Below are 57671 nucleotides of genomic sequence, written 5' to 3' on the forward strand. Positions count from 1 at the left end.
CGGCACAGGTGTTTCTGGGGGAATACTCCGGCGCCCTGGATACCGCAGGTGCTGCGCTTATTGGTTGAATTCAGGGTCTTACAGTGACCGAGCCGGCAAAGGCAGCAGGCACGCGAATGCTGCATAACGCGCCGAACTCTTCTTAGGGCCTTTTAAAATCAAAAGCTTAAGAGTGAAAGGGCGGGCTAGATAAGATTGTTAAACACGCCTGCTCGCTCAAGTGGGAAAACGAGCGCGCTGTCTAATACCTGTTAGCCATTTCATCTGGACATGGAACTCATGCTCGAAATTATCAAGTTACTTGGCGGTGCCACGGTACTAATTGGCGCTGCCGGCTGGCTAGCCACCAAGTTTATTGAAAATCGCCTCAATCGTGAAATTGAGGCATATAAGGCCAGGCTAAAAGCCGAGTCTGACACTGAGATTGAGAATCTGAAGTCCCGCCTTCAGGTGGCAGCGAAGGAACGGGAAATTGCCGTCAGTTGGCTTCATCAAAAGCGCGCTACCGCAATTGAGAGTTTGTATTCATCACTCGCCGACCTACAGCATGCCGCGCGTGTCGTGCTCGATACATTGTCTCCGCGCAACCCAGCAGATATACGCAAGTTCAGTTCAGAGGCAGTGAAGAAACTTCATCAAACGTATGGGGCGTATCTCAAGGCAAAAATATTCTTGTCGCCGCTTACCTGCGAAAAGATCGAGAAGGTTCTTCGAGGAATTCAAGGTTCAGTGGTTATGTATGACCTCTACCTCGGAAACTACGACGACCATGAACTGAATACGCTAACGGACGTGAAGGACATCGCATGGAAGGATATTCAAGCGGTCGTTCCCGCAGCTCTCGAGGAACTGGAGTCCGAATTCAGGTTGGTTCTCGGGGTCGAAAATAGCTAACCACTCATTCCACCGGGCCTGCGCGAAAAGCCACGCAGGCCGGTGAATTAAAACGTTAGGAGCGATTATGGACTATCAACATGCCCGTCTCCGCTATCAATTTAATAAGCTGGAGCCGATACGGAACGGCGTGTTCCCGGAGTACGGCGGAAACGTTGAGTTTGAATTGCTTTCTTTTTTTGAGATCTGCTATCACCTAAAAGATTGGATTAAGCATAGTCCCGAGTACAAAGATTTTAGCAATGTTGAACATTTCGTCAACCAAAGCTCCGCAATGAGAATTTGTGCTGACATATGTAATCGGCTTAAGCACCGAAATCTGAAAAAGAGAAGAAGTAATTTTGAAATCGGCATCTTTCGGCTGAAATCGAGCATGACTGTAGGTCCCGAAGCGAGTATGGCGCTGGCTAGCCTCAAAGAGGCCACAATAGAAACTGAGCGTGGCCAAGAATGTTGCTATGCGTTGGCAAAGGAATGCCTTCATGAGTGGGAACGCTACTTTTCAGAGAATGTGGTTTAATCGGGGTGGCTCCAAACAATTGCAGGCACATGGACAAAATTTCCGCTGCGCTCCAATTTTGCCCGTGCTGCAGGCGTTAACCATCTAGGAGGCTTAATTGACATCTCCATTATCTGATCTTGATGAGCTTGTTTTAAAATGTCGAGATCAAAAAGCTAAAAATTATATAAGAGAAGCTGTTGCCTGTTATAAATCTGGTGCTTTCCGATCTGCAATCGTATCAACGTGGATTGCTGTGTCTTTTGACATTTTAGATAAATTAAAAGAGTTATCTCTTGCTGGAGATAAAGAAGCTGAAAAACAAGTTGAAGCCTTCGATAAAGCTCGGAGAATCGGTGATATCACAAATTCTTTAAAGTTTGAGAGAGACATATTGACAGTTTGCAGAGACAAGCTTGAGTTGATTTCTCCAGTAGAGTTTATTGATCTAGATCGACTGCAAGAGGATCGCAATAGATGTGCTCATCCGTCGATGACAGCTGATGGAGAGGTTTTTAACCCATCTGCTGAATTGGCAAGAATGCACATAAGGTCAGCTGTTGAGCATCTGCTTCAATATCCTCCTGCGCAAGGTAAATATGCTCTAGATTCATTAAGTTCAGAAGTCGAATCTGAATATTTCCCAACGGATATTAAAAAGGCTATTGTTGCATTCGAAAGCAGCCCTTTGAAGAAAGCAAGAGATAGCCTTGTGCGGAACTTCACTGTTGTGCTTCTGAAAAAGCTGATTAATGATTCCAAGGATTACAAAGAGATATACAGGTTAACAACTGCCCTTAATGCTGTAGGGGTTATTCATCGAGATACATATAGAAATACTCTATCTGAGAAGCTATCGTATATTATTCGAGCATTGGAGGCTGAGAAGCTCGATAGAATTACCCCATTAATAAGTAACGTCGAAGATAGTTGGCATCATTTGCAAGCCGATGTCAGACAAAAATTCCAGTCCTACGTTGAAAATTTACCCAAAGATAAGCTCGAAGACATAGATATATTTCTGTCAATCGCAGATCTACAAAAGTTCGCGGAGAAACGGTTGCGAAAAGCTACTAGGGCAGAGCTAGATGAACCGCTATTTTTCATAGTTCCCTCACAGGTAAGTGATCGAATTATTGAGTTGTATTCCGAGTCTCGAAGTTTTGAAAAAGCAAATGATTTTGCCTCTACTGTCATAAGGTATGCGGGTGATTACAGCAAAGAGCAGATACAGAAAATAATAATCGCATGTGGGGAAAATGATCAAATTGAGTATAGCTTCGAGATTGGATCAGTAATCAATGCACTAAGAAAAAACAAGAATGTGACTGATGAAAAGATAGATGAGTGGCTACAGGAAGCGGATTTAAACAAGTTTACCAAAGTTGAAGATGATGAAAACGATGGTTAACAAAGCGCTGCTGCCGGACAATTTTTCCGCTGAGCTCCAAAATTGCCGCAGAGCGCGGCGTTATGCATCAGGAGGTTTTGGTGCTATCTGAAATTGAAGTAAGGCGTTTATATATTGATGACGTCGAATGGGAAAGAACCAGCGACAGCTGGAAAGACCTCAAGCCATATCGTGATTTCAACAGTTTTAGTATTTCAGATGAATCAGTTGGAAATTATTATCTTAGGTTAAAAGAACGGTTTAATATACCTAAAGCTGTTTTGGAACAGTGGCTCTATGGGCTCTACTATGATCGTAATTGTGTAAATAACTATGGCTGGATTGATTTTGACAATATTGATATTGTGCTAGAGGATTTATCGTTAGAGAAGCTTCAAGAAGTAAGAGTTATAGATGATTATCGAGGTTATGTTGAAGAAGGTGCAAACTATATCGCGTATGAACAACTCCCTTGCCTCGAAAAAGACAAAGATTACTGGAAGAGTCATGGCACTTGGCGAACACCACCAGTTATTTTAGATGTAAAGAGTTTTCCTCATGACGTTATACCTGGCTACTCAGATATAGGGTCGGGAATGCAGCTAATCGAGGGACATTCAAGGCTGGGTTACCTGTACGCAATCGCTAACTGTAATTTGGGTTTAGCAGAAACCCATAAGGCTTATATTGTTAAATGTAAGAATGCACAAGGCCATTAAGGTTGTTCCGGGCCGATGGCCCTCCACCGGACGCCGCTGTCGGGGCGCCGCTTATGGCTGGCTTTATACGTAATCGCACCATGGAAGAGTTAGCCAAGATTTTAAGTAATATTGACGAACTGGAAACCTGGAAAAACCATGTTCAGGGTTATTCCAAATCCGGTGTGGCTTCCGCCTACAAAATGGCCCAACCTTTGTGGGTCCAAAGAATGGTTTCTGCACAAAAGCTATTTTTACACCCAGATATCGTTGATCAGCTAAAAGCACAAAATTGGCAGCCTAATGATGTGCAAAAGAAGATGATATGGGCAAGCATTTTAGGCTCTGATGAAAGTCCGGAAAGCAAAAAGAGAATGTATAGAGTTAAGGATAGCCTTATAAAGAAGTATGGCGAAGAATGGTGGGAAGATGTCTATGCCCGCATAAAACCTGTATATGCTGCAAAAGAGCGAGTTAAAAAGATTTATTCTGGCCCAGCTGTATCAGCATTTATAAACAATACATTCATAGGCTCAGAGGCCGCTAGCGAAGAGCGAAGCCGGGCTTTGAAAATGATCCCAAAGTCATGAAAATGTATAACAATGCGCACCAACATCGGCCACTTCGTGGTCTGGACCTCGCTTCGCTCGGTCGTTGTGCGCGGCGTTAGCAAGAAGGTAAAAGATGAATGTCTGCATCCTGGGACCAAAACAAATTCGATCGTTGGCAAGAACTTCGCAAGAGCCTGAAAGAGTACAAGCGCGTGAAGGAGTATGCTCAGGTTGTCGAGGTGGCCCGAACGATTATAGATTTAGACAAGGAGGCGCCGTTTATTCGAATAATGACGCCTCTTTTTTACAAGGAAATCGGCGCAGCCTGTGAGAAGTTGGGCAACCTAAGTGATGCTATTAGGAACTATCAAATTGCCATGGACGGATTTAAAAAATACCGGGAGCCGAACGATCTAAATAAGCCTGATGATTGGTTGAAAGATATCCAGTCGTTGAGCAAAAAGATTGAACGGTTACAGTCGAAGCTATGAGCCTCGTCATTGCTAACAAGGCCAAGCACGGCGACAGCTTTTTCGTTGCGGCTTCGCCTCCACTGCAAAGCTGCGCGTGCTGGCAGCGTTATGCAATGAAGGATGAGTGGCTAGAGTCTTGATAATCGCTGCTCCGACGGGTTGAATCCTCCACTTACGCCATCACCTTATGGGGAAGAGCCGCCGTGAGGGCGTTGCTCGGTTCATTGTTTCAATGCGTTTCATGGGAGGATCGCCATGCCTTTTGCACCGTCCAGCATGCAAGTCGAAAGCACCGCCTTCACGCCGAATGGGGCGATTCCGAAGCGCCATTCGGCGGAAGGTGACGATGTGTCCCCGGCCCTGAGCTGGAAGGAGGCGCCGGCGGGGACCAAGGGCTTCGCGGTGATCTGCCACGATCCGGATGCGCCGCTGGTGAAGGATGGCAGCTACGGTTACGTCCATTGGCTGCTCTACAACTTGCCGGCGGATGTCACCTCGCTGGAAGAGGGCACGAAGACAGGTACTGCCGGCATCAACGATGGCGGCGCCATCGGTTATGGCGGTGCCATGCCGCCGGAGGGCCACGGGCCGCACCAGTATTATTTCTGGGTGCTGGCACTGGATACCCAAACCGAACTGCCCGAGGGGCTGACGCAGCCGGAACTGCTCAACAAGCTGGAGCCGCACATTCTGGGTATGAGTCGGTTGGTGGGGACTTACCGCCGCGACTAAGCCTTGTCTGAGTGGCTATTATAAGTCGCTATTAAGCTGCTTCACACACACTCGGCGCCTTCTCTTGGGAGGCGCCGAGTGTCGTTTGGGGCCGGGTTCAGCGATAGCCTTCCATCAACTCGCGCACCAGTGGCGTGTCGGCATTGCGGTGGGTGGGGAGCTCGAAACGGGCACGGGCGATGGCGGTGCGTGAGAGAGTCGCTTCGATCAGCGTCTCGCCATCTTCGGCCACGGCCAGGGTCTCGCCTTGCGGGCCGAGGATGCATGAGCCTCCCCAGAAGTGGCTGTCGCCTTCGGGGCCGAAGCGGTTGGCCATGATCACGGGGGTGCCGTAGGTCATGGCGTAGAACTGCAGGTTGAGGGGCCAGTTCTTTTCGTTGGAGAAATCATCGCTGACGATGCCCGAGGCCGAGTTGATCGGCGCACACAGCACGGCGGGCCGGTCCAACAGAGCGGCGTGTACCAGCCCCGGATTCCACAGGTCGGCACAAATCAGCGAGGTCGCCGACCAGCCGGGGCACACCGGGAGATGCGTGAGTTTTTTGCCGTGGGTGAACAGCTTGCCTTCTTCCAGCCCGCCGTAGGTGGGCAGGTTGAGCTTGCGGTGCACGGCCTGGAGCTTGCCGTGCTGAAAGATCGCCAGGGCGTTGTAGTACTCGCCGGGGCTGGCTTCCTCGACAAACCCTAGCACCACCTGCATCTCGCCGGCTTCTTGGGCGAGTTCGGCCAGGCGCGGGTCATGGGCCGGGCAGGCCACGTCGATCACTCGGTTGCCCAAGCCGTAGCCGGTCAGCGAGAGCTCGGGAAAGACCAGCAGCTCGAGCCCTCGTTGGTGGGCTTCGGCGATCCGTGCGCGGTGGCGCTCAAGATTGGCGTCGACATCGCCAAGGGTGGCGTTGATCTGCGCGGCGCCGACGCGCAGTTGATCTTGATAGTGCATGGTGGCGTCTCGCTATTGTTTGGAAAACGTGGGTGCGCCGAGCAGCGCCAGCAGGTCGCTTGCCGGACGTGTCTCGAGGGTCATCACCACCTCAAGAAGCCGGGCTGCCCGCTCGCCCAGCACGGGTTCGGCCAGTGCCCGGTACTTGGCGACGACCTCGGCGTCCGAAAGCGGGCGATCGGGGTTGCCGCGCGCCTCGAAGTCGGCGCTTTCGATGACCTCGCCGCTGTCGAGATGCAGCCGGGCGCGCGCCCAGCGCTCGGCGGGAAAGCGCGCATTGAAGTTGTCATCCTCGTGGATTTCTACCTTGCTGGCCAGGGCCTTGAGATCCGGAGCGTCGAGTTCGTCGCTGACGCCCGCGACATCCACGGTGCCTCGGCCCAGGGCGCAGGCGACGGACCAGGGCAGGCTGTACTGAGCCTGCTCGGTGGTGGTCGGGTGCGTCACGTGCAGGCGCTTGCCCTCGTGGAAGGTGACGATCTCGATGCGCGCGATGGCGGCGGGGGCGCGTTGCTCGTCGGGCAGTGACAACACGGCTTCCACCGCGGGCTGGGCCCAGCGGCAGACCGGGTAGGCCTTGAAGTACTGCTCGTGGAGATACCAGCGCTCGCCCAGGTCCTGCCAGAGAGCGGCCACGTCTGGCGCGGTCACGGTCAGCGCCGGGGCGCCGGTAAAGCCGTCCTCGGCCAGCAGGGCGGCGGAGATGCCGGTCATCGCGCCCCAGCCGGAGCCGTCCTTGAGCATCGTGGGATGGTCGATGCAGCGCATCATTTGGCTGCGCGGGCCGTAGAACTCGGCGATGCCGAGGGCATGATGCAACGTCTCGACATCGGCCCCGCGCAGGCGCGCGGCCACGGCGGCGACGCCCAGGGCGTTCCAGGCGCCGGAGGTGTGGTAGTCCGGGCTGGTGGCGTGCAGGGCGATTCCTGCGCGAGTGGCGATCTCATAGCCATAGGCGAGCAGGGCGAGGAAGTCACGCCCGGAGAGATCGGCCACCTCGGGCAGCGCCAGCAAGCCGGGTAGCAAGGCCACGCCGGCATGGCCCTTGGTCAGCACCTGGCCGTCGTGGGCGTCGAGCGCGTCGATCAGCCAGGCCCCGTGCAGGGCGACGCCGGTGGGCGAGGCCTGGCCGGCGGTGAACAGCAGCGGGCGGTCGCCGCCATGCTGGGCGGTCACGAAGCGCGTGGCCTTGTCGGCCAGCGGTGTACGAGTGGCGCCGGCGGCCACACCCAGCAGGTCGAGCAGGCAGCGTTTGGCCTGATGCAGCGCTTCATCGTCGAGGCTCGAAAGATCGAATCGGTGCATCCAGTCGAATGGAATGTGATCGTACATGGCGAAGCCTTGGGCGCTGACGAGTGGCGAAGCTATGGATGACGACAATCAAAAACGAAGCGCGAAGGCCGCCCTGGGGCGGCCTTCGCGGTGATCGAGCGCAGGTACTTTCAAACGAGGCCTAGCAGGGCATGGCCCCATTCAGGCGTCGATCACGACAGGTCGTGCTTCTTGAGGAAATTTTCGGCGACCTGCTCGACGGGCTTCTTGTCGACGTCGACCTTGGCGTTGAGCGAGGCCATAACGTCATCGTTCAAGAGTGCCGAGAGCTTGTTCATCTGCTCATCCAGCTTCGGGTTGGCTTCCAGCGTGTCCTTGCGCACGACGGGGGTCAGCGCGTAGGCCGGGAAGAACTGCTTGTTATCTTCCAGCGTCACCAGGTCGAAGGCCGGGATGCGCCCGTCGGTGGAATAGGCGATGGAGACGTCGACTTGCTCGTCGCGCAACGAGGGCAGTGTCAGGCCGAAATCCATACGCTTGATGTTGGAACGACCGAACTGGAAACCGTAGGTCTTTTGCAATGGACGCAGGCCGTCGTCACGGGCGTAGAACTCCGCGTTGGAGGCGAAGGTTATCGTCTCCCCGTTGTTGATGGTCTCGGCCAGATCGGAAATCGTCTCGATACCCCGTTCTTCGGCATCGTCGGCACGCATGGTGAGTGCGTAGGTATTGTTGGCATCGGAGGGGTCGAGCCAGACGAGCCCCTTCTCGGCATCAAGCTTCTTGACGCGCTGATAGGTCTCTTCGGGGGAGAGTTTCTCGGTAATATTGTTATAGGTGATCAGTGAGGTTCCGGTGTACTCCCAATAGAGGTCGATCTGGCCGTTCACCTGAGCCTGGCGGAGTATGGCGGAGCCCATGCCGGCGCGCTTGTCGACGTCATAGCCGAGAGATTGCAGATACTGGTTGGTCATGCTCGATAGAATCTGCTGCTCGGTGAAGTTCTTGCCGCCGACCACGAGTTCGTCAGCTTGGGCGGTTGCCAGGGTGCTGGCCAGTGCCGCGCCGGTCAGTAGGGTCATCAAAGTTTTCATGGTGTCGCTCCTTTCGTTGATTGTTGGCTATCGTTGATTGTTCGCTATCGTTGATATTGCTGATTGGCGGATCTGAAGCGTTAGTGATGTGCCTTCCTAGGCACGACTTGGATTCACGCCTCGCGGTACCAGCAGGAAGGCGGTGATGGCGATGAGCATATCGACTGCGATCGCCAGCAGTGCCGTGGGGATGGCGCCAGCCAGCATCATGACGGTGTCGTAGAGCGCTATCCCCGTGAAGATCAGCTCGCCAAGGCCCCCGGCGCCGATCAAAAAGGCCAGCGGTACGGTGCCGATGTTGATCGCCAATGCCGTGCGGATGCCGGCGAAGATGACGTACAGGGCGTTGGGCAGCTCGACCCGCAACAGCCGCTGGGTGGGCGACATACCGATGCCCGCAGCTGCTTCCATAAGCGCTGGGTCGACGCCCTTGAGCCCGGTATAAGTATTGCGGGTGATGGGTAGCAGTGTCGCTACGAAGAGCCCGAATACTGCCGGCACGGTGCCGATGCCGAGAAAGCTCATCGACAGCGCCAGCACGGCCAGCGTGGGGATGGTGGTTCCCACGTTGAGCACTTGCATCGCGGGTTCGGCCACCCTCGCCATGCTGGGGCGTGACAATAGGATCCCCAAGGGAATGGCGACGAGGATCGCCAGGCAGCCGGACATGACGGTCAGCCACAGGTGCTGCACGACCAGATATTGGACATCGGGCAGGTAGAAGATGAACTCGTCGATCAAGCCGCTGGCCTGGCTCCAGACACCGGCTAGAAAGACCGCTAGGAGCACCAGCAGGCGTATGGCTCCGGAGAGGTTCAACGTCGGCATGGCTTACTCCTTGGTGGCCGGTGACGATGCCGCTTCGGCAGCCGAGGCATCGCCCTCGCGCTTGGAATGAGCACGATAGCGTGAGCCCAGGTGATGGGTGATCGCCCGCTGGGTGACCTGACCAACGATGCGGCCGTCGTCGTCGACGCAGGGCACCCAGGTCATGTCGTTGGCGAACATCAGCGAGGCAACCTTGCGCAGGTCGTCGTCGAGGCTGACCACCACCGGCACGCTCTGGTAGTGATCGCGACAATGCCCTTGGGTGGTGCGGGCCACGGCGGCGTTGATGATGCCCACTGGCTGACGCTTGTCGTTGACCATCACGATGCTGTTCTGATAGCCGTAGGACTCGATGCGGTCAAGCGCGTCGGCCAGGGTGTCATCCGGGCGAACGAGGCCGATTTCCTCGCTGGCCAGGTCGCGGACCTTGACCAGGTTGAGGCGTTTCAGCGCGCGGTCCTCGCCAAGGAAAGATTCGACGAAGTCGTTCTTGGGCGCGGCGAGCAGCTCGTCCGGCTCCGAGTACTGGACCAGCTTGCCGGCGCGGAAGATGGCGATGCGATCGCCCATCTTGATCGCTTCGTCGATATCGTGGCTGACGAACATGATGGTCTTGTTCAGTTCCTGCTGCATCTTCAGGAACTCGTCCTGAATCACCGCCCGGTTGATCGGGTCGATGGCGCCGAACGGTTCGTCCATCAGCATCACCGGCGGATCGGCGGCCAGCGCTCGGGCCACGCCGATGCGCTGTTGCTGCCCGCCGGAAAGCTCGCTCGGGTAGCGCTTGAGGAAGGCGTCCGGCTCCAGCGCGATCATGTGCATCATCTCGCGGGCGCGCTCCCGGTACTTGGCCTTGTCCCAGCCCAACAGCTTGGGCACCACGGTGATGTTTTCCTCGATGGTCATGTTGGGGAACAGACCGATCTGCTGGATCACGTAGCCGATGTTGCGGCGCAGGTCCTGGGTGTCGAGGCTGGTGGTGTCCTCGCCGTTGATGAATACCTTGCCCGAGGTCGGGCGGATGATGCGGTTGATCATCTTCAGGGTGGTGGTCTTGCCGCAGCCGGAAGGGCCGAGCAGGATGCAGATCTCACCGCTCGGCACCTCCATGCTGATGTGGTCGGCGGCGGTCACCGCGCCCTTGGGCGTATCGAAGACCTTGGTCAAGTTGTCGAGTCGAATCATGAAGTTGTCCTTGTCGGGTCGGCAGCCTTTACAGGTCGACAGAGAATGGCGCGGGTAACGGCTCAGGTCGCAGCGGCGGCACGCTCCATCCCTTTGGGCGTCAGGCGTTTCTGCAGTGCCAGCAGCGCATAGTCGACGATGATCGCCAGGATGCTGACGGCCACGGCGCCGAGGATCAGCTGGCGTGGGTCGGACTGGGAGATGCCGCGACTGATGAAGGTGCCGAGCCCACCGGCGCCGATATACGCAGCGATCGCCATGACGCCGATGTTGAGCACCACGGCGGTACGTACGCCGGCCATGATCACCGGCACGGCGAGTGGAATCTCGACCATGCGCAGGCGCTGGTTCTGGCTCATGCCGACGCCACGCGCGGCTTCACGCAGGGCCGGGTCGACGTTGTTGATGGCGGTGTAGGTATTGCGGATGATTGGCAGCTGCGAGTACAGCAGCACCGCGATGACCGCCGGCATGTAGCCGATGCCCTGACCGATGAGCGAGAGGATCGGAATCATGATCCCGAACAGCGCGATGGAGGGAATGGTCACGATGATCGAGGCGATGTAGAGCACGGTCTTGGCGATGCGCTCGTTTTTGGTGATGGCGATGCCAATGGGAACGCCGGTCAGCGTGGCGATCCCCACCGCGACACCCACCAGACTGATGTGCTCGATCGTCCGCGACAGCAAGAGCGCCATATTGTCCAGGGCGTATTGAAGCAGTTCCAAGCGACGTCTCCTTGATGATGGTATTTCAAGGCCGGCAGGGACTGACCGACCTGAAAGAAGGGTGCATCTCGGTAAAGCGAGCCACGAAAATCACACGACGGAGGTGTCGGTGCGGGAGTGAGCTAAGCGTACCAGAGCCAAATTTCTATTTGTTATGGTTTTGAATGACGATGCAAAATGCCAGTTATTGCCGATGCTGATGCGCTAGCACATCTCGGCTTTCGGACTGGGAAAGCGCTTTTCGTGCTAAGGAACTTCTGGGCTGCGTGAACGCTTGAAGGGCTGTGATGACCCGAGTCGCCCTCAGGCGACTCGGGTACGTTCAATGGATCGAGGCGGGGTCGTCCGTCGGGTCAGGCGACGAGGGGTTCGGTGTGACCTGATCGGCGTAGCAGGGCGATGAGGCGGGCGTGCGGTCGTCCGCTTCGCGATCTTCGGTTTCCAATGCCTTGAGCAGCATGTCGCGCAAATACGGAAGGTGCGAGCGCTGCGGTTCCCGGGAAGCGGTCAGCAAGGTGAGCGTGCCTTCGCGCGCCCAGCGCATGAGGGGCAGCAAGACGTCGGGATCATCCTCGACTTCCCAGCGGTAGCGATGGCTGAACACGGTGTCGTTGAGCTCTCCCTGGTGCCAGGCTCGGCGCAAGGCGTTGGAGGGCGAGGCGTCGCGGTACCAGTCGGTCAGTTGCAGCGACTCGCGCCGCTTGCCTCGGGGCCATAGGCGGTCGACGAGAACGCGTGCACCATCGCTTTCCTCGGCGGCCTGATAGATACGTTTGAGTGCGATCGTATACGACATTCCAGCTCTCCTTGGCCAGATACGTGCCTTTCGCCAGATGCAATCTAAGCCGATATCGATCTAGGCGATACGATAGGAATACGCCATCTCGGCCAGAGGGCCGCGCCCGCCGGCCAGGGTGAGCGACAGGTCGTGAAGCCCTTCCCAGACGGGTAACGTAGCGGCGCCCTTGATGGCCAAGTCGAGGCGTTGTGCAAACAATAATAGCTTGTGTAGTCGCTTGAGCGGCATCCGCTTCAAGGCCTGCTGGTAAAGCGGACGGCGCTTGTCGGGAATCGGCGGACGCTGTGCCTTGCAGGCGTGATCGAGGCTTTGCCCCTGATCGAGATGCTGCGCCAGCGATAAGAAGATGCGCAACTCCCGCGTCAATGCCCATAGCACCACCGGGGCCTCGATGCCTTCGCCGCGCAATCCGCTGACGATGCGCGAGACGCGCACGCGATCGCCACGCAGGCAGGCGTCGATCAGCGTGAAGACATCGTAGCGTGCGTTGTCCTCCACGCCGCCGGCAATGGCTTGGGTATCGAGCCGGGCATTGGGCGGATTGAGCAGCGCGAGCTTTTGCAGCTCCTGGTCGGCGGCCAGCAGGTTGCCTTCGGTGCGCTCGCCGAGCAGGCGCGCCGCATCCATGTCCAGGGACAGCCCATGGCGCGACGCGCGATCCCGCACCCAGAAGTGCAAGCGCTGGTGATCCACCGGCCACACCGGGACGAACACACCGATCTTATCCAGTGCCTTGAACCAGGCGCTGGACTGCGCGCGCCGGTCGAGGCGCGCGCTGCTGATCAGCAGGATGTCGTCGCTGTCCTTGGCCTGACGGGCGTAGGCATCGAGTGCCTTGGCGCCTTCTTGCCCTGGTGATTGGCCGCCCAGGCGCAGCTCGATGAGCTTGCTCGAGGCGAACAGCGACATGCTGGCGGCCGATTCGGTCAGGCGTCCCCACTGAAAGCCATTTTCCACGTGGAGCACATCGCGTTCCTCGACGCCGCGTTGGCGTGCTGCGGCACGGATGGCGTCGCAAGCCTCCATATGGATCAACGGCTCATCGCCGGCGACGATGTAGACCGGCTGGAGGCGCTTGCCGAGCGCCTCGTCGAGCTTGTCGGGAAAAACCTTCATGGCGTCTCAAGCGCGCGTAAACGGTCGACGAGTTGACGTGCCGCTTCCTGACGCAATGAGTCGAGGGCTTCATCGCGCAATTCGTCCTGCGACAGCAGGTTGTTGTCGTCGACACTCAGCGTGGTGCTGGCCTCGAGGGTCTGCTGATCGAGTAAGTAGGCGTTGTCCTCGCTGCGTTGCACCGAGAACGGCACGCTGAGGGTCAGGCGGCGTTCCTGATTTCCGCTGGCCCCTTGGGTCAGGCGTGTCTCGCGGACTTGCTCCTCGCTCAGGTTGACGCGTAGCGGGGCGTTGTCCTCGAGCGTGGTGCCGGTGCCTTGCAGCGCCTGTTCCACGGCGTCTTCGAAGCGTCCGTCGGGGGACGACAGCGTCAGCGCGGGAATGTCGAGCGCGGCAGCGTCGGTGCCACGCAATTGAAAGCCGCACCCGGCGAGCATCGTCGTCAGGGTCAGCAGGAGCAGAGATCGGATGATGAGCGAACGGCGCTTCACGCAGGCCTCCTTGCGGGCTTGGGCCCGCTCCTTGGGGAGCGGGCGTATGGGCCGAGTCAGTTGGCGACGATATTGACCAGCTTGCCGGGCACGACGATGACCTTGCGCACGGTCTTGCCCTCGGTATGGCGACGTACGTTCTCCGCCTCCAGCGCCTGGGCCTCGACAGCGGCTTTATCGGCCGCCGCCGGAACTTCGAGACGGGCCCGCAACTTGCCGTTGACCTGCACGGCGAGTTCGACGCTGTCCTTGACCATGGCCGCTTCGTCGGCGACTGGCCACTCGGCGTCGATGACCGGTGTCTCATGCCCCAGGGCTTCCCATAGCGCATGGCAGGCGTGCGGCACGATCGGCGCCAGGATCAGCACGCAGGCTTCCAGTGCCTCGCGCGTGACCGCCAGGCCTTGTGGCGAAGCATCTTCGAAGCGGCCGATGGCGTTGACCAGCTCCATGACCGCGGCGATAGCGGTGTTGAAGGTGGTCCGGCGGCCGATGTCGTCGCTGGCCTTGGCGATGGTCTCGTGGGTTTTGCGGCGCAACGTCTTCTGTTCGTCGTTGAGCGCGTCGATATCCAGCGTGACGGGCGTGCCGGCATCGAGGTGATCGGCGACGAGCTTCCAGAGCCGCTTCAAGAAGCGGTGCGCGCCCTCGACGCCGGAGTCCGACCATTCCAGCGATTGCTCCGGCGGCGCGGCGAACATCATGAATAGGCGCACGGTGTCGGCGCCGAAGCGGTCGATCATCGCCTGCGGGTCGACGCCGTTGTTCTTGGACTTGGACATCTTCTCGATGCCGCCCATTTCCACCGGTTGGCCATCCTCGCGCAGCACGGCGCTGACGGGGCGGCTCTTGTCGTCGCGCTTGACGTCGACATCGGCAGGATTGAACCAGTCCTTGCTGCCGTCGGCGTTATGGCGATAGAAGGTCTCGGCGATGACCATGCCTTGGGTGAGCAGGCGCTGGAAGGGCTCGTCGCTCTCGACCAGGCCGAAATCGCGCATCAGCTTGTGGAAGAAGCGTGCGTAGAGCAGGTGCAGAATCGCATGCTCGATCCCGCCGATGTAGAGGTCCACCGGCAGCCAGTAGTTGGCGCGCTCGTCGAGCATCGCTTCCATGTTGTCGGCACTGGCGAAACGCGCGTAGTACCAGGAGGATTCCATGAAGGTGTCGAAGGTGTCGGTCTCGCGTGTCCAGCCCTCGCCGAGGTCATAGAAGTCCGGCATCTTCTTGAGTGGCGAGCCGGAGGCGTCGACCTCGACTTCCATCGGCAAGGCGACCGGCAGTTCGTCATCGGTCAGCGGTACGGTCTGGCCTTCAGGCCCGTATTTGACCGGGATCGGTGCGCCCCAGTAACGCTGACGTGCCACGCCCCAGTCACGCAGGCGGAAGTTGGTCTTCCGTGTTCCTTGCCCGTTGGCTTCGAGCTTGGCGGCAATAGCGTCGAAGGCTGCATCGAAGTCGAGCCCGTCATACTCGCCGGAGTTGATCAGCGGGCCATGCTCGGCATGGGCGCCCCGGGACAAATCCGGCGCGTTACCCTCGGCATCGGCGATCACCGGTTCGATGGCGATGTCGTATTTGGTGGCGAATTCCCAGTCGCGCTGATCATGGGCGGGAACCGCCATGACCGCGCCGGTGCCGTATTCCATGAGTACGAAGTTGGCCACGAAGATCGGCACTTCACGGCCGGTCAGCGGATGGATCGCCTTGTAGCCGGTATCCATGCCTTTCTTTTCCATGGTCGCAAGCTCGGCTTCGGAATTGCCGCCGTGTTGGCACTCGACCAGGAAATCGGCCAGTGCCGGATTGTCGGCAGCCGCCTGCTTGGCCAGCGGATGGCCGGCGGCCAGCGCCATGTAGGTGGCGCCATAAAGCGTATCGGGACGCGTGGTGTACACCACGAGCGGGTCGGCCTGGCCGGCGACATCGAAGGTCAGCTCGACGCCGGTGGACTTGCCGATCCAGTTGCGCTGCATGGTCTTGACCTGTTCGGGCCAGTCGACCTCGTCCAGATCGGCGAGCAGTTCCTCGGCGTAGTCGGTGATCTTGAGGAACCACAGCGGGATTTCCTTGCGCTCGACCGGCGCGCCGCTGCGCCAGCCGCAGCCTTCGATGACTTGCTCGTTGGCGAGCACCGTCTGATCCACCGGATCCCAGTTGACGGTCGACATCTTCTTGTACACCAGGCCTTGTTCGACCAGCTTGGTGAAGAACCACTGTTCCCAGCGGTAGTAGTCGACATCGCAGGTGGCGAATTCACGGTTCCAGTCGTAGGCGAAGCCCAACGCCTTGAGCTGACGGCGCATGGCGTCGATGTTGTCGTAGGTCCAGGCACCGGGCGGGACCCGGTTCTTGATCGCGGCGTTTTCGGCGGGCATGCCGAAGGCATCCCAGCCCATGGGCTGAAGGACGTTCTTGCCCTGCATACGTTGAAAACGCGAGACCACATCACCGATGGTGTAGTTGCGCACGTGCCCCATGTGCAATTTGCCGCTGGGGTAGGGGAACATCGACAGGCAGTAGAATTTCTCCCGGGTCGCGTCCTCGACGGCCTTGAAGCACTGGTTGGTTTCCCAGAAGGACTGGGCGGCGGATTCGGTTGCGTGCGGCGTGTACTGTGCGTCCATCGGTTTGATCTGGCACCTTGCGTTAGGCTTGGCTTGAAGCGGATAACGCCCGGCCTCGCGATGTGGTAGAACGGAGCTGGGCGGGACGTTGTCCGTGTGTTACGACAGGCCGTCAGGATACCCCAGTCATGCGCCTACAGGTAGGGGCATGGCGACGACGACAGATCAGGAGAAGCGTTATGAGCGAACGTCACGATCAAGAGCATCGCCTGAGCCGCGCCTATGAGCGGGTTCTCGAGCGTCTCGAAAAAGGCGCCGGCGATCTGTCCTGGGAGTCGTTGCAGCGCGAAATGGACGACGCCATCGAGTTCGAGGCGGAGTTCGAGACCTACACCAAGGATGAATTAGCCTTGCTGCGAGCCTGGGTCGAGCGCGACATGCGCGACCTGCGGGGGTTCCTGGCTCGGGGTGGCGAGGGCATCGCCACTTGGCTGGGAATCGATCTGGGCACCATTTCGCGGCGAGTCACCGAGGCGCTGTTCTCCATCGCCGACCGCACCACCGTCGATCAGGCCCGCTTCGAGGACGAACTCGAAGCGGCGCGCGCTGACTATGTCGAAGGCGAGATGGCGGTGCCCGGCCGCATGCGCTGCGTGCACTGCGACACGGAAGTCGTGCTCGAGTCGATCACTCGCCTCGAACCTTGCCACCACTGCGGCCATCGTTACTTCGCGCGGATTAGTGGGTAAGGCTGAGAGAGAGCGTAAGGAGCGTGAAGATAACGTGAACCTAATTCGGCGCCCTTTCACGCTTCCTTAGGCGATTGTCACGAGGAGGGCGGCTGCCACTAGGCTTTCAGGGTCGGCCCTCTTGGAGACCCAAGTGAGTTGGGGCTAAGGGGGCAAATAAGTCTCTGGTCTGCCGGCTCTTGGCACGTCATTGTAAGGAGTTCGAAGGCGGCCTCGTACGCTGCTTTCGACGCTAACAATACTCGCCAGGGAGGTTTCCCATGACACGACCCAACGTATTGGTCCTGATGGCCGACCAACTCAACGGCACGTTGTTCGAGAACGGTCCCGCCGATTTCCTGCATGCACCTAACCTCAAGAAATTGGCCAAGCGCTCGGTCAACTTCAACAATGCTTATACGCCGAGCTATTTGTGTGCACCAGGGCGGGCCGCCTTCATGTCGAGCCAGTTACCGAGCCGCACCGGGGTTTATGACAACGCCGCAGAATTCCCCTCCAGCGTGCCGACCTGGGCGCATCATCTACGCCGTGCCGGTTACTCCACTTGCCTGTCGGGCAAGATGCACTTCGTCGGTCCCGATCAACTCCACGGTTTCGAGACGCGCTTAACCACCGACGTTTATCCGGCCGATTTCGGCTGGACGCCAAACTACGCCAAGCCGGGTGAACGTATCGACTGGTGGTACCACAACCTGGGCTCGGTGACCGGGGCCGGCGTCGCCGAGATCTCCAACCAGATGGAGTACGATGACGAGGTCGCTTTCCACGCCGAGCAGAAGCTTTACGATCTTTCGCGCGGTCACGACAAACGCCCCTGGGCGCTGTGTATCAGCTTCACCCACCCGCACGATCCTTATGTGGCACGTCGCCAGTATTGGGACCTGTATAACGACTGCGAGTATCTCGAGCCACAGCAAGGGCCCGTACCCTTCGATGCTCTGGACCCGCATTCCCAACGGATCTTCGAAGCCAATGACTACACCAAATTCGATATAAAGCCCCAGGATGTGCGCAACGCCCGTCAGGGCTATTTCGCCAATATCTCCTATGTCGACGACAAGATCGGCGGCATCCTGGATGTGCTCGAACGCACACGCATGCTCGATAACACGATTATCGTGGTTTGCGCCGACCACGGTGACATGCTTGGCGAGAAGGGTCTGTGGTTCAAGATGAGCCCCTATGAAGGCTCGTCGCGTGTGCCGCTGATGCTTTCCGCGCCGGGGATCGAGCCGCGCAATGTCGAGGACCCGGTATCGATCATTGATATCAATACCACCATCGCTGATCTCGTGGGGATCGACCTGTCCTCGATCGCACCCTATACCGATGGCCAGTCGCTGCTGCCCCTGACCCGAGGCGAGAAGCGAGATGCACCGGTGTACATGGAATACACCGCCGAGGCTAGCTATTCGCCGATCGTGACCATCCGCGAGGGCAAGTGGAAATTCAACTATTGCGAGATCGATCCGCCGCAGCTGTTCGACCTGGAAGCCGATCCGCTGGAGCAGCACAACCTGGCGGAGAATCCCGATTACGCCGATGTGCTGGCCGGATATCGAGCCAAGGTGCACGAGCGCTGGGACATGCAAGCCTTCGATGCCGATGTGCGTGCCTCCCAGGCTCAGCGCCTGATCGTCTACGAAGCGCTGCGCAATGGTCATTACTATCCGTGGGACTACCAGCCGCTGCAGGATGCTTCCGAGCGTTATATGCGTAACCACATGGACCTGAACGAGGTCGAGGAAGCCCAGCGCTTCCCCCGTGGCGAGTAAGGCGATGACGAAGTGCATCGTCTGAACCCCCGTCGGCAATCAACACGAACGCTCGTGCCAACCTGGTACGGGCGTTTTTACTTTACGCGGGATGGCATCTCCCCGTGCCGATGGGGGTCGACAATGGCACGCAAGCGCGATTGATCGTTCGGCCCCTTTGGTGCGGGAAAAAGTTTGATATCGTCTCACCTCGAAGCAGCGATCACGATGAGGAGACAGGTATGCGGAGCGAGGCGCTACCCGATGCGATGGCGGCGATGCTGCTGACCGGGCATGGGGATATCGACAAACTGGAGTATCGGCAGGACGTTGCCATCCCCCGGCCTGCCAAAGGCGAGGTGCTGGTGCAGGTGACCGCGACAGCGAAGAACAATACCGACCGCAAGGCGCGAGAGGGGCTTTATCCGACCAAGGACAAAGGGGATACGACCTCGTTCCAGATCGGTGGTTCTCCGACGCTGACCTTCCCCCGCATTCAGGGCGCCGATGTGGCCGGACATGTGGTTGCCGTCGGCGAGGACGTGAGTGAAGAACGCATCGGCCAGCGCGGGCTGCTGGACTTCAATATCTACGCCGATGCGCGTCCCGACATCAATCTGACGCCCGACTATTACGGGCACGGCGCCGATGGCGGCTATGCCGAATACATTGCCGTGCCGTCGGCGCAGTTCCACACGGTGGACAATCCGGAGCTGGCCGATGCCGAACTTGCGGCGATGGGCATGTGCTCTTATCAAACCGCGCTGCATATGTTGAATGCGGCCAGCGTCACAGCCGGGGAAAACGTCCTGGTGACAGGCGCCAGTGGCGGAGTGGGCACGGCCCTGATTCGGCTCTGTCGGATCATGGGGGCGACGCCTTACGCCCTGAGCCAACCCGATAAGGCCCAGGCGCTTCTAGACCTCGGTGCGGAAGCCGTGCTGGACCGCACGGACATGGAGGATTTCACCGAGAAGGTGAAAGCCCTGACGCAGGGCGCGCCCATCGATGCAGTCATGGATTTGGTCGGTGGCGAGATGACCGATCGTTTCGTCGACACCATGATCTTCGACATGACGCGCCGCGCCACCTATCCACGCCTGAGCATCGCCGGCGCTAGCGGCGGCAATCTCAGCGAGATCATGTGGACGCGTATCTATCTCTATCAGGTGCAGATATTCGGTGTCTCCCATGGCACGCGCGATGAGGCCGAGCAACTGGTGGCCTGGATTCGCTCGGGGCAACTGAAGCCGGTCTTGCACGCGGCGTTCAAGCTTTCCGAGCTGCATGACGCTGAACGTTATTTCGTCAATCGCAACAGCAATTACTTGGGCAAGATCGTGATCGTCCCGGACTCGCAGTGGCAAGAACATGGCGCACCCTACGCATTGAAGGAAGGCAAATGAGCGACAAGCTAACGCTGCAACTGATCGACTTGCATGCTGGCGGTGATGTCAGCCGTATCGTGACCGGTGGCATCGACCCGCTGCCGGGGGACACGGTGCGTGAGAAGATGGAATATCTACGCGAGGATGCCGATGGCCTGCGCCAGTTATTGCTCAGCGAGCCTTATGGCATTCCCGAGATGTCGGTGGACCTGCTCGTGCCCGCCAGTGATCCGGAAGCCGAGGTGGGCTACATCATCATGGAGGTGATGGGCTATCCCATCTATTCCGGGTCTAACACCATCTGCACCGCCACGGCCGTGCTGGAAAGCGGTCTTGTGCCCAAGCGCGAGGGGTACCAGCGTTTTGTTCTGGAGTCCGCGGCCGGCCTGGTGCATATCGAGGCGCGCGTGGAGAACGGTGTGGTGGAAGGCATCACCTGCGAAGGGTTGCCCAGTTACATCGACACCTACCGGGCCAGCATCCATGTGCCCTCGATCGGGAATGTGACCTACAGCGTCGCCTATAGTGGTGGTTTCTATGCCCTGGTGGAAGCCGCTGAGCTGGGCTTCTCGCTCAATAGGGATGAGGAGACACGGCTGGCGGAGTGCGCCCATGCCATCGTCGAGGCGATCCAGGCCGAGCGCGGTTTTTCCCACTACACCCTGGGCGATGTGGGGCCGTTGCCGTTCTTGCATTTCATGGGCCCGGTCGAGCATGTCGCGGATGGCTTCTTCCGCTCACGCTCGACGACCTACGTGCATCCAGGCGTGATCTGCCGCAGCACGACCGGCACGGGAACCTCGGCGCGCTTGGCCCTCATGCATCATGAAGGCATTCTCCAGCCGGGAGACAAGCTGGAGACCGTGTCACTGCGCGGCACGGGCTTCATCGGCGAGTTCACCGGCTCACGGCAGGAGGGGGCGCACCAGGTGGCCGAGAACACCATCACTGGCAAAGCCCATGTCCTGGCCCGCTCGGACATCGTCATCAACTGCAACGACCCGCTAGTGGAATGCGGCAGCCTGCACCATATCGTCACCAGCGGTCATCGCAAGGCCGAGGCGGCATTGACCGTTGAGGAAGAGGCGTCTTTGTCAGACTAGGAGTGCCTTGATCACGATGCGACGCGTGGAGAATCGCCACGCGTCGTGTCGGAATCGCACGTTGACCGAGGCGCTCGCTATTTACGGCGCCAGCGCAGCCCGGGGACGAGCAGCAGCAGGGCGAGTCCCCATGTGGGCCAACTGCCGGTGCGAGTGAACAGGGTCATCCCCTGCATGGGCTGAACCTCGCCGCTGATGCTAGCGGTCTCGAAGCGCGGGGCACGTTCGGTGATATGCCCCTGGGCATCGATGATGGCGGTGACACCGTTACTAGTGGCGCGGAGTACGTAGCGGCCGTTTTCGAGGGCGCGCAATTGGGCCATTTGCAAGTGCTGAATCGGGCCGATGGAGTCCCCGAACCACGTGTCGTTGGACACGGTGAGCAGCACGTCGGCGCCGCGCGCACGTTGGGCGACCAGGTCTGGATAGATTATTTCGTAGCAGATCGCGACGCCCAAGCGCATACCCGCGGCCTGGATCGGCGCCTGATGGGGGCCCCCGGCAGTGAAGCTCGACATCGGCAGGTTGAAGAAGGCGATGATACCGCGCAGCAATCCTTCCAACGGTAAATACTCACCGAACGGCACTAGGTGCTCCTTGCGATAGCTGCCTTGGCTGTTGCCCATCCCGATGACCGCGTTGTAGTAATCGCCTTGATCGTCGCGCTGAACGATACCGGTCAGCAGGGCGGTATCAGTGGGCAGCGTCGTCTGTACACGTTCCAGAACGGGACGTGCCTGGGCCGCGAACATCGGCAGGGCGGTCTCCGGCCACACGATTAGGTCGATATCCTCAGGCTGGTCGCGGGTCAGCTCGGCGTAGGTGTTGGCGGCCTTGCGTTGCCCCTCTGGGCTCCACTTCGAGAGCTGGGGAAGATTGCCTTGTAGCAGGGCGACTTGCTTGGGGTCGCCTTGCGGGGAGGTCCACTGGGTGGGCAGTACCAACGGTAGGCACCACATCGCAATGAGTGGCACTAGTGCCCATAGGCGGCGCTTCAAGATCGCCACCAGCAAGGTGCCACTGAGGGCGACGATCAACGACAACAGGTAGACGCCCCCGATGGGGGCCCAGGGCGCCAACGGCGACTCGACATGGGCGCTGCCAAGCAGCAGCCAGGGAAACCCCGAGAACGCCCAGGTACGCAATGCCTCGCCGAGGACCCAGACACCCGCGAAGGTGATCGCGGGCCATCGCGCGCTCGTGAAACGCCGGTAAACACCGAAAACCACGCCGTAAAACAGCGCCAGGGTGACCACGAATAGCGCGGTGAGAAAGATCGCTAGCGGGACGCCGGTGTAGCCGTAGTCATGGATCGAGACATAGATCCACGACGTGCCGGCGCCGAATAGGCCGACGCCATAACTCCAGCCGCGCAGTGCCGCCTGGCCGGGTGTGAGGTCGTGGAGGCCGTAGAAGACCAGGGCGACGGCGAGGGGGCCGATCCACCACCACTCGAAGGGAGCGAAGGTAAGCGTCGTGAGCGCGCCAGCGAGCAGCGCGACGAGGTATCCCATCCAGGGGCGATAGGTGCGGGAAGACAGCATGAGGCACTCCTTGTCGAAGGTGCCTCTTATAACAGAGCGAGGCGCTGTGGGCCATGCTGCACATCAACCTGCCCGGTTTAATGCTTGTCGTCGTTCCCGGGTTCTTCGGCATCATCCTCAGGGCAGGGCGAGACCTGCAACAGACGGATACGACGATTATCGGCATTGAGCACGGTGAAGCGCCAGGTGCCCAGGTCGGCATGTTCGTTGCGTCGCGGCAGATGCCCGAAGCGCTGCATGACCAGGCCGCCGACGGTATCGAATTCTTCGTCGGGGAAGGCCGTATCGAAGCGTTCGTTGAAGTCTTCGATGGGCGTCAGGGCACGAATCGCATAGGTGCCGTCGCCCAAGTCGCGAATGTCGTCTTCTTCATCGATATCGTGTTCGTCCTCGATGTCGCCGACGATCTGCTCAAGGATGTCTTCAATGGTCACGATGCCTGCAGTGCCGCCGTATTCATCGACCACCACCGCCATATGGTTATGGGTATCGCGAAATTCCTTGAGAAGGCTGTTGAGGCGTTTCGACTCGGGAATGAACATCGCCGGGCGCAGGATATCGCGTAGCTGGAAGCGTTGGCGCTCGGCGTCGCTGAGCTTGAGCAACGGCAGGAGATCCTTGACCAGTACGATGCCCAGCACCTCGTCGAGGTTTTCGTCGATGATCGGGTAACGGGAGTGTGCGGTCTCGAGGATTATCGGCAGGCAGTCCTCGGGGCGCTGGTCGACATGCAGGGCGGTTACCTGGGAGCGCGGGATCATCACCTCGCGCGTTTGTTGATCGCTGATCTGGAACGCGCCTTCGATGATGGTCAGCGCATCCTGGTCGAGGCGCAGACGTGTGCCGGCCTCACGGAGGAAGGTGAGCAACTCGTCTCGTGAACTCGGTTCATCGGAGTCATTGGAAAAAGCGTTCAGCAGTTTATCCAGCCAGGATTTGCCACCCTGGCTGCTCGATCGGTCTTCGCTCATGCGATAGGTCTCTCGTTCCTCATGGACGACAACGCGGGGATGATAAAAGGGCGTGCACGGCCATGGGCCGAGCATCGCGGGGCGTCGAGATGAGTGCCAGGCGGGGGTTCACTCGGCATAGGGATCACCGATCATGAAGCCTGCCAGTAGCTCGCGCTCCAACGCTTCCATCTCTTCGGCTTCACGCTCATCTATATGATCGTAGCCGAGTAAATGCAAGGTGCCGTGGATCACCATATGGGTGTAGTGATGGGCCAGGGGCTTATCCTGTGCGGTGGCTTCGGTGACGACGACGTCATGGCAGATCGCCAAGTCACCAAGCAGTGGCAAGGACACGCCGGGAGGCGTTTCGAAAGGGAAGGAAAGCACGTTGGTGGGCTTGTCCTTGCCGCGATAGTCGCGATTGAGCGTCTGACTCTCCTCAGGGGAAACGAAACGCACAGTCATCTCCGTGCGCGCTTCATCGGCATGACGAGCGAGCACAGCGCCCACCCAGGCCTCGAGATCGGCCTGGGTGGGAAGCGCGGTTGCCGTGTCGAGGGCGACCTGGCGGTCGATGTCGGGGGTCATGCGTCTGCCGGCTCGTCGTTATCGCGGCGCGCGTCGTCTTTCTCGCGCTTGGCCTGTGCACGCCGTTCGTTGCGAGTGCGTTCCTGTTCTTCCTCGGCGCTCTCGAAGGCATCGTAGGCCTCGATGATGCGCTGCACCAACGGGTGGCGGACCACGTCCTTGGCCACGAAGTGGGTGACGCCGATTCCCGGGGTGTCCTTGAGCACGTCAAGGACCTGAATCAGGCCCGACTGGTTGCCGCGCGGCAGGTCGACCTGGGTGATGTCGCCGGTAATCACTGCGGTGGAGCCAAACCCGATGCGCGTCAGGAACATCTTCATCTGCTCGCGCGTGGTGTTTTGGCTCTCATCGAGAATGATGAAGGCATTGTTGAGCGTACGACCGCGCATGTAGGCAAGGGGGGCGACCTCGATCACCTGGCGCTCGATCAGCTTGCCGACCTGCTCGAAGCCCAGCATCTCGTAGAGCGCGTCATAGAGTGGTCGCAGGTAGGGATCGATCTTCTGCGCCAGATCCCCCGGCAGGAAGCCCAGCCGCTCGCCGGCTTCTACCGCCGGACGGACCAGCAGGATGCGCCGTACCTCTTGCTGGTTGAGCGCCTCGACCGCCGCCGCGACCGCCAGGTAGGTCTTGCCGGTACCCGCCGGTCCGATCCCGAAGTTGATGTCGTGATTGCGAATGCTGGTAACGTAGGTCTGCTGATTGTTGCCGCGCGGCTTGATCAGGGCGCGTGGCGTTCTCAGCAGGACGCCGCCTTCATCGATGGTTTCCTCTTCCTCTTCCAGCGCTTCGAGGCCGGATTCCTGCAGGAACAGGTGTACGGTGTCGGGCGTCAGCTCGCTGGCTTCCGTCTCACGGTAGAGGTGTTCGACGACGTTAGCCGCAGCCTTGACGCTTGGCCCCGGCCCCGCGAGTTGAAAGGTGTTGCCGCGATTGCGCAGCGTCACACCCAAGCGCGACTCGACGAGCTTGAGATGTTCGTCCTGCTGCCCGCATAGGCTTGCCAGGCGCATGGGGTCGTTGGGTTCGAGCGTCAGGGTGAGAATGCGATGTGCCTGCGAAGTGTTCTGGCTCAACTCGAGGTGATCCATGGGTTGGAAATGTGAATTCAGCTTAGCGCCCCGGGCAACGCCGGGGCAATGATCTTGCGCAAGGTTTCACCGCGGGGTGAATGGCGTCTCAGTAGCGCGCGGGTGACGCCAGGTCGCCGCGCAGAGAGTTGGGCAGCGCCTCAGTGATCTCGACATCGACGAAATAGCCGATGAGCTCAGTCGGGTTGGGCGCGCGGAAGTTGACGACCCGGTTGTTCTCGGTACGACCGGAGAGCTGGCCGGGGTCCTTGGGCGAGAAGCCGGTGACCAGAATGCGCTCGGTGTTGCCGACCATGCGCCGCGAGATCTGCATGGTCTGCTGGTTGAGGCGTTCCTGCAGGATCGCCAGGCGCTGTTTCTTGGTCGCTTCCGGCGTTTCGTCTTCCAGGTTCGCCGCCGGGGTGCCCGGGCGCGGGGAATAGACGAAGCTGAACGAGGCGTCGTAACCGATGCGCTGGATCAGATTCATGGTGTTCATGAAGTCTTCTTCGGTCTCACCGGGGAAGCCGATGATGAAATCCGAGGAGAAACTGATATCTGGACGCAGCGCGCGAATGCGCTCCAGCTTGTCGACGTATTCCTCGACGGTATGGCCGCGCTTCATGGCCGCCAGGACACGATCCGAACCGGCCTGCACGGGCAGGTGCAGGTGGCTGACCAGCTCTGGAATCTCGCCGTAGGCCTCGATCAGGCTGTCGGAGAACTCCACCGGGTGCGAGGTGGTAAAGCGAATGCGGTCGATGCCTTCCACGGCGGCAACACAGCTGATCAGCTCGGCGAGGTCGATTTCATCGCCCAACTGGTTCTCGCCACGATAGGCGTTGACGTTCTGGCCCAGCAGGTTGATCTCGCGTACGCCTTGATCGGCGAGGTGGATGACTTCCTCCATCACCGGCTCGAAGGGCCGCGAAACCTCTTCACCACGCGTGTAAGGCACTACGCAGAAGGTGCAGTACTTCGAGCAGCCTTCCATGATCGAGACGAACGCAGTGGCACCATCTGCCGTGGGCTTGGGCAGATGGTCGAACTTCTCGATCTCGGGAAAAGTGACATCGACCATGGAGATAGTCTCCGCCCCTTGGCGCGAGTCGAGCATGCTCGGCAGCCGGTGCATGGTTTGCGGCCCGAAGACCATGTCTACATGCGGTGCGCGCTTCTGGATGTTGCCGCCTTCCTGACTGGCCACGCAGCCCCCGACGCCGATTACGAGGTCGGGGTTGGCGGCCTTGAGTTTCTTCCAGCGCCCGAGCTGGTGGAAGACCTTCTCCTGAGCCTTCTCACGGATCGAGCAGGTGTTGAGCAGGATGACATCGGCCTCCCGCTCGTCGTCGGTCAGCTCGAGTGCATGCGATTCGCCGAGTAGATCCGCCATGCGCGCGGAGTCATACTCGTTCATCTGGCAGCCGTGGGTCTTGATGAAGAGTTTCTTCGCCATACCGATCCGGTCGGTGCGTCGAGCGCCCGACATATGTCCGTGATTGGGAGTAAGTAAAAGCGTGGCCTTGAAGCGTGGCCCAGCCGCTTGTCCAGGATAAGAAGGCATATTATACGGATTGACGGCAGCGTGGGCCAGCCTTGCGCCTGAGTCGAATCGCCCGCGATGACGCCGAGGCTATGATACGCTAGCGTTTCTCGCGTGAGATGCCTCGTGGAGGTACGCTGCGGACAGCCAAGACCGGTTCAGGATTGCGGAATTTTCGTGTCCGATGAGTCGGTTATCGCGCGACGATAAGCGGTTAAAAATTGCACGATTTGTCGCTATGACAGACATTGCGGTGGTCTCGCCGCCTTCAAGGTCCGGTTTTCCCAAGACTTATCCACAGAATGTGTGGATGGTCGCCCGCCGAGTCGCGACAGGATGTCCTCTCGGCTGGACGATACAACGCGTGGAGCAGTACGTACTCGTGAGCCGTTCGTCATTCATGAAGAAGCCACGTTATGTCTAGAATCAAACCTCTGATGCTGAGCTTGGTCCTCGGGGCCTGCGCTTTTAACGCTCATGCACAAGACGATGGGCAGTACTGGGTCTCGGACACGTTGCCGACCTATGTACGTAGCGGCCCCACCGAGGGCTATCGTATCGTCGGTACGCTCGAGAGCGGCGACCCCGTGACGCTGCTCGAGCGGCAGGGCGATTACAGCCGGGTGCGCGGCGAGGACGGTGACGCGGTGTGGATTCCCAGCCGTTACTTGCAGGACTCGCCGAGTGCCAGCTCGCGCTTGCCCGAGTTGCAAGCGCGTGTGAATGAATTGACCTCGAAGCTCGACGGTATCAATGAAGAATGGGAACAGCGTGTTAATGACATGGAAACCACGCTTAACGAGCGGGCGCAACGTATCGAAGACCTGGAAGCGCGCAACGACGAGTTGAACACGGCATACAGCGACGCTCAGGAAACCATGCGCGAGCTCAAGGCGCGGCTCGATACGCAGGAACAGGATCTCTTGATGCGTTATTTCACCTACGGAGCCGCCGTAGCCGGGGCCGGCTTGTTGGTAGGCTTGATCGTGCCCCATCTCCCGCGTCGGCGTAAGCGCCGTAGTGGATGGTTTTGATGACGTGTCGCAGCATGTGTGGGCGTATGGGCGATGAAAGGTAGAAAATAGAAAGAGAGGCGTTAACGACCTATGGCGACGGATGAGTGGTTGAAGCGCTGGGAGGAAGGCAGGATCGGGTTCCATCGCTCGGCACCACATGACGCCTTGATACGCCACTGGCCGTCACTCGGGGTGCAGCCCGGCGGCAAGGTGTTGGTGCCTTTGTGTGGCAAGAGCCTTGATATGCGCTGGCTGGCCGAGCAGGGGCATCCCGTACTCGGCCTGGAACTTTCGTCGCTGGCCATCGAGGAGTTCATGGCCGAAAGTGAGGCGCCGATATCACGCTACACGCAAGATGCTTTCTCGTGCTGTCGTCAGGGCAGCATTGAACTCTGGTGTGGTGATTTCTTTCATTTCCATACCGCGCAGGCCGAGGAGTTATCCGCTTTCTATGACCGTGCAGCGCTGATCGCGTTGCCTGAGGCCACACGGCAGCGCTATGCTTTTCACTTGGCGCAATTATTGTTGCCCGGTGCGCGAGGCTTGCTGATCAGCTTGGTGGATACGCACTCGCCTGCGGGCGGCCCGCCATATTCGGTGGCCGATGGCGAAGTCGAGCGTTTGTTTGCGGCGAATTTCGAACTGACGCACCTGGAAACGCGGCCACCGGATGATGCTGGCAAGCAGGAAAGCGTGTGGTCGCTAATACGGCGTGGGCCGCGACTGGCATGACCGTCGTCGCGGCGCTGGCGCGTGTTAGTTTTTGAGCTGGCGGGAAAGCTCGGGGTCGCTGAAGGCGCGCCGCAAGGCGTTGCTCAGCAGGTCGCTGACCATGCGGTTGTTGGAGTCCCAGTCGGGCTTGATCGCGAAACTCTGCTTGCGCTTGGCCGTATAGGTGCCGGTATATGTACCGCCATCGTTGGCGACCTGGGCACGCAGCACTGCCTGTAGCTGCGCGGCGTCGAGTAGCGGCGCATCGGCCTCGACGGGAGCATAACTGAGATCGGCGAGCGTCAACGTTAACGTCGCGTTGGTGCTTCCGTCCTCGACGGGTGAGAAGCCCATGCGGCGCAATGCCTGTTCCGCCTGTGTTTGTAACTTGGGAATGACATCATGCGCGGGGACGCGGATCGTCGATGTCGACGCCGGCGAGCCGGAGCGCGTGCCCAGCACATCGCTTCGCCGTCCATCGACCACGCTGAGGGCAATTTCTTGCCCGTTCCCCGTGTGAGGAAGATCCGTCCCGATATCGGGCTTGACCTGAAGAATCTGGGGGCTCTGGGCGCAGCCGGCCATGAGTAGTGGCGTCATGAGTAGCGCGATGAGAGCAAACGCGGGACGTGTTCTGACGGGAATGAGGCGGCGCATACGCATTGTGTGTCCTGAAATGAAAAGAAAAAAGATAGTTGAAACTTGGCTGCGAGTATATCTATCTCTCAGGAGTGAACGAAGCCCTTTTGACGTGATCTCAGAGCCCACAGGCCGATCAGAGGACCGGGCAACATTAGCCAGGCGACCCAAGGACCGAGTGCCGTCCAGGCAGGAAGCAGCCATGCTAGGGAGGCCGCTGATATCGCAAAGCCGATGGCATTTTGGAGGGTTAGGGCGCTGCCGACCAACGACGCCGGACAGGCGCGTGCCGATAGCGCCGAGAAATGCGGTGAGTCGATGACCGCGAGTAGGCTCCAGAGCGCCAGGAACAGTGCGGCCCAAATCCCCGATGTGCCTCCAAGCCAAGGGTACAACAGACAGCAGGCAGCCGAACCGCTCAACCCCAACTGAGCAATGCGACGACTGCCCAGGCGTAGGCTCAGCCAGCCACCTAGCCAGCATCCCGGCCCGCCGATGGCGATCAGCACGAAACTACCGATAGCCAGCTGCGTGGTCGTTAGGGTCGGCAGCGCCGTGGCCAGCAGAAGTGGGGTCAGCGCCCACAGCGTGTAAAGCTCCCACATGTGTCCGAAGTAGGCACTGGCGGCGTGTCGAAATTCTTCGATTCGGAAGGCATCAAGACCCGCCCAGCGCGATGTCTTTCCTGCCATCTTTCGCAAGTGGGGCGCTTCGCCGAGACGCCAGATCATGGCGCCCGCGATGAGCGCCAGCAGCGAGGCGCACCACAAGGCGCTGCGCCAATCTCCCCCTAGTGATAGCCCAGCCAGAAGATGGGGAGTCGCGGTCCCAATGACCAGCATGCCCACCAGCCATGACAGCCCCAGCCCGGCTCGTTGCGGCGCCCAGCCGACCATGAGCTTCATGCCCACCGGATAGATGCCGGCCAGCGCCATGCCGGTGATCAGGCGCAGCGCCACCGCCGGCCATAGACCGCCGGCCCAGGGAAGCAGGCCATTGCTGAGGGCGCCGATCAGGCAGCAGGTGGCGAAGAGGCGGCTTGCGTCGCGTCGGTCGGCAATGCCGCTCAGACCGATCATCAACGTGCCGAGGAGGAAGCCGACCTGGACGGCACCGGTCAGCCAACCCAAATCATGGGCGGCGAGCGCCCACTCACGCTCCAGGTCTTCGATCACCGCATTGGGGGTGAACCACAGTGCGGTGCCGAACAGCTCGGCCAGGGCGATCCAGGCGATGGGCATGACGGGGCGCTTGACGTCTTCCTGCACTCAGAGTCCCAATGCGGAAGACGTCGAGCGACGTGGGTCGGCGCCGCCGTAATAGTGCCCGTCCTCGATCAACACCGACTGTGCGGCTCCCATTGCGTCTTGTTGCGAGACCGTGTGCCCCATGGCTTCGAGCAGGCCGATGGTATCCGGGCTGATGCCTTCCTCGATGCGAATCTCGTCGGGCAGCCATTGATGGTGAATGCGTGGCACACTCACGGCGCTTTGCACGTTCATGTCGTGATCGATGACGTTCATGACCACTTGCAGCGTCGTAGTGATGATCCGGGAGCCCCCGGGGCTGCCCGTGATCAGGAAGTTCTTGCCATCCTTCTTGACGATGGTCGGCGTCATCGATGAAAGCATGCGCTTGTTGGGCTCGATCTTGTTGGCGTCACCGCCGATCAGCCCGTAGGCATTGGGCGTGCCCGGTTTGGCGGAAAAGTCGTCCATTTCATTGTTGAGCAAGAAACCCGCGCCATCGACGACGATGCCCGAGCCGTAGCTGAAGTTGATCGTATAGGTATTGGAAACGGCCAGCCCGTTGTCGTCGGCGATCGAGAAGTGCGTAGTTTCGTTGGACTCATAAGGCAGCGGGTCACCCGCCGCGATGGCATCGCTTGGCGTGGCGCGCCTCATGTCGATCTGCTCACGCAGCTCGTCGGCGTAGGCCTTGGAGGTGATGCCCTCGAGCGGAACATCGACGAAATCGGTATCGCCCAAATACTCGGCGCGGTCGGCATAAGAGCGCTTCATCGCCTCAGACATGACGTGGATGGTGCGAGCCGAGTTGAAGCCCATCTCGCCGATGTCGTAACCCTCGAGGATGTTGAGCATCTGTACGATATGCGCGCCACCGCTGGAGGGCGGACTCATGGCGTAGACGTCGTAGCCGCGATAGGTCCCATGCACGGGGTCGCGAAGCGTAGGCTGATAGGCAGCCAAGTCCTCGGCGGTCATGAGCCCGTCGTGTTTTGCCATTTCCTGGGCGATGAGTTCGGCGGTCTTGCCCTCATAGAACTCGCGCGGGCCATGGGCAGCGATGCGCTTGAGCGTTGCCGCGAGATCCGGCTGGCGGAACGTTTCGCCGGCGGCATAAAGGCTGCCATCTTCTTTGTAGAACACCGCGCGCGAGGCATCCCACTGGCTCAGGCGTTCGCGTGCGTCGCGCAGGCCATTGGCGAAACGCGGCGGTATCTCGAAGCCTTCTTCGGCGAGTCGAATGGCAGGGGCCAGGGCCTCGGCAAGACTGAGCGTGCCATATTTCTCCAGCGCTAGCGCCAGACCGGCAACGGTTCCCGGTACGCCGGAGGCGTTGTGAGTGTAGCGGGAAAGCTCGGAGACGGCCTCGCCTTGATCGTTCTGGAACATCGTCTCATAGGCCGCCGCTGGCGCCTTTTCACGATAATCGATGGCGATGACGTCACCACTTTCTTCATCGGAGATCAGCATGAAACCGCCGCCGCCGATGTTGCCGGAGCGGGGTTGTGTGACGGCCAGTGCGAACCCTGCGGTGACCGCCGCGTCGACGGCGTTGCCGCCGTCTTGCATGACGTCGCGGGCAATCTTCGAGGCCAGGTAATGGCTGGTGGCCGCCATGCCGTGTTGGCCTTCCTGGGGATGGAAGCGCTCGCCTTCGAGAATCGCTTGTTGAGCGATGGCGGGAAGCGACAGGGTAGTAAGTAATGCGCACAGTGCCAGACGTCGTCCATGGCGCAAGGTAAGTCGAATCATGCCAGGCCTCTCGAGAGTGGGGCGGCAATACGGCGCCGCATTTTTATGAGGAATTGCTTTTACTATCGAAGGCGTCGCCTGAATATGCAAGGATTGCGCGGCCCCTCTCAAGGTGGCGAGCAGGATGCCATGCTGTATGGCATCGGGTCATAGTGAGCGCACCAGTGACGCCATGCGCTCGCGTTGGTCAGCATCCGGGAGTGAGCCATGGGCAGCACCGATATTGTCCGTTGCGTGCTCCGGATCGCTCGTCGCCGGGATGGCGCAGGTCACCGCCGGGTGACTGACGATGAACTTGAGGAACAGTTGCGCCCAGCTCTCGATGCCGAGTTCCTTGGTCCATTCGGGCAGTGACTCGCCTTTGACCCGGCCGAACAGTGATCCTCTCTCGAACGGCTCGTTGATCAGGGTCGCGACACCGTTATGGGCCGCGGCCGGTAGTAGACGCTTCTCTGCATGACGGGTCGCGATGTTGTAGTTGAACTGGACGAAGTCGATCGGCTCGCGCTCGACGATCCGGGTCAGGCGTTCGTGACTCGACACCGTATAATGGGTGACGCCGATGTAGCGGATCCTGCCTTCGTCCCGCCAGGCCTTGAGGGTATCGAGCTGGGTCTGTAGATCGACCAGGTTATGAACTTGGACCAGGTCGAGGTGGCCGCCCCCCATGCGCTTACGCGAAGCCTCCAACTCCTCGATCCCGGCCTCCCTGCCACGTGTCCATACCTTGGTGGCCATGAACAGGACGTCGGCGATATCGAGCCGCTCCGCGAGCCGGCCGACAACGGTTTCAGCCTGTCCGTACATCGGTGAACTGTCGACGAGCCGACCGCCACCGCCATAGAAATTCTGCAGGACCTGTTCCAGCGGCCGCATCGCAGCGGTGTTATCGGGATCGACATTGAAGGTGCGTGCGGTGCCAAGTCCAATGACCGGAATGTGCTGTCCGGAAGCCGGGATTTCACGGACGTTCAGCGTACCCGATGCGGCGCGTAGTGCCGTCGGGCCAAGTGCGGCCAATAGGCCCGCGCCTGCGGACAGCTGGAGGAACGCGCGGCGCGATAGGGGACCGCGCCTGCCGGGAAAATTATTGTCGTCGATCATCGGGTTCTCCTTGCCGCCGTCGAGACGGGGGTGCAGTGTCGGTGGCCCTTGCCTGACGCGATATGCCGAGGCGATAGCCGATAACCGCCCAAATCAGCGCCACGGGAATGGCGACGACCGAGATGCCGCTGATACCCAATCCGAGGCCCGTCAATCCGGTATAGACCCAACTCGCGATGGCGTCACTTCCGCGATAGACCACGGTATCGATGAAGTTCTTCGACTTGTACTTCTCGAATCGTGGCACGACCGTGAACAGCATCTCTCGGCCCGGTTTCGCCAGCGCATAGTTACCGGCGCGCCGGAGCACCTGGACGGCAGCGATGCTGAGTAGCACGGGCGCCGCGACCAGCACCACAAAGCCCGCGGCGACGAGCAGCGGCACGAATGACAACGCACGGCCGAGGCCAAAGTACTGAACGACCCGGGCGGTGAGAAATAGTTGGATACCGACGGTGAGCGTGTTGGTAAGCAGGTCGATGGTCGCGAATACCGAGGTGCGGTTGCCACTGTCATCGATGGTATTGCTGATGATGTCGGCCTGGATGAAGTACAGGAACGTGGCCAGCGTCGTGTATAGCCAGATGAACAGGCAGATGCCGAGCAGATAACGCGACTGCAGGACCGCCTTCACTCCTTCAAACAGCGTACCGCCGAGCGGCTGGTTCGTAGTGCCGTGCTCGTTACTGCGGCTGGACCAGCGTTCGAGTACCCACATGCACGGCAGGGTGCAGGCAAGGATGACGGCGGCGATGGGCAATAGGCCTGCCGGCTCGAGTTGCTGGGCCAGTACGCCTGTGATCGCCGGGCCGCCGATCGCACCGGCGCTCCCGCCGGCGGCGATGGCACCGAACAGGCGCGTCGCCTGGCGATTCGTAAACACATCGGTCAGGAAGCTCCAGAAGACCGATACGACGAACAGGTTGAACACCGACAGCCAGACGAAGAAACTACGTGCCGCCCAGACCATCTGCATGTCGACGCGCAACCATAGCCAGAACAGGGCGATGCAGGCGATAAAAAAGCCATAGACGGCGGGGATCAGGCGCGTACGACGAAAGCGTGCGGCCAGGGTGGCGAACACCGGTACGGCGAGAAGCATGGCAAAAAACGTGGCGGTAAATAGCCACTGCATGTTCTCCACGCCGCCGCGCACGCCCATCTCGTCGCGCACTGGTCGCAGGATGTAGTAGCTGCATAACAGGCAGAAGAAATAAGCCGCAGCGCTTAGCAGGCCGGGCAACTCGCTGCGACTGACATTGACGGCACGCGAGAGAAGCGGTACTTGGTCATCTCCACTCGGTGGATTCGACACCATGGAACCTCCGGGACCGATACGGTCCAAGACGCATCCCGCGCGATGGCGGGCCGTTTGGAGAATGAACCAATATGTCTACGCTACCCTCAGACGGTGGTCACCGCAACCATGCGGAACAGGCGTATCCCGTCGTTTGAAGGGATACCGATTACCGCACCTGAATATGCACGGCAACTGTGATCGAGCTCGTCCATGAGCCTGTTTTTCCGCCCGGCATTCGCTAGAATGAAGCCTTCATTTCCAGCCGAAAGCACCTTTATTGCTTATGCCCGACTTCAAGATTGCGCCTTCGATCCTGTCCGCCGATTTCGCTCGTCTGGGTCAGGAGACGGAGGACGTATTGGCATCCGGCGCGGATATCGTGCACTTCGATGTCATGGACAATCATTACGTCCCCAATCTCACCATTGGTCCGATGGTGTGCAAGGCTCTGCGTGATCATGGCATTACCGCGCCCATCGATGCGCATTTGATGGTCAAACCGGTGGATCGCCTGATCGGGGACTTCATCGAGGCGGGCGCGAGCTACATCACCTTTCATCCCGAGGCCAGCGAACACATCGACCGATCCCTGCAGTTGATCCGCGATGGTGGCTGCAAGGCCGGCCTGGTCTTCAATCCCGCCACGCCGCTTTCCTACCTCGACTACGTCATGGACAAGCTCGATATGGTGCTGCTGATGAGCGTCAACCCTGGCTTCGGGGGGCAATCCTTCATCCCTGGCACGCTCGATAAGCTGCGCGAGGTGCGCCAACGCATCGATGCCAGCGGTCGCGATATCCGTCTGGAGGTCGATGGTGGCGTCAAGGTCGAGAATATCGCCGAGATCGCACGTGCCGGCGCGGATACGTTCGTCGCCGGGTCGGCAATATTCAAGGCACGCGACGAGGCGGATCCGCACCGTTATGACAGTGTCATGCGGGGTTTCCGCGACGCCTTGGCGCAGCGTTGAGTCGGGTGCTGCATGGCCGATGATGAGTCCGCTGCACGCGCTCAGGCCTGGTATCTGTACCTGGTCGAAACGGCGGCGGGGGCGCTATATACCGGCGTGACCACCGATGTGGCGCGTCGTTTCCGCGAGCATCGCGATGGCAAGCGCGGCGCGCGTGCCTTGCGCGGCAAGGGACCATTGACCTTGCGTCATTCGGAATACGTGGGCAGCCACGGCGAGGCGCTGCGTCGGGAGGCGGCGCTCAAGAAGCTCAGCCCCGCCGCCAAGCGTGCCTGGTTGGCGGCACGCGGGGGCGAGGCGCCGTCTTCCTAGGCCGCTGTCATAGACAGCGCGCTAGTGTCTCGAAGACGCGTGCGACCGCTTCTGCGCCGGGATCGACGACACCTTCCAGCGCACTGTCGGGGACATAGGCGGCACGTCCTGCTCGGGCGCGGGAGAGCGTCGCCGTATGCGCGGCGCCCTGACGCGCTGCTTGGGCCGCTTCGGTGAGCGTGGCATCTCGTTGGAGCGCTTGAAGCGCGGGGATCAATGCATCAAGCAGGGTGCGGTCGCCGAGCCGGGCGCCGCCATAGGTCTGCATGCGTTCGACTCCTTGCCAGAGACTGTCTACCAAGCCACGCTGCTCGAGGCTGGTTGCCGTGGCGGTCATCAGGATCGATAGCAGTACCCCGCTCGAGCCGCCCATGCCGGTGGCCAGGCATTGTCCAAGGCCGGCGAATAACCGTTCGGGGTGGGCGGTATCCAGCCGGCCTGCCGTTAACGCCTGCTCGATGGCATCGGCGCCCTCCACCAAGCTACTGCCGGCATCGCCGTCGCCGCTCTGGGCATCGAGCCCGTCGAGATCGTCACGTGCACCGCGTAACACACTGAGCACCTGAGTGAGCGCCGCCGCAATGTGCGTCGCCTGGGGTGCGTTGTCTTGCAGTGCGCCGTTGCGGGCGACGAGGTTGGGTGTGAAGGTGTCCGGCTGGCGCACGTCCTGGACGTCGGGCCAGGCGGGGGCATCGGTAGGCGCCCGCAAGGCGGTCAGCATGGCGTCGTCGGTGGCCATTAGCGTCACCGAGAAACCGTGCATGTCCAACGAGGTCATCAAGGGCGCGGGGCCGATGAACTGAGTCAGTCGTGCTGGGTCGAGTCCATCGATCAAGCTGGCGGCCAGCACGCCCATTTCTTGTGTCGAACAACTCCCCAGGTTGTTGAGCAGGGCGATCCAGTTGTCGGTGTGGCCACGCGCCTCGAGGGTGGTCGCGAGGGGCGTGACGACGTGGCTCATGGCGTCGCGTGCGCTATCCGGCACGATATGCCGGGCGCCCGGCTCGTTGTGAATGCCAAGTCCCAGTTCCGGGCTTCGGTCGGGACGTGCTTGGCCTGGCAAGGTGGCTGGCGTGAGCGCCATGCCCATCGAGGCCATGCGCTCGCATGCGTGTTGAGCAAGGGCTTGAATATTCTCCAGCGAGTCTTGCTGCTGCGCGTGATAGCCGGCGATCTTGTGAATCAGCAGCGTACCGGCGAGGCCGCGCGGCTGTGGTGTATCGGGCAGGGAGATATCGTCGGCAACGATGACCATGGCGACCTTGAGCCCTTCGCGACGCGCATGTTCGGCCGCCAGTCCGAAATTGAGCCGGTCCCCGGTATAGTTCTTGACGACCAGTAGGCAGCCGGCCGGCCCACAGACTTCGCGAATGGCGGCGAGTACGGCGTCCATGCTGGGCGAGGCGAATAGGCTGCCGGAAATCACCCCAGTCAGCATGCCCTCGCCGATGAAGCCCGCATGCGCGGGCTCGTGTCCTGCGCCGCCACCGGATAGCACCGCGACTTGTCGCTGGCCGAGCGTATCGCGCTCCCAGTCGCGACGAATCAGAATCCGTACGCCGCTTTGGGGATCGGCAATACGCAAGGGGGCAAGATGGCTGGCCGCGTAGAGAACGTCTGTGACGACGCGTGAAGTGTCATTGAAAAAATGTTGCATGAACGGGCTCCATGATCGAGCGTTGCGATGTCTCGATCATGGTGGCCCGGCTAGATCAGTGCAACTTCATGCGTGGACGCAAGTAACGGTTCAAGCCATCGACGACGACGGTCATGCCGGTTTTGACCACGCCATGAATGGCCATCTGATGCATGCGATAGAGCGAGGCGTAGAACAGCTTCGCCAGGCGACCCTCGATGAACAGGCTACGCGCCGAGGCGCCTCGCATCAGACTACCCACGGCTTCGAAGTGGGCCAGCGAGATCAACGAACCACGGTCGCGAAACACGAAGGGCTTGAGGGGCTTGTCGTCCATGGCGGCGCGCAGGTTGTGATACAGCAAGGTGGCCTGCTGGTGGGCTGCTTGTGCGCGCGGTGGGACGCGCGTGTCGTCGGGTTGCGGGCAAGAGGCGCAATCGCCGAAGGCGAAGATGCGCTCGTCGTCGAGGCTCTGCAGCGTCTGGTTTACCTTGAGCTGATGGTTGCGCTCGGTAGCAAGGCCCAGTTCGGATAGAAATGCCGGTGCGCGAATCCCCGCTGCCCAGACGTTCAGGTCGGTGGCGATGCGTGTCTCGTCGGCGGTGATGAAGCCGTGTTCATCGGCGCAGGTCACGCGGGTGTCAACGTGGATCTGCACGCCAAGCTTTTCCAGTTCCTTATGCACGGCCTGGCTGATGCGTTCGGGGAGCGCCGGCAGAATGCGTGGCGCCGCCTCGATCAGATGAATCTCCAGCTTGCCGCTATCCATGGCGGTGAAGCCGTAGCTGTGCAGCATCTTCGAGGCACCGATCAACTCCGCGGCGAGTTCGACCCCGGTGGCGCCGGCCCCTACGAGCCCCACGCTCAATTTGGGATGGGTTCGGCGTTCAGGGTCGCTGTAACGCAGGAAGGTGTTGAGCATGTTCTGACGGAAGTTTTCGGCCTGCCCGGGGCTGTCTATGAAGTGGCAATGCTTGGCGACGCCGGGGGTGCCGAAATCGTTGGAGACGCTGCCTAGCGCCATGACCAGATAGTCGTAGTCGATCGTGCGGGCGGGGAGGATCACGACGCCGTCATCGTCGATGATCGGCGCCAGGGTGATGGTGCGGTTGTCGCGATCGAGATTGCTCAGCGTTCCGCGCTGGAAGCGGTAACCATGCGCCTTGGAGTGACCTTGATAGGAGACTTCGTCGAGGCTGGAGTCGAGCACGCCCGTGGCTACTTCGTGTAGTAAGGGTTTCCAGATATGGGTCGAGTTGCGGTCGACGAGCACGATCTCGGCACGTTGGTGCTTGCCGAGCTTGCGTCCCAGGCGGGTAACCAGTTCGAGGCCGCCGGCGCCGCCACCGACCACCACGATGCGGGGTGTGGACATACTGACTCCTGGAGAAAAGCATTGAAAGGGTTCGAAAAAAAGTCGCCAGGGTCGGGCATCGCAGCGTAATGGCAAGGGCACGGGCGCACGCGCTGGTTGGGCCGTGCGTCGTGACGAGGGAGCGCTGGCGCCTGGTGTCGGCGACGTCTGTGTATAGAATAACGCTGTTCACGTACTAAGAACACCGGCAGGCACGCGCGCCGTCGCGTTTTTGCGTAATATTACATGCATTATGGTGGCGCTTTTTAATTCAAGGAGACGATCATGTCGTTCAGCGCGGCACACCACGCCCTTGAGGGTATTCGGCTCGTGGTCTTCGATCTCGACGGCACTCTGATCGATTCCGTGCCGGACCTGGCTGCCGCGGTCGATGGGGCGCTTCGTGACATGGCGCTGCCCGAGGTGGGCGAGGCGGCGGTGCGGGACTGGGTCGGCAACGGGTCTCGCAAGCTCGTCGAGCGGGCGCTACATGCCGTCGGCGCGCAAGATGTGGAGCTCGATGCCGCACATGAAGCTTTCTTACGCCACTATCGGCAAGCGCCATGCCAATTGACGTACGTCTATCCCGGCGTTCGCGATGCCCTCGAGGCGCTTGCCGCGCGCGATATGATGCTGGGGTTGGTTACCAACAAGCCGACCGCGTTCATCGACCCTATTCTAAAATGCCTGGGCCTAGAACATTACTTTGCGTTGTCCCTGGGGGGAGATGCATTGTCGACCAGGAAACCCGACCCGGCCCCGCTATTGCACCTGGCGGACCGGCTTGAGGTCGCGCCGAGTGCATGCCTGATGGTGGGGGATTCACGGCACGATGTGGAAGCCGGTAAGCGGGCGGGTTTTCGCACATTGGCGGTGCCATACGGGTACAATCACGGCGAGCCGGTGGCCGCGAGCGAGCCGGATGTCATGGTTGAATCGCTGGGGGAACTCGTTTAGTGTTTTTCGATGCTGGTGTCTATACGCTAAGCCTTTGATAATCATCTGCTATAACGGATAGCGTTTCATGGATCTGGATGCCCCCTCATTCCGTAGAGCCCATGCGTTGATGCGCGCAGTCAAACGCTGGCGATGGTGATGCTCGCCGACGCGTCTGTGTGTCGGCCTCATGCGGAAGTGCGAATTCGTCACGACGTAGACTTTCACCAAAGGAATGCAGGGCATGATGACCCCCGAACGCTTCACCGAGCTGGCGCAGGCTGGCTATAACCGTATCCCCGTGACCCGCGAAGTACTCGCAGATCTCGACACGCCGCTCTCTACCTATCTCAAGTTGGCCGATGCGCCCTGGACCTTCCTGCTCGAGTCCGTGCAGGGCGGCGAGAAATGGGGGCGTTACTCGATCATCGGCTTACCGAGTCGCGAGCGCATCGAAGTGCGCGGCCAAGTAGTACGGCATATCGCCGATGGCGAAGTGCTCGGCGCCACCGAGGTCGAAGACCCGTTGGCGTGGATCGAGCAGTTTCAAGCGCGCTTCAAGGTGCCGCAGGTAGACGATCAGCCGCGTTTCGATGGCGGCCTGGTCGGGTATTTCGGTCACGACACCATCCGTTATATCGAACCGCGCCTGCGGGGCGTGGAAAAGCCTGATCCCATCGGGGTGCCGGACATCCTGCTGATGGTCTGCGATGAGTTGGTGGTTTTCGATAACCTTTCCGGGCGTCTGACGCTGTGGACGCACGCCGATCCCGACGCGACGGATGCCTATCCGCAGGCCTTGGAGCGTCTCGAGGCGCTGGAAATGAAGCTGCGTAGCGCCACGCTCAATACCGTCAGCCCCGGCACCGGAGGGCCGGCGGTGGAGGAGGGGCACTTTACTTCCGGGTTTACCGAGGCGGGCTTCAAGGACGCGGTCGAACAAATCAAGGAATACGTGCTGGCTGGCGATGTCATGCAATGCGTGCCGTCGCAACGCATGACGATCCCTTATCGCGCGGCGCCACTGGACCTGTATCGCGCGCTACGTAGCCTCAATCCATCGCCTTACATGTTCTTCTTCAACCTCGACGATCATCATGTGGTCGGGTCGTCGCCGGAAATCCTCACGCGCCTGGAAGACGGCGAAGTCACCGTGCGTCCCATCGCCGGCACGCGAGTGCGAGGCCAAAATGAAGCGGAAGACAAGGCGCTCGAGGCCGAACTGCTTGCCGACCCCAAGGAGATCGCCGAACACTTGATGCTGATTGATCTGGGCCGCAACGACATCGGGCGCATCAGTGAAACCGGCTCGGTCGAGGTCACCGATAACATGGCCATTGAGCGTTACTCACACGTCATGCATATCGTCTCCCACGTGACCGGCAAGCTAAAACCCGGCATGTCGGCACTCGACGTGCTGCGCGCCACCTTCCCCGCCGGCACGTTATCCGGTGCGCCCAAGTTCCGTGCCTTGCAGATTCTCGACGAGCTCGAGCCGGTCAAGCGCGGCGTTTACGGCGGCGCGGTCGGCTATCTTTCCTGGCACGGCAACATGGATACCGCCATCGCCATTCGCACGGCGGTCATCAAAGACGGCCAGCTGCATGTGCAGGCAGGCGCGGGTATCGTCGCCGACTCGGTGCCCGAGCAGGAATGGCAGGAGACGCTCAATAAAGGCCGCGCATTGTTTCGCGCGGTGGCGATGGCTGAGCGGGGCCTCGACAATCTCGGTTGATGTGGCTGTAGGGGCATACGTATGAGGGGAAGACGGCGCTGCGTGATGACGTAGCGCCGTGCAAGACACGCTTAGCGAGAAGGCGAGTCGTTGGACGATTTCTTGCGGCGATTCTGATACTTGTCGGCCATCTGCTTCGCCGTTCGCTTTGCCTTCTCGCGGTTCTCGGGCTTACGGAACCAGTTGGCAATGGCTGCGCCTATCATGCGTTTCATCGGTGCCTCCTGCGGATGAGGAATGCCTTTAAGTATAGACATGGCGTCGTCGCGCGGCGAGATCAAGTGCCAGTCATGACCGTGCCGTCAATGCTCGGCACGGCACGTCTTACGCGAAGTGGCATCAATAGTCGGGCCGTTTGGGGGCGTTAGCCTCCAACAAAAGACGTGGCCTGGTCGGCAACCATTCCACAGGCTTTCTCGCCGACCTTGTCGCCGAGGGAAGTCAGATTGAATTCCTGATCCTCGCCCTGAAGGATACCGCTCAAGCCTTGCTGGTAGTCATTGTCGTTGGTGGGTTCGGAATTGATCCCCAGTTGCTCCATGACTTGGTCCTTCGCGATATCGGCGGTGCTGCCGAGGTAGCCGTTATCTTGGCAATAGCTGATCACGCCCGTGAGATTGGTAAGGCTTCCGGGATTGAAGGAACCGCTGGATAGCGTGCTCAACAGGCTGGCGCTTCCATTGCCTCCCCCTCCACTGCTGGACATCATGTCTGCTGCTTCATCTTTCATGCTGTCGAGAGAAAAAGCCTGCGCCTGCCCAATAGATATGAGGCCGAGAAAACCGGCGAGGGCGAAGCTTTTAAAACGTGTATCCATACAATCGTATCCATGTCAGTAAAGAGCGGTCTCCTACATACGCAGCACGTAGGGGCTTTCTTGTGACCAGCTGTCTACAGCGATGTTCCTGCTGGAACATCATTCGCTCACGGGAATGTTCGTGCCATCGGCGAGTAGGTGTGATCGATAGAGGTTCGTGTGGTAGTGGAAAGGACGTGGCGTCGGTCTGGCGTTTTCAGACGTCGCGGGCGGCTGCGAGCGCTTGACATGGCCCGTGACGCGCGAGCAATATTAAGGTCATGAATATACCAGATCTGACATTCGGTCCCATGAAGTGGTGGCGCTCCTGAGCGAGGGGCGGCACGCTTGCGACTGAACAAAATGCCGCCGTCAGGGCGGCATTTTTGTGTCTATCGCTCCCTGCACGGCTGGCATACCTAGAGAGGCCGACTTGGGTAAGATTGTGAGTAACAATCTGCGTTATCAAGAGCTCATGCCAAAGAACTTAAAGAGAAACAGGACTTTATTACCATGTCCGTGCTGATGATCGACAACTATGACAGCTTTACCTACAACGTCGTGCAGTATCTGGCGGAGTTGGGGGCCGAGGTCGTTACCTACCGCAACGACGCCATCACCCTGGAGGAGATCGAGCGCCTTGCGCCGAGTCATTTGGTGATCTCGCCGGGGCCGTGCACGCCTAATGAGGCGGGCATTTCGCTCGAGGCCGTGCGCCATTTCGCAGGCAAGTTGCCGATCCTCGGAATTTGTCTAGGACATCAGGCCATTGGCCAGGTCTTCGGCGGCGAGGTGGTGCGAGCACCCCAGGTCATGCACGGCAAGACCTCTTGGGTCGAGCACGATGGCCGCGGTGTGTTCGATGGCTTGGCCAACCCGCTCGAGGTGACGCGCTACCACTCGTTGGTGGTGGCCGAGCAGGGGCTGTCGGAGTGTCTCGAGATCACGGCACGCGTCGTGGCCGATGACGTCACGCCCGGTCTGATCATGGGCATGCGCCACAAGACGCTGGATATCGAGGGCGTGCAGTTCCATCCCGAATCGATCATGACCCGTCAGGGCCATGAGCTTCTGGCCAACTTTCTGAAACGCCGCGCGTAACGAGGAGCGAAACATGCAGATGCGAGAAGCCATCGGCGCGGTGATGCGTCGCCGCCACCTGAGCTTCGACGACACCCACGCGGTGATGAAAGCGATCATGACCGGTGAGGCCAGCGACGCCCAGATCGGCGGCTTTCTGATCGGCCTGGCGATGAAGGGCGAGACGGCGGACGAGATCACGGCCGCCGCGAAGGTGATGCGTGAATTGATGCTGCCCGTCGAGGTCGACCGTACGCACCTAGTGGACATCGTTGGCACGGGCGGCGACGGGGCCAACCTGTTCAACGTCTCGACCGCGTCCAGCTTCGTGGTTGCCGCTGCCGGTGGCCGTGTCGCCAAACACGGTAATCGTAGCGTGTCGTCGTCTTCCGGGAGTGCCGATTTGTTCGACGTGGCGGGTATTTCGCTGGAGCTGCCGCCGAATGAAGTGGCCCGCTGCATCCAGGAAGTCGGAGTCGGCTTCATGTTCGCGCCCATGCATCACCAAGCCATGCGTCATGCCATCGGCCCGCGTCGCGAGATGGGCGTACGCACCGTGTTCAACATTCTCGGGCCGCTGACCAACCCCGCCAATACGCCGAATCAGCTATTGGGTGTCTACGACCCTGCGTTGCTGACGGTCATGGCGGAAGCCTTGAAGCGACTCGGCAGCGACCATGTGCTGGTGGTCAACGCCGAGGACGGTCTCGACGAGATTTCCCTGGCCGCGCCGACGCGCGTGGCCGAGTTGCAGGACGGCGAGATTCGCGAATACACCATCGCACCGGAGGACTTCGGCCTTGAACGCCAGTCGCTGGCGCCGCTGAAAGTAGTGACCGCCGAGGATAGCCTCAAGCTGGTCAAGGCCGCGCTGGTGGGAGAAGGGCCGGCGGCGGATATCGTGGCGCTGAATGCAGGGGCCGCGCTTTACGCTGCCGGCGTGGCGGACACGTTGAAAGAGGGCGTGATCCTGGCGCAGGATGCTCAAGGGTCCAAACTGCCGCTGGAGAAGATGAAAGAGCTCGCGGATTTCACGCGTATTCTGGCCCATAAGGACGACCGCTGATGAGCCATGAACACGACACCGGCCTGCCGACGATTCTGGCCAAGATTCTGGCGCGCAAGGACGACGAGATTCGTGAGCGTCGCGCGCGCGTCAGCGAAGCACAGCTTTTAGAACAGGCGCGCCAGCAAGACGCGCCGCGAGGCTTCGTCGCCGCGCTCGAGCGGCGCATTGTGGAGGGCGACCCGGCGGTGATCGCCGAGGTCAAGAAGGCCTCGCCCTCCAAGGGTGTGATCTGCGAGGACTTCCAGCCGGCCCAGGTCGCCAAGGCATACGCCGAAGCCGGGGCCAGTTGCCTCTCGGTGTTGACCGATGCCGACTTCTTTCAGGGCCACGAGCGTGACTTGCAGGCGGCGCGCGAGGCCTGCGCACTGCCGGTGATCCGCAAGGACTTCATCGTCGATGCCTATCAGGTCAGCGAGGCACGGGCTATCGGCGCGGACTGCATCCTGCTGATCGTCGCGGCACTCGACGACGCCCGCCTGAAAGCATTGCATCAACACGCCCATGAACTGGGTATGGACGTGCTGGTGGAAGTCCACGATGCTCATGAGCTGGAGCGTGCGCTGGCGTTGGATTTGACGCTGGTAGGAATCAACAATCGCGATTTGCGCACCTTCGAGACATCGTTGGCGACGACCTTCGAGCTACTGCCGCGAATTCCACAGCATGTCACGGTCGTCACCGAGTCGGGTATTCACACGCGCGACGATGTCGAGCACATGCGTGAGCATGACGTGAATGCCTTCCTGGTCGGCGAGGCCTTCATGCGGGAAGACGAGCAGGGTAGTGCCTTGCGTCGCCTGTTTTTCTAGGCTCGCCATTGCCTTGTCTTGACCGCCATCGGGCCGCCTTGTGCGGCCCGATGGCGTTGGGGGTATTCAGAATTGTTGGGTATTAAGAATTGTGGGGCGTTCAGAATTCGGGGGAGTCAGGATAGATCAAACTGATCAGCGTATCCCCGGCACGAGGGGTGAGCGGCGTCCGATCGTTGGCGACCCGTATGCGGCCGTTAGGGCCGATACAGAACAGGGGCAACAAGCGATTCTGGTGCGCCTGGCGATAGTCCTCCATGCTGAAATTGGCGCTTAGCTTGGCCTTGCGTACTTCGCCGCCACGATAGACCACGCTCGAGAGCTGGGCATACGTCACGTCTTCGCCGAAGACCATGGGTAAGTGGTCCAGCGCCTGTTCTTGATGGCGGTGGGCGTGCTTGCTGGTGCCCGCCGCAAGGCGAAAGACTTTGCCGTGCCCCAGTACATGCTCGAAATGCAGGATCGCCAGGTTGTTCAATTCACGGTAGGGCGACAGCGGCAGCAGGTAGCCGATACCGGTCAGTTCGAGATGCTGGGTGGCATGCTCGGAGAGCGGGTTGCCGTAGTAGACGGGCAGCCCGGCCATGCGTGCTTCCTGTACGGCGTCCCAACTGTTGTCGGTCAGGCGCACGGTAAACCCGGATTCTTCCAACGCCTTGGCGATGGTGCGGGCCACCGGATTGGCGCCGATGATCAAAAAGCCGGTGGGCGGCGGTTCGCTGACCTTCAATGCTAGCGCGATGGGGCGCGACAGCAGGCTTTGCACCACGACGGTACTAATGATGACCAGAAAGGTCACCGGTACCAGCATTTCTGCGCCCGGCATGTTCAGGTTGTCGAGCTTGAGGGCGAACAGCGAGGCCACGGCGGCGGCGACGATGCCGCGCGGCGAGAGCCATGCCAGCAGCGCTTTCTCTCGCCAGTTGAGCCGAGTGCCCAGGGTGCAGACCCAGACCGCAAGAGGGCGGGCCACGCCCACCAGGATGAGCAGAAACGCCCAGGCAGGCCAGGAAAGCTGCGCGAGCTGATCGACGGTCAAGCGTGCGGCGAGCAGAATGAAAAGCCCCGAGATCAACAGCAACGAGAGCGTTTCCTTGAACTCGATGATCTGCTGCGTGGGTACGCCGCGCATGTTGGCTAGCCACACGCCCATCACCGTCACGGTCAACAGCCCGGATTCGTGAAAGAGCATGTTGGAGAGAGTGAACAGCGACAGCATGGCCATCAGCGTACCGAAGCTGTGCAGGCGTTGCGGCAACCAGTGGTGGCGCAGTATACAGCCCCATAGATAGCCACCGAGGCCACCGAGGCCGAAGCCGATCAGGGCCGTCTTGGCGAATAGCACCAGAGTGTAGGTGGCGGCGCCGTTGGAAGCGCCAAGCGCGACGAACTCATACACTAGCACCGCGCCGATGGCCCCCACCGGGTCGATCAGGATGCCTTCCCAACGCAGGATCTGCGAAAGATGCTCGCGGGCGCGCAACGTCTGCAACATGGGCAGCACCACCGTGGGCCCGGTGACCACCAGCACGGCCCCCAGTACGCTAGCCATCTCCCACGATAGTCCTAAAATGAAGCGTGCCGCTACGATGGCGATAATCCCCGTGACCAGCGCGCCCCAGGTCACCAGCCGGCGCACGATGTGGCCATGGCCGCGCAGATCGCCGAAGTCGAGCGTCAGGCTGCCTTCGAACAAGATCACCGCCACTGCCAGCGAGACGAGCGGAAACAGCAGATCGCCGAGCAGCGCATCGGGCTGGAGCAGACCCGTCACGGGGCCCATGACGATACCCACGAGCAAAAGCGGTAGGATCGCCGGCAATTTGAGGCGCCAGGCCAGCCATTGGCAGATCAGCGCGAGCAGGCCGATCAAAGTCAGGTCGACGGCAGCGTGCTCCATGGTCGCGCTCCTTGGGGGTGAACGAAAGCGCGAAGCCTAGCGTTGCCTCACGCTAGTTGCAATGCACGGCAAGCGTTAATGATGAATGTGTCTATATCGCTACTGGGTGCCCCGTTATGGCGTGCTCGCTGCACCGTTTTGGTGTACGCCGATTCAGCGATTGAATAGCCACAACAGAGCCGATACGACCACGCTGACCAGGATCATGGTGGTGATCGGAAAATAGAAGGCAAAGCCCTCGCGCTTGATGGCGATATCGCCGGGCAGATGCCCGAGCGGTAGCTTGGAAAGCCAGGGCCACAACAAGCCGATGACCACGATGGCCAGGCCAATGAAAATAATCGATCGGGACATCGTCGACACCTTCAAGATCGGGTGCGTTTGAGTGCCGTCAGCAAGCCCTGTAACGGATGCGGCAGTACGGCATCGGAGAGGCGCTTGGCCTGGCTGCGGCACGAGTAACCGGTGGCCAGCAGGCGCCCGGCATTGGCGTCGTTCTCGACCGGTGCTCGCCACGAGAGATCGTAGATTTTCTCGGAGGTCTCGCGATTACGGGCTTCGTGCCCGTAGGTGCCGGACATGCCGCAACATCCGGTGGCGACACTTTCCAGGTCCAGTCCGAACGCCGCGAAGACCTGCTGCCAGGCCTTGGTCGCGCCCGGCGCGTTGGTCTTCTCGGTGCAGTGCGTCAGCAGCTTGTAGCCAGGGTCTTCGATCGCCGGCAGGCCGGCGGGTGGCAGGGCGCGCCCCAGGGACAGCAACCACTCCTGAAGCAGCAGCACCTCGGGGACGGCCTCGGGCCCCAGCGCCTTGACGTACTCCTGGCGGTAGGCGAGCGTCATCGCCGGGTCGATACCCACCAACGGCACGCCGAAGTCGGCGAGCGTCTTGAGACGCTTCGCCTGGGCGGTGGCGGTCTTTTCGAACGCGCCCATAAAGCCTTGCACGTGCAGCGGTTTGCCGTTGGCGTGGAAGGGCGCGACGAAGACGCGAATATCCAGCCGCGAGAGAAGCTCGACGATATCCATCACCAGCTTGGCCTCGAAGTGGCTGGTGAACGCATCTTGAACGATGACCACGCTGCGCGTCTTCTGGCGTTCGGTCAACAGGCCCAGCGAGGTGGGTGTGGCCTCGGCGACGCCCCACGCCCTGAGTTGCTTGGCGAGACTCGCGCGAGACAGGCGCGGAGTATCGACCATGCCTAGCGGCCCGGCGAGCAAGCGCTCTGCCAAGCGTGTGTTCAGCAGCGCGTTATACGCAGGCGCCACTGGCTTGAGATAGGGCACGAAGAATTCCAGCGAGCCGATCAGGTAGTCGCGTGGCGGGCGTAAATAGCGGTTGTGATAGAGCTCCAGAAACTGCGAGCGAAACTCGGGGACGTTGACCTTGATCGGGCACTGCCCGGCGCAGGATTTGCACGCCAGGCAGCCGGCCATGGCGTCATACACCTCATGGGAGACATCTTCCTGGCCGCGTCGCTTGCGCAGCGTGTTGCGCAGGCGACGCGGGAACGCCTTGGTGGCACCCCAGATACCTTCAGCTTGCTTCTGGCGTGATTCCTCGATGACGTCGATGCCGGCTTGGTCCTGCAGGCGCAGCCATTCACGCATCAAACTGGCGCGTCCCTTGGGCGAATGCACGCGCTCGCGGGTGGCCTTCCATGAGGGGCACATGGCGTCATTGGGGTCGTAGTTGTAGCAGGCGCCGTTGCCGTTGCAATAGACGGCGCTGGCATGGTGCTGCCAGACGCGCTCGTCGATCTGGCGGTCGCTTTGCCCACGGGTCGGCACGCCGTCGATGGTCAAGAGCCCCGGATCGACCCATTTGACCGGTTCCGCCTCGGCGGCTTCGGGCGAGCCTAAACCATGGGTGCTATCGGGAGCGGACCGCTGCGAAGGCGCTGTGAACCCTTCCTTGGGCACTACATTTGCCTTCCCTGGCAAATGACCTTCGCTGCGTCCCGCTCCCGAAGCCTTGTTGTCGGTAGCCATGGCGCCGTTGTCTTCGGATCGGCTGGCAAGCGGCGTGGCGATCTTGCCCGGATTGAGCTGATTGTGCGGGTCGAACGCCGCCTTGAGGCGCTGCAGGCTGGGGTAGAGTTCGCCGAAGAACTGCGGCGCGTACTCCGAGCGCACGCCCTTGCCATGCTCGCCCCACAGCAGACCGTGGTAGCGCTGGGTCAGGGCGGCGACCTGGTCGGAAATCTCGCGGATCAGGGCTTCTTGCGCCGGGTCTTTCATGTCGATGGCCGGGCGCACGTGCAATACCCCGGCATCGACGTGGCCGAACATGCCGTACGCCAGTCCGTGGGCGTCGAGCAAGGCGCGGAACTCGGCGATGTAGTCGGCCAGATGCTCGGGCGGTACGGCGGTATCCTCGACGAAGGGGATCGGGCGCTTTTCGCCCTTGGCGTTGCCGAGCAGGCCCACCGCGCGCTTGCGCATGGCGTAGACACGGCCGATTGCCTCGCGGCCTTCGGCCAGGGTATAGCCCAGGCGCTCGACCTGAGTGTCGGTGGCGAGGTGCGTGCAGAAGGCTTCGACGCGCGCCGCGAGGCGCTCTGGGTCGTCGTCGTTGAATTCGACCAGGTTGATGCCGTGAATGTCCTCGCCCTCGGTGGGGAAGAACTCGGCTACGCCATCCCAGACGAAGTCCTCCATGGCCAGCCTCAGCACCTTGTCGTCGACCGTCTCGATGGAGGTCGGGCGGCTGTCGCCGCTCATCAGTGCTTTGGCGTCGCGCAGGGCATCCATGAAGCCGCGATAGCGAATGTTGACCAGGGTCGAATGCTTGGGGATGGGCAGGACGTTGAGCGTGGCCTCGGCGAAAAAGCCCAGCGTTCCTTCCGAACCGCAAAGCACGCTGTTGAGGTCGAAGGTACCGTCCGCGCGGCGTAGGTGGGCCAGGTCGTAGCCCGTCAGGCAGCGATTGAGAGGCGGAAACGTGGCCTCGATCAACGCGCCCTGGGTCTCGGCGATCTCGCGCGCGGTGCGGTGCGCGTCGCCGATGCGGTCGTCGCGTGTGCAGACCTGGTCGAGGGCGTCGGCGTCGAGGGGCTGGCAGTGCAGACGCTCGCCGCCGAGCAGCAGCATGTCCAGTGCCAGGACGTGATCGCGGGTCTTGCCATACTCGCAGCTGCCCTGGCCGCTGGCATCGGTGGAGATCATGCCACCAATGGTCGCGCGGTTGGAGGTCGACAGGTCTGGGGCGAAGAACAGACCATGCGGCTTGAGGGCAGCGTTGAGCTGATCCTTGACCACGCCGGCCTGGACACGTACACGGCGGTTCTCCACGTCGATTTCGAGGATGTGGTTCATGTGCCGTGACACGTCGACCACCAGGCCGTCGGTGAGCGACTGCCCGTTGGTGCCGGTGCCCCCGCCGCGTGGTGCGAGCACGATGGCCTGAAATTCTTCGCGCCCGGCGAGGCGTCCCAGACAGGCGAGATCCTCGGCGTCGCGGGGATACAGCACGGCCTGCGGCAAGCGCTGGTAAATGGAATTGTCGGTGGCCATCACCGTGCGATTGGCATAGTCCGGGGCGATGTCGCCACTGAAGCCGGCCTGGTCGAGCGCATCGAGAAAGCGTAGGTAGGGTGTGGCGGTGCGTTCCGGGGTGTCCAGGGGTGCGATCATGAAGTCTCAAGCCATCGGTCAGCGCCGGACGACGGTTTCTGCGACCGTCTGGCCGTGCGGCGTCGTCGGGACGATACAGTCTGGGTATATTGGGGATACTTTACTGCAGCCTGCCGCGTGACGCATCCCGCCTGCGGGTTCGAGAAGGCGGTTAGCGTGGTGAACGGCGTGGCTTTTCCCTACAATGTGGGCCTATTCACGTGGCTTCATTATTTCTTTTCGACGGATAAGATCCATGCTCGATCCTAAATTGTTGCGCAGCGACCCGGCATTGGTCGCCGAACGACTGGCCCGTCGCGGCTTTACCCTGGACACGGCGCGTCTCGAGGCGCTGGAATCGCGCCGCCGTGAGCTGCAGACCGAGACCGAACGCCTGCAGAACGAGCGCAACACGCGCTCCAAGGCGATCGGTCAGGCCAAGGCATCGGGCGAGGACATTCAGCCGCTGCTCGACGAAGTCAGCGATCTGGGCGAGCGCCTCGACGCCGCCAAGGCGCGTCTCGCCGAGGTGCAGGCCGAGTGGGATGAGCTCGCGGCGGCGTTGCCCAATCTGCCCCACGACAGTGTGCCCCAAGGTGTTGATGAGGCTGACAATGTCGAGCTGCATCGCTGGGGAACGCCGGGCACGTACGACTTCGAAGTGCGTGATCATGTCGATCTGGGCGCCAAGTTCGGCTATCTTGATTTCGAGATGGCGGCCAAGCTGACCGGGTCGCGGTTCGCCGTGATGCGCGGCCCCATCGCGCGGCTGCACCGCGCGCTGGCGCAGTTCATGCTCGACAAGCAGACGCGCGAGCACGGCTATGAAGAATGCTACGTTCCCTATATCGTCAACGACGCCTCGCTCACCGGCACGGGGCAGTTGCCCAAGTTCGGTGAGGACCTTTTCAAGCTGGAAGGGGATCATGACTTCTACTTGATTCCCACCGCCGAGGTGCCGTTGACTAACATCGCGCGGGAGCAGATCTTCACGCCTGCCGAGCTGCCCCTGATGCTGACCGCTCACACGCCGTGTTTCCGCAGCGAGGCGGGCGCCTACGGGCGAGACACCCGCGGCATGATTCGCCAGCACCAGTTCGACAAGGTCGAGATGGTGCAGATCGTCGACCCGGCAACCAGCTATGACGCCCTGGAATCCATGCGCGGCCACGCCGAGGCGATCCTGCAGGCGCTCGAGCTGCCTTACCGCGTCGTCACGCTGTGTGCCGGCGATATGGGCTTCGGTGCTGCCAAGACCTACGATCTCGAAGTCTGGCTACCGAGTCAGGAGACGTATCGCGAGATTTCCTCGATTTCCAACTGCGAGGACTTTCAGGCACGACGGATGCAGGCGCGCATGCGGCATCCCGACCAGAAGAAGCCGCAGCTGGTGCATACGCTCAATGGCTCCGGCCTGGCGGTGGGACGCTGCCTGCTGGCGGTGCTCGAAAATTGTCAGCAAGCCGATGGCAGCATCGTGATTCCCGAGGCCCTGCGCGGCCATATGGACGGGGTCGAGCGGATCAACGCTTGATGCGACGCCTGCCATGCCATTGCGCACCACGGGCAATGGCATGGATCTCTACTTGGTTATAACCTTCCAACCAGACGTTCCTTCCCCGCAATGCCGAGGAACCTTATCGTTTTGGCTATAAGACCTCGTTTTTTAAGTCGAACCGGGAATAACGATGCCTGTTTCTTCGCATGATGTGACATCGCGCTCGTCGCGCCCCCGACGTCTCCACGGCCATGTGGCGCTGGTCGGCGCGGGACCCGGCGATCCGGAGCTGCTGACGCTCAAGGCGCTGCGCCTGCTGCAGGAAGCCGACATGGTGCTGCACGATCGTCTGGTCAGTGAGGAGATCATGGCGCTGGCCAATCCCGAGGCGCGGCGACTATATGTCGGCAAGGCGCGGTCGTCGCACAGCGTGCCCCAGGAAGGCATCAACCAGGCACTGGTCGACTGGGCGCGTGCCGGGCATCGCGTGGTGCGGCTCAAGGGCGGCGATCCGTTCATTTTCGGGCGTGGCGGCGAAGAACTGGAAACCCTGGCCCAGGCGGGCATCGCCTTCGAAGTGGTGCCGGGCATCACCGCGGCCAGCGGCTGCGCCGCCTACGCGGGCATTCCCTTGACCCATCGCGATCATGCCCAGTCGGTTCGGTTCGTCACCGGGCATCTCAAGAACGGCGGTTGCGATCTTGAATGGCCGACGCTGGCGCGTCCCGGGCAGACGCTGGTGTTCTACATGGGGCTGGGCTCGCTGGCCACCATCCGCCATGAGCTGCAGGCACATGGCATGTCCGGCGACACGCCCCTGGCCTTGATCGAACAGGGGACCACCGCGCGCCAGCGGGTGCATGTGGGCACCTTGGAGGCGCTTCCCGAGGGCCTTCTGAAAGCCATCGACACGGGCGATATTCGTCCGCCGACGCTGATCGTGGTCGGTGATGTGGTGTCGCTGCACGGTCGGCTGGACTGGTTCGAACCGGCGTCCTCGTCCACCCAGGGGTGGTGCGACGGCAAGCATCCCACGCCGCTGGACAACGCCTCGAGCGCTTAGCAGGCGCTCGCCTTCCTCCTTCCGCTTGCGCCCGCCCGAGAGGCGGGCGCCGACCTTGTCGTTTCTCTCCTTGTCTTGCGTGCGTGCACTTTTCTGGTGCTCATGACGCCATTCCTCCTCCTCTTTGGTGCGCCCGCGGATCCGGCGTGCGCCATTTAGGTGCGGACGATTCCCTCTTGCGCTTTTTGTATACGCTATAAGTCATTGTTACTCATGCGGTTTAAAGGGCGGTGCACGAAGTTGGCACATGACTTGCGAGGTGTCGTGTAGACGTCATCGGGCGTCGTCGCTGGATATCACGACAACAGCGTGCATTGGCGCTGCAACAACAATCAGACCCGCAAGGAGTCGTTCGTGAACAAGATCACCTCCACCGCCGCACTCTTACTCTCGATGGGCATCGCGCTTCCGGCCGCGGCCCAGGAAGACACCATCAAGGTCGGAATCCTGCACTCTCTTTCCGGGACCATGGCCATCAGCGAGTCGACGCTGAAGGATGAGCTGTTGATGCTCATCGAGCAGCAGAACGAAAACGGCGGGTTGCTGGGCAAGCAGCTCGAACCCGTGGTGATGGATCCGGCCTCGGACTGGTCGCTGTACGCCGAGCAGGCGCGCGACATGCTCACCGGGGACGACCGGGTCGACGTGATCTTCGGCAACTGGACGTCGGCGTCGCGCAAGGCGGTGCTGCCGGTGGTCGAGGAAGAGAACGGCCTGCTGTTCTATCCGGTGCAGTATGAGGGCGAGGAATCGTCCGAGAACATCTTCTATACCGGCGCGGCACCCAACCAGCAGGCGATTCCCGCGGTCGACTACCTGATGAGCCAGGGCGTGGAGCGCTGGGCGCTGCTGGGTACCGACTACGTCTACCCACGCACCACCAACAAGATTCTCGAGGCGTATCTCAAGGACCACGGCGTCGCCGACGACGACATCATGGTCAATTACACGCCGTTCGGCTTCAGCAATTGGCAGTCGATCGTCTCCGAGGTCAAGGACTTCGGCAGCCAGGGCAAGAAGACCGCCGTGGTCTCGACCATCAACGGCGATGCCAACGTGCCGTTCTACACCGAGCTTTCCAATCAGGGCATCAGTGCCTCCGACATCCCGGTGGTCGCCTTCTCGGTGGGCGAGCAGGAGCTGTCCGGCATCGATACCGGGCCGCTGGTGGGGCACATGGCGGCGTGGAACTACTTCATGAGCGTCGACAGCGACGCCAACTACGACTTCATCGACAACTGGGTCGAATACACCGGCGACGACATGGCCGTGACCAACGATCCCATGGAAGCGCACTACATCGGCTTCAACATGTGGCTGGAGGCGGTGCGCGAGGCCGGCACTACCGATGTCGACGCGGTGAAGGATTCGATCATCGGGGTCACGGTGCCCAACCTCTCCGGTGGCTCCTCGGCGATGATGCCCAACCACCACATCACCAAGCCGGTGATGATCGGCGAGATCCAGGACGACGGTCAGTTCAGCGTGGTCTGGGAAACCTCGGGCAATGTCGCCGGCGATGCCTGGTCCGACTATCTCCCCGAATCGCAGGACCTGATCAGCGACTGGCGCGCGCCACTGCGCTGCGGAAAGCTCAACGTCGACACCATGACCTGCGAGGACGGCGCCGGCGCCGAGTAAGCACGCCCACGGCGAGCGTCCGGCGCTCGCCGTTTCCTTCACGTCATGACGCCCCGCAGGCTGGGGCGCTCCCGAATCGTGCGCCGCGATCGTCGCGGCGCGAGAAGGAACCTTTCGATGACGCCAACTCACGCGACGAATGTTCGGCCAGAAGGCATGACCGGACCGCAGGCCGGCTTGGGTTTCCGGCATTGCCTGACGGTCGTGGCCGCACTGCTGGTGTGGCTCGCCATCGTCTCGCCGGTGCAGGCCGAGGTGACGCCGCAGCGTGCCCAGGCCTTGCTGCAGGCGCTGGACACCGACGACTTCGATGCCAAGGCCGAGGCCGCCCAGGCCATCGCCGCCAGCGACGCCGCCCAGAAAACTCGCTGGCTCGAGGCCTTGCTCGACGGCCGTCTGGGACGCGAGCGCCGTGGCGAGCGTTTTTACATCATCACCGATGACAGCGGCCGCGAATGGCCGATCATCGACGCCATCACCTTCGAGGAGGCCGGCACCGGCTCCCGGCGCAGCGTCGATGCGTTTCGCATCAACAACGCGCTGCGCACCCAGTTGCAGGGCCTGATCGCCTCGCTGTCGCTCGACGAAGGCGACGAGGCGACCCGTCTCGAGGCCGCGAAGCGCTTGATCGGCGAGGTCGATGCGCAAAGCGTCGACACGGTCGCCGCGCAACTCGACGACGAGGAGAGTCCCGCGGTACGCGCCGAGCTCGAAACCGCACTGGCGCTGTATCGCGTGGAGCAGGGCGATGCCGCGGCCCTGGAAACCCTGCGCGGCAATCTCGACACTCGCGTGCGCAATTCGCTCGCTACCATCGCCGCCGGCGACGCCCCGATCGCCGCCGAGGCCGGCGAGACGCTGGCCGGCATCGAGAGCAAGCGTGCCTGGTACGAGCGGGGACAGACGCTGTTCTTCGGCTTGAGTGCCGGGTCGGTGCTGGTGCTGGCGGCGATCGGCCTGGCGATCACCTTCGGCGTGATGGGGGTGATCAACATGGCGCACGGCGAGCTGATCATGATGGGGGCCTACACCACCTGGATGATTCAGCAACTGTTGCCCGGGCAGCCGGGGCTGGCCTTGTTGCTGGCGATCCCCGGCGGTTTCCTGGTCGCGGCGGCGTTCGGCATTCTCATCGAGCGCAGCGTGATCCGCTTTCTCAAGGGGCGTCCGCTCGAGACGCTGCTGGCGACCTTCGGCATCAGCCTGATCCTGCAGCAACTGGTGCGCACGGTGTTCTCGCCGCTCAATCGCCGGGTGGCCTCGCCGGACTGGCTGCAGGGCGCATGGCAGATCAACGAGGCCTTGTCGCTGACCCTCAACCGCCTGGGCGTGCTGCTCTTCTGCCTGGTGGTGTTCGCCGCGTTGTGGGCGCTGATGCGCTACACCCGGCTGGGGCTGGAGGTGCGCGCGGTGACCCAGAATCGTGCCATGGCACGCTCGATGGGCGTGCGCGCCGCGCGGGTGGACATGCTCACTTTCGGCCTGGGTGCCGGGGTCGCCGGGCTGGCGGGCGTCGCCCTGTCCCAGATCACCAACGTGGGGCCCAACCTGGGGCAGAGCTATATCGTCGACTCCTTCCTGGTGGTGGTCTTCGGCGGCGTCGGCAACCTGTGGGGCACCCTGGTCGCCGGCATGTCGCTGGGCGTGATCAATCAGGTCCTGCAGCCCTGGGTCGGGGCCGTGCTGGCCAAGGTGATCGTGCTGATCGGCGTCATCCTGTTCATTCAGAAACGTCCGCAGGGCCTCTTCGCGCCCAAGGGGCGGACCTCATGAGTCTCGCCACGATGTTCAAACGCAATTCCCTGCTCGATGAACGCTCGACCTGGATCACTAGCGTCGTCCTGATCGTCGGCATGCTGGCGGTGGTCGTGCTCCATGCCTTGCCGACGGATCATGCCTGGCACCTGAACGGCTCCGTCGTCTCGCTGCTGGGCAAGTACCTGACCTACATGCTGCTGGCGCTGGCGGTGGATTTGATCTGGGGTTACCTGGGCATCCTGAGCCTGGGCCACGGGGCCTTCTTCGCCCTGGGCGGCTATGCCATGGGGCTCTACCTGACCGCCCAGCAGGCACCGCTGGCGCCCTGGCAGGCTGTCATGGCTCACTTTCCCGTGGCGGCGCTCGCCGTGATCCTGGCGCCGGGGCTGCTGGCACTGGTCTTCGGCTGGCTGGCGTTTCGCTCGCGGGTCACCGGCGTGTACTTCTCGATCATCACCCAGGCGCTGACCTTCGCGCTGATGCTGGCCTTCAACCGCAACGAAATGGCCATGGGGGGCAGTACCGGGCTGACGCGATTCGATGAGTTGCTGGGCTTCGCGCTCGCCGGCGAAGGCATGACCGTGGCGCTGTTCGTGGCCTCGGGCGTGGCCGTGCTGCTGGCGTTCTGGGGCTGCAAGGCAGTCACCCGGTCACGGCTCGGGCGGGTGTGCATGGCCACCCGGGACGCCGAGGCACGGGTGCGCTTCATCGGCTATCGCGTCGAACACGTCAAGCTGGCGGTGTTCGTACTGTCGGCGATGATCGCGGGCGTCGCCGGGGCG

At 61.0% G+C, this 57671-nt stretch carries 52 protein-coding genes (1 of these 52 running past the window's edge); 25 read left to right on the forward strand and 27 right to left on the reverse strand.

Going from position 1 to position 57671, the window contains the following annotated elements; translation table 11 throughout:
• The first annotated feature begins 279 nt into the window (after positions 1-279).
• The 7 genes from LUN51_RS15550 to LUN51_RS15580 all read left to right on the forward strand — a co-directional run bounded on the left by LUN51_RS15550 (position 280) and on the right by LUN51_RS15580 (position 5237).
• Positions 280-894, forward strand: coding sequence for a hypothetical protein (locus LUN51_RS15550; protein WP_277811963.1), 615 nt, complete (start codon positions 280-282; stop codon positions 892-894).
• Positions 895-961: 67 nt separating this feature from the next.
• On the forward strand, positions 962-1414 hold the full coding sequence (locus tag LUN51_RS15555; protein WP_277811964.1) for a hypothetical protein: 453 nt from the start codon (positions 962-964) through the stop codon (positions 1412-1414).
• A 97-nt stretch (positions 1415-1511) separates the two neighbouring features.
• Entirely contained in the window at positions 1512-2804 is a 1293-nt protein-coding gene (locus LUN51_RS15560) for a hypothetical protein (protein ID WP_277811965.1), read from the forward strand.
• A gap of 80 nt (positions 2805-2884) precedes the next feature.
• A complete protein-coding gene (locus tag LUN51_RS15565; protein ID WP_277811966.1) occupies positions 2885-3502 on the forward strand; it encodes a hypothetical protein in 618 nt (205 codons plus the stop codon).
• A gap of 80 nt (positions 3503-3582) precedes the next feature.
• Complete coding sequence (locus LUN51_RS15570; RefSeq protein ID WP_277811967.1) at positions 3583-4071, forward strand: hypothetical protein; 489 nt, start codon at positions 3583-3585, stop codon at positions 4069-4071.
• Positions 4072-4169: 98 nt separating this feature from the next.
• On the forward strand, positions 4170-4523 hold the full coding sequence (locus LUN51_RS15575; RefSeq protein ID WP_277811968.1) for a hypothetical protein: 354 nt from the start codon (positions 4170-4172) through the stop codon (positions 4521-4523).
• A gap of 237 nt (positions 4524-4760) precedes the next feature.
• Positions 4761-5237, forward strand: coding sequence for a YbhB/YbcL family Raf kinase inhibitor-like protein (locus LUN51_RS15580; RefSeq protein WP_277811969.1), 477 nt, complete (start codon positions 4761-4763; stop codon positions 5235-5237).
• A gap of 97 nt (positions 5238-5334) precedes the next feature.
• Here LUN51_RS15580 and LUN51_RS15585 read toward each other — a convergent pair whose 3' ends face one another.
• From LUN51_RS15585 to leuS, 10 genes are all read right to left on the reverse strand, one after another.
• Positions 5335-6177 carry a nitrilase-related carbon-nitrogen hydrolase gene (locus LUN51_RS15585; protein ID WP_277811970.1) on the reverse strand — a complete coding sequence of 281 codons (843 nt, stop codon included), beginning with the start codon at positions 6175-6177 and terminating at the stop codon, positions 5335-5337.
• A gap of 12 nt (positions 6178-6189) precedes the next feature.
• Positions 6190-7509 carry an MmgE/PrpD family protein gene (locus LUN51_RS15590; protein ID WP_277811971.1) on the reverse strand — a complete coding sequence of 440 codons (1320 nt, stop codon included), beginning with the start codon at positions 7507-7509 and terminating at the stop codon, positions 6190-6192.
• Between the two features lie 152 nt (positions 7510-7661).
• Positions 7662-8543, reverse strand: a complete 882-nt coding sequence (locus tag LUN51_RS15595) for a glycine betaine ABC transporter substrate-binding protein (RefSeq protein ID WP_277811972.1) — start codon at positions 8541-8543, stop codon at positions 7662-7664.
• Positions 8544-8639: 96 nt separating this feature from the next.
• On the reverse strand, positions 8640-9371 hold the full coding sequence (locus LUN51_RS15600) for an ABC transporter permease (protein WP_277811973.1): 732 nt from the start codon (positions 9369-9371) through the stop codon (positions 8640-8642).
• Between the two features lie 3 nt (positions 9372-9374).
• Positions 9375-10556, reverse strand: a complete 1182-nt coding sequence (locus tag LUN51_RS15605; RefSeq protein WP_277811974.1) for an ABC transporter ATP-binding protein — start codon at positions 10554-10556, stop codon at positions 9375-9377.
• Positions 10557-10618: 62 nt separating this feature from the next.
• Positions 10619-11284 (reverse strand): ABC transporter permease, encoded by a 666-nt coding sequence (locus LUN51_RS15610; RefSeq protein ID WP_277811975.1) that lies wholly within the window; start codon positions 11282-11284, stop codon positions 10619-10621.
• A 322-nt stretch (positions 11285-11606) separates the two neighbouring features.
• On the reverse strand, positions 11607-12080 hold the full coding sequence (locus LUN51_RS15615) for a DUF488 domain-containing protein (protein ID WP_277811976.1): 474 nt from the start codon (positions 12078-12080) through the stop codon (positions 11607-11609).
• Between the two features lie 60 nt (positions 12081-12140).
• Positions 12141-13199 carry a DNA polymerase III subunit delta gene (gene holA / locus LUN51_RS15620; RefSeq protein WP_277811977.1) on the reverse strand — a complete coding sequence of 353 codons (1059 nt, stop codon included), beginning with the start codon at positions 13197-13199 and terminating at the stop codon, positions 12141-12143.
• Complete coding sequence (gene lptE / locus LUN51_RS15625; protein ID WP_277811978.1) at positions 13196-13690, reverse strand: LPS assembly lipoprotein LptE; 495 nt, start codon at positions 13688-13690, stop codon at positions 13196-13198. The genes holA and lptE overlap by 4 nt, the downstream gene beginning before the upstream one ends.
• A gap of 56 nt (positions 13691-13746) precedes the next feature.
• On the reverse strand, positions 13747-16317 hold the full coding sequence (gene leuS / locus LUN51_RS15630) for a leucine--tRNA ligase (RefSeq protein ID WP_277811979.1): 2571 nt from the start codon (positions 16315-16317) through the stop codon (positions 13747-13749).
• 179 nt (positions 16318-16496) lie between these two features.
• On the opposite strand from leuS, the gene LUN51_RS15635 reads away from it, so the two are divergent.
• The 4 genes from LUN51_RS15635 to LUN51_RS15650 all read left to right on the forward strand — a co-directional run bounded on the left by LUN51_RS15635 (position 16497) and on the right by LUN51_RS15650 (position 21251).
• On the forward strand, positions 16497-17006 hold the full coding sequence (locus LUN51_RS15635; RefSeq protein ID WP_277811980.1) for a zinc ribbon-containing protein: 510 nt from the start codon (positions 16497-16499) through the stop codon (positions 17004-17006).
• 260 nt (positions 17007-17266) lie between these two features.
• Entirely contained in the window at positions 17267-18781 is a 1515-nt protein-coding gene (betC, locus tag LUN51_RS15640) for a choline-sulfatase (protein WP_277811981.1), read from the forward strand.
• Positions 18782-19002: 221 nt separating this feature from the next.
• Positions 19003-20166 (forward strand): zinc-binding dehydrogenase, encoded by a 1164-nt coding sequence (locus LUN51_RS15645; RefSeq protein WP_277811982.1) that lies wholly within the window; start codon positions 19003-19005, stop codon positions 20164-20166.
• Positions 20163-21251, forward strand: coding sequence for a proline racemase family protein (locus tag LUN51_RS15650; RefSeq protein ID WP_277811983.1), 1089 nt, complete (start codon positions 20163-20165; stop codon positions 21249-21251). The genes LUN51_RS15645 and LUN51_RS15650 overlap by 4 nt, the downstream gene beginning before the upstream one ends.
• 77 nt (positions 21252-21328) lie before the next feature.
• Here the strand turns inward: LUN51_RS15650 and lnt are convergent, their stop codons facing one another.
• The 5 genes from lnt to miaB form a co-directional block, all read right to left on the reverse strand.
• Positions 21329-22795 (reverse strand): apolipoprotein N-acyltransferase, encoded by a 1467-nt coding sequence (gene lnt / locus LUN51_RS15655; RefSeq protein WP_277811984.1) that lies wholly within the window; start codon positions 22793-22795, stop codon positions 21329-21331.
• A 77-nt stretch (positions 22796-22872) separates the two neighbouring features.
• A complete protein-coding gene (locus LUN51_RS15660; protein WP_277811985.1) occupies positions 22873-23766 on the reverse strand; it encodes an HlyC/CorC family transporter in 894 nt (297 codons plus the stop codon).
• A gap of 108 nt (positions 23767-23874) precedes the next feature.
• On the reverse strand, positions 23875-24336 hold the full coding sequence (gene ybeY / locus LUN51_RS15665; protein ID WP_277811986.1) for an rRNA maturation RNase YbeY: 462 nt from the start codon (positions 24334-24336) through the stop codon (positions 23875-23877).
• Positions 24333-25412: a PhoH family protein gene (locus LUN51_RS15670; protein ID WP_277811987.1), complete on the reverse strand. Its 1080-nt coding sequence runs from the start codon at positions 25410-25412 to the stop codon at positions 24333-24335. The genes ybeY and LUN51_RS15670 overlap by 4 nt, the downstream gene beginning before the upstream one ends.
• A gap of 103 nt (positions 25413-25515) precedes the next feature.
• Complete coding sequence (miaB, locus tag LUN51_RS15675; RefSeq protein ID WP_277811988.1) at positions 25516-26862, reverse strand: tRNA (N6-isopentenyl adenosine(37)-C2)-methylthiotransferase MiaB; 1347 nt, start codon at positions 26860-26862, stop codon at positions 25516-25518.
• Between the two features lie 503 nt (positions 26863-27365).
• On the opposite strand from miaB, the gene LUN51_RS15680 reads away from it, so the two are divergent.
• Together LUN51_RS15680 and tmpT are read left to right on the forward strand one after the other, a co-directional pair.
• Positions 27366-27983, forward strand: coding sequence for a TIGR04211 family SH3 domain-containing protein (locus LUN51_RS15680; RefSeq protein ID WP_277811989.1), 618 nt, complete (start codon positions 27366-27368; stop codon positions 27981-27983).
• Positions 27984-28055: 72 nt separating this feature from the next.
• A complete protein-coding gene (tmpT, locus tag LUN51_RS15685) occupies positions 28056-28697 on the forward strand; it encodes a thiopurine S-methyltransferase (protein ID WP_277811990.1) in 642 nt (213 codons plus the stop codon).
• Between the two features lie 24 nt (positions 28698-28721).
• On the opposite strand, the gene LUN51_RS15690 is transcribed toward tmpT, so the two are convergent.
• The 5 genes from LUN51_RS15690 to LUN51_RS15710 form a co-directional block, all read right to left on the reverse strand.
• Positions 28722-29339, reverse strand: coding sequence for a YajG family lipoprotein (locus LUN51_RS15690; protein ID WP_277811991.1), 618 nt, complete (start codon positions 29337-29339; stop codon positions 28722-28724).
• A gap of 62 nt (positions 29340-29401) precedes the next feature.
• Positions 29402-30583 carry an MFS transporter gene (locus LUN51_RS15695; RefSeq protein ID WP_277811992.1) on the reverse strand — a complete coding sequence of 394 codons (1182 nt, stop codon included), beginning with the start codon at positions 30581-30583 and terminating at the stop codon, positions 29402-29404.
• A complete protein-coding gene (gene ggt / locus LUN51_RS15700; protein WP_277811993.1) occupies positions 30584-32314 on the reverse strand; it encodes a gamma-glutamyltransferase in 1731 nt (576 codons plus the stop codon).
• A 147-nt stretch (positions 32315-32461) separates the two neighbouring features.
• Positions 32462-33418, reverse strand: coding sequence for an aldo/keto reductase (locus tag LUN51_RS15705; protein ID WP_277811994.1), 957 nt, complete (start codon positions 33416-33418; stop codon positions 32462-32464).
• On the reverse strand, positions 33402-34736 hold the full coding sequence (locus LUN51_RS15710) for an NTP/NDP exchange transporter (protein WP_277811995.1): 1335 nt from the start codon (positions 34734-34736) through the stop codon (positions 33402-33404). The genes LUN51_RS15705 and LUN51_RS15710 overlap by 17 nt, the downstream gene beginning before the upstream one ends.
• Before the next feature lie 265 nt (positions 34737-35001).
• Here LUN51_RS15710 and rpe point away from each other — a divergent pair, with 265 nt between their 5' ends.
• Positions 35002-35688: a ribulose-phosphate 3-epimerase gene (gene rpe, locus LUN51_RS15715; RefSeq protein ID WP_277811996.1), complete on the forward strand. Its 687-nt coding sequence runs from the start codon at positions 35002-35004 to the stop codon at positions 35686-35688.
• A gap of 12 nt (positions 35689-35700) precedes the next feature.
• A complete protein-coding gene (locus LUN51_RS15720; protein ID WP_075368807.1) occupies positions 35701-36000 on the forward strand; it encodes a GIY-YIG nuclease family protein in 300 nt (99 codons plus the stop codon).
• Positions 36001-36007: 7 nt separating this feature from the next.
• Here LUN51_RS15720 and LUN51_RS15725 read toward each other — a convergent pair whose 3' ends face one another.
• Both LUN51_RS15725 and LUN51_RS15730 read right to left on the reverse strand, forming a co-directional pair.
• Positions 36008-37657: a dihydroxyacetone kinase subunit DhaK gene (locus tag LUN51_RS15725; RefSeq protein WP_277811997.1), complete on the reverse strand. Its 1650-nt coding sequence runs from the start codon at positions 37655-37657 to the stop codon at positions 36008-36010.
• Positions 37658-37712: 55 nt separating this feature from the next.
• The gene (locus LUN51_RS15730) at positions 37713-39011 is read right to left on the reverse strand and encodes an NAD(P)/FAD-dependent oxidoreductase (protein ID WP_247640366.1); all 1299 of its coding nucleotides are present in this window, start codon (positions 39009-39011) and stop codon (positions 37713-37715) included.
• 264 nt (positions 39012-39275) lie between these two features.
• Here LUN51_RS15730 and LUN51_RS15735 point away from each other — a divergent pair, with 264 nt between their 5' ends.
• Both LUN51_RS15735 and trpE read left to right on the forward strand, forming a co-directional pair.
• Positions 39276-39947, forward strand: a complete 672-nt coding sequence (locus tag LUN51_RS15735) for a phosphoglycolate phosphatase (RefSeq protein ID WP_277811998.1) — start codon at positions 39276-39278, stop codon at positions 39945-39947.
• Positions 39948-40173: 226 nt separating this feature from the next.
• Complete coding sequence (gene trpE / locus LUN51_RS15740; protein ID WP_246895360.1) at positions 40174-41661, forward strand: anthranilate synthase component I; 1488 nt, start codon at positions 40174-40176, stop codon at positions 41659-41661.
• A 71-nt stretch (positions 41662-41732) separates the two neighbouring features.
• Here trpE and LUN51_RS15745 read toward each other — a convergent pair whose 3' ends face one another.
• Both LUN51_RS15745 and LUN51_RS15750 read right to left on the reverse strand, forming a co-directional pair.
• Positions 41733-41876 carry a hypothetical protein gene (locus LUN51_RS15745; protein WP_277811999.1) on the reverse strand — a complete coding sequence of 48 codons (144 nt, stop codon included), beginning with the start codon at positions 41874-41876 and terminating at the stop codon, positions 41733-41735.
• Positions 41877-42025: 149 nt separating this feature from the next.
• Entirely contained in the window at positions 42026-42478 is a 453-nt protein-coding gene (locus tag LUN51_RS15750; protein WP_247640365.1) for a DUF2501 domain-containing protein, read from the reverse strand.
• A gap of 492 nt (positions 42479-42970) precedes the next feature.
• Between LUN51_RS15750 and LUN51_RS15755 the strand changes: the two genes are divergently transcribed.
• From LUN51_RS15755 to trpC, 3 genes are read left to right on the forward strand one after another with little or no spacing between them, the layout of a single operon-like run.
• Positions 42971-43558, forward strand: a complete 588-nt coding sequence (locus LUN51_RS15755; protein WP_277812000.1) for an anthranilate synthase component II — start codon at positions 42971-42973, stop codon at positions 43556-43558.
• A 13-nt stretch (positions 43559-43571) separates the two neighbouring features.
• Positions 43572-44603 (forward strand): anthranilate phosphoribosyltransferase, encoded by a 1032-nt coding sequence (trpD, locus tag LUN51_RS15760; protein WP_277812001.1) that lies wholly within the window; start codon positions 43572-43574, stop codon positions 44601-44603.
• Complete coding sequence (trpC, locus tag LUN51_RS15765) at positions 44603-45415, forward strand: indole-3-glycerol phosphate synthase TrpC (protein ID WP_277812002.1); 813 nt, start codon at positions 44603-44605, stop codon at positions 45413-45415. Before trpD ends, trpC begins: the two co-directional genes overlap by 1 nt.
• 100 nt (positions 45416-45515) lie before the next feature.
• Here trpC and LUN51_RS15770 read toward each other — a convergent pair whose 3' ends face one another.
• The 3 genes from LUN51_RS15770 to LUN51_RS15780 all read right to left on the reverse strand — a co-directional run bounded on the left by LUN51_RS15770 (position 45516) and on the right by LUN51_RS15780 (position 50950).
• Positions 45516-47315: a cation:proton antiporter gene (locus tag LUN51_RS15770; RefSeq protein ID WP_277812003.1), complete on the reverse strand. Its 1800-nt coding sequence runs from the start codon at positions 47313-47315 to the stop codon at positions 45516-45518.
• Between the two features lie 153 nt (positions 47316-47468).
• Positions 47469-47669: a DUF2905 domain-containing protein gene (locus LUN51_RS15775; RefSeq protein WP_040241963.1), complete on the reverse strand. Its 201-nt coding sequence runs from the start codon at positions 47667-47669 to the stop codon at positions 47469-47471.
• A gap of 11 nt (positions 47670-47680) precedes the next feature.
• Positions 47681-50950: an FAD-binding and (Fe-S)-binding domain-containing protein gene (locus LUN51_RS15780; protein ID WP_277812004.1), complete on the reverse strand. Its 3270-nt coding sequence runs from the start codon at positions 50948-50950 to the stop codon at positions 47681-47683.
• Positions 50951-51185: 235 nt separating this feature from the next.
• Here LUN51_RS15780 and serS point away from each other — a divergent pair, with 235 nt between their 5' ends.
• From serS to urtC, 5 genes are all read left to right on the forward strand, one after another.
• On the forward strand, positions 51186-52463 hold the full coding sequence (serS, locus tag LUN51_RS15785) for a serine--tRNA ligase (RefSeq protein WP_277812005.1): 1278 nt from the start codon (positions 51186-51188) through the stop codon (positions 52461-52463).
• A gap of 154 nt (positions 52464-52617) precedes the next feature.
• Positions 52618-53490, forward strand: coding sequence for a uroporphyrinogen-III C-methyltransferase (gene cobA / locus LUN51_RS15790; RefSeq protein ID WP_277812006.1), 873 nt, complete (start codon positions 52618-52620; stop codon positions 53488-53490).
• Positions 53491-53883: 393 nt separating this feature from the next.
• Complete coding sequence (gene urtA, locus LUN51_RS15795) at positions 53884-55131, forward strand: urea ABC transporter substrate-binding protein (RefSeq protein ID WP_240673422.1); 1248 nt, start codon at positions 53884-53886, stop codon at positions 55129-55131.
• A 117-nt stretch (positions 55132-55248) separates the two neighbouring features.
• Positions 55249-56904 carry an urea ABC transporter permease subunit UrtB gene (gene urtB, locus LUN51_RS15800; RefSeq protein WP_277812007.1) on the forward strand — a complete coding sequence of 552 codons (1656 nt, stop codon included), beginning with the start codon at positions 55249-55251 and terminating at the stop codon, positions 56902-56904.
• Positions 56901-57671, forward strand: partial view of an urea ABC transporter permease subunit UrtC gene (gene urtC / locus LUN51_RS15805; RefSeq protein ID WP_277812008.1) — the 5' portion only. It continues 282 nt past the right edge of the window; only the first 771 of its 1053 coding nucleotides appear in the window; its start codon is at positions 56901-56903; its stop codon lies beyond the right edge, outside the window. The genes urtB and urtC overlap by 4 nt, the downstream gene beginning before the upstream one ends.

This window comes from Chromohalobacter canadensis (assembly GCF_029544075.1).
In the GTDB taxonomy this organism is placed as follows: domain Bacteria; phylum Pseudomonadota; class Gammaproteobacteria; order Pseudomonadales; family Halomonadaceae; genus Chromohalobacter; species Chromohalobacter canadensis_A.

Excerpts from the sequence above, each read along its gene's own strand:
- LUN51_RS15550 (WP_277811963.1), top strand. The coding sequence starts at position 280 with ATGCTCGAAATTATCAAGTTACTTGGCGGTGCCACGGTACTAATTGGC.
- LUN51_RS15555 (WP_277811964.1), top strand. The coding sequence starts at position 962 with ATGGACTATCAACATGCCCGTCTCCGCTATCAATTTAATAAGCTGGAG.
- LUN51_RS15570 (WP_277811967.1), top strand. The coding sequence starts at position 3,583 with ATGGAAGAGTTAGCCAAGATTTTAAGTAATATTGACGAACTGGAAACC.
- LUN51_RS15575 (WP_277811968.1), top strand. The coding sequence starts at position 4,170 with ATGTCTGCATCCTGGGACCAAAACAAATTCGATCGTTGGCAAGAACTT.
- LUN51_RS15580 (WP_277811969.1), top strand. The coding sequence starts at position 4,761 with ATGCCTTTTGCACCGTCCAGCATGCAAGTCGAAAGCACCGCCTTCACG.
- LUN51_RS15585 (WP_277811970.1), bottom strand. The coding sequence starts at position 6,177 with ATGCACTATCAAGATCAACTGCGCGTCGGCGCCGCGCAGATCAACGCC.
- LUN51_RS15590 (WP_277811971.1), bottom strand. The coding sequence starts at position 7,509 with ATGTACGATCACATTCCATTCGACTGGATGCACCGATTCGATCTTTCG.
- LUN51_RS15595 (WP_277811972.1), bottom strand. The coding sequence starts at position 8,543 with ATGAAAACTTTGATGACCCTACTGACCGGCGCGGCACTGGCCAGCACC.
- LUN51_RS15600 (WP_277811973.1), bottom strand. The coding sequence starts at position 9,371 with ATGCCGACGTTGAACCTCTCCGGAGCCATACGCCTGCTGGTGCTCCTA.
- LUN51_RS15605 (WP_277811974.1), bottom strand. The coding sequence starts at position 10,556 with ATGATTCGACTCGACAACTTGACCAAGGTCTTCGATACGCCCAAGGGC.
- LUN51_RS15615 (WP_277811976.1), bottom strand. The coding sequence starts at position 12,080 with ATGTCGTATACGATCGCACTCAAACGTATCTATCAGGCCGCCGAGGAA.
- holA (WP_277811977.1), bottom strand. The coding sequence starts at position 13,199 with ATGAAGGTTTTTCCCGACAAGCTCGACGAGGCGCTCGGCAAGCGCCTC.
- leuS (WP_277811979.1), bottom strand. The coding sequence starts at position 16,317 with ATGGACGCACAGTACACGCCGCACGCAACCGAATCCGCCGCCCAGTCC.
- LUN51_RS15635 (WP_277811980.1), top strand. The coding sequence starts at position 16,497 with ATGAGCGAACGTCACGATCAAGAGCATCGCCTGAGCCGCGCCTATGAG.
- betC (WP_277811981.1), top strand. The coding sequence starts at position 17,267 with ATGACACGACCCAACGTATTGGTCCTGATGGCCGACCAACTCAACGGC.
- LUN51_RS15645 (WP_277811982.1), top strand. The coding sequence starts at position 19,003 with ATGCGGAGCGAGGCGCTACCCGATGCGATGGCGGCGATGCTGCTGACC.
- LUN51_RS15650 (WP_277811983.1), top strand. The coding sequence starts at position 20,163 with ATGAGCGACAAGCTAACGCTGCAACTGATCGACTTGCATGCTGGCGGT.
- lnt (WP_277811984.1), bottom strand. The coding sequence starts at position 22,795 with ATGCTGTCTTCCCGCACCTATCGCCCCTGGATGGGATACCTCGTCGCG.
- LUN51_RS15660 (WP_277811985.1), bottom strand. The coding sequence starts at position 23,766 with ATGAGCGAAGACCGATCGAGCAGCCAGGGTGGCAAATCCTGGCTGGAT.
- ybeY (WP_277811986.1), bottom strand. The coding sequence starts at position 24,336 with ATGACCCCCGACATCGACCGCCAGGTCGCCCTCGACACGGCAACCGCG.
- miaB (WP_277811988.1), bottom strand. The coding sequence starts at position 26,862 with ATGGCGAAGAAACTCTTCATCAAGACCCACGGCTGCCAGATGAACGAG.
- LUN51_RS15680 (WP_277811989.1), top strand. The coding sequence starts at position 27,366 with ATGTCTAGAATCAAACCTCTGATGCTGAGCTTGGTCCTCGGGGCCTGC.
- tmpT (WP_277811990.1), top strand. The coding sequence starts at position 28,056 with ATGGCGACGGATGAGTGGTTGAAGCGCTGGGAGGAAGGCAGGATCGGG.
- LUN51_RS15690 (WP_277811991.1), bottom strand. The coding sequence starts at position 29,339 with ATGCGTATGCGCCGCCTCATTCCCGTCAGAACACGTCCCGCGTTTGCT.
- ggt (WP_277811993.1), bottom strand. The coding sequence starts at position 32,314 with ATGATTCGACTTACCTTGCGCCATGGACGACGTCTGGCACTGTGCGCA.
- LUN51_RS15705 (WP_277811994.1), bottom strand. The coding sequence starts at position 33,418 with ATGATCGACGACAATAATTTTCCCGGCAGGCGCGGTCCCCTATCGCGC.
- LUN51_RS15710 (WP_277811995.1), bottom strand. The coding sequence starts at position 34,736 with ATGGTGTCGAATCCACCGAGTGGAGATGACCAAGTACCGCTTCTCTCG.
- rpe (WP_277811996.1), top strand. The coding sequence starts at position 35,002 with ATGCCCGACTTCAAGATTGCGCCTTCGATCCTGTCCGCCGATTTCGCT.
- LUN51_RS15720 (WP_075368807.1), top strand. The coding sequence starts at position 35,701 with ATGGCCGATGATGAGTCCGCTGCACGCGCTCAGGCCTGGTATCTGTAC.
- LUN51_RS15725 (WP_277811997.1), bottom strand. The coding sequence starts at position 37,657 with ATGCAACATTTTTTCAATGACACTTCACGCGTCGTCACAGACGTTCTC.
- LUN51_RS15730 (WP_247640366.1), bottom strand. The coding sequence starts at position 39,011 with ATGTCCACACCCCGCATCGTGGTGGTCGGTGGCGGCGCCGGCGGCCTC.
- LUN51_RS15735 (WP_277811998.1), top strand. The coding sequence starts at position 39,276 with ATGTCGTTCAGCGCGGCACACCACGCCCTTGAGGGTATTCGGCTCGTG.
- trpE (WP_246895360.1), top strand. The coding sequence starts at position 40,174 with ATGACCCCCGAACGCTTCACCGAGCTGGCGCAGGCTGGCTATAACCGT.
- LUN51_RS15745 (WP_277811999.1), bottom strand. The coding sequence starts at position 41,876 with ATGAAACGCATGATAGGCGCAGCCATTGCCAACTGGTTCCGTAAGCCC.
- LUN51_RS15750 (WP_247640365.1), bottom strand. The coding sequence starts at position 42,478 with ATGGATACACGTTTTAAAAGCTTCGCCCTCGCCGGTTTTCTCGGCCTC.
- LUN51_RS15755 (WP_277812000.1), top strand. The coding sequence starts at position 42,971 with ATGTCCGTGCTGATGATCGACAACTATGACAGCTTTACCTACAACGTC.
- trpD (WP_277812001.1), top strand. The coding sequence starts at position 43,572 with ATGCAGATGCGAGAAGCCATCGGCGCGGTGATGCGTCGCCGCCACCTG.
- trpC (WP_277812002.1), top strand. The coding sequence starts at position 44,603 with ATGAGCCATGAACACGACACCGGCCTGCCGACGATTCTGGCCAAGATT.
- LUN51_RS15770 (WP_277812003.1), bottom strand. The coding sequence starts at position 47,315 with ATGGAGCACGCTGCCGTCGACCTGACTTTGATCGGCCTGCTCGCGCTG.
- LUN51_RS15775 (WP_040241963.1), bottom strand. The coding sequence starts at position 47,669 with ATGTCCCGATCGATTATTTTCATTGGCCTGGCCATCGTGGTCATCGGC.
- LUN51_RS15780 (WP_277812004.1), bottom strand. The coding sequence starts at position 50,950 with ATGATCGCACCCCTGGACACCCCGGAACGCACCGCCACACCCTACCTA.
- serS (WP_277812005.1), top strand. The coding sequence starts at position 51,186 with ATGCTCGATCCTAAATTGTTGCGCAGCGACCCGGCATTGGTCGCCGAA.
- cobA (WP_277812006.1), top strand. The coding sequence starts at position 52,618 with ATGCCTGTTTCTTCGCATGATGTGACATCGCGCTCGTCGCGCCCCCGA.
- urtA (WP_240673422.1), top strand. The coding sequence starts at position 53,884 with ATGGGCATCGCGCTTCCGGCCGCGGCCCAGGAAGACACCATCAAGGTC.
- urtB (WP_277812007.1), top strand. The coding sequence starts at position 55,249 with ATGACGCCAACTCACGCGACGAATGTTCGGCCAGAAGGCATGACCGGA.